The 57250-nt window shown below is 66.7% G+C and carries 47 protein-coding genes, 1 pseudogene and 1 riboswitch (1 of these 49 cut by a window edge); of the genes and pseudogenes, 29 read left to right on the top strand and 19 right to left on the bottom strand.

Annotated elements, in window-relative coordinates:
• Nucleotides 1-2203: the end of an alpha-2-macroglobulin family protein gene (locus AC5P8C_RS19230; RefSeq protein WP_495219251.1), read on the top strand. It extends 2705 nt beyond the left edge of the window; only the last 2203 of its 4908 coding nucleotides appear in the window; its start codon lies beyond the left edge, outside the window; its stop codon occupies nt 2201-2203.
• A gap of 49 nt (nt 2204-2252) precedes the next feature.
• On the top strand, nt 2253-4634 hold the full coding sequence (gene pbpC, locus AC5P8C_RS19225) for a penicillin-binding protein 1C (RefSeq protein ID WP_495219250.1): 2382 nt from the start codon (nt 2253-2255) through the stop codon (nt 4632-4634).
• A gap of 153 nt (nt 4635-4787) precedes the next feature.
• Here the strand turns inward: pbpC and AC5P8C_RS19220 are convergent, their stop codons facing one another.
• A complete protein-coding gene (locus tag AC5P8C_RS19220; RefSeq protein ID WP_495219249.1) occupies nt 4788-5363 on the bottom strand; it encodes a ferritin-like domain-containing protein in 576 nt (191 codons plus the stop codon).
• A gap of 29 nt (nt 5364-5392) precedes the next feature.
• Nucleotides 5393-5875: a peroxiredoxin gene (locus AC5P8C_RS19215; RefSeq protein WP_005410646.1), complete on the bottom strand. Its 483-nt coding sequence runs from the start codon at nt 5873-5875 to the stop codon at nt 5393-5395.
• A gap of 260 nt (nt 5876-6135) precedes the next feature.
• Here AC5P8C_RS19215 and AC5P8C_RS19210 point away from each other — a divergent pair, with 260 nt between their 5' ends.
• The gene (locus AC5P8C_RS19210) at nt 6136-7029 is read left to right on the top strand and encodes a DnaJ C-terminal domain-containing protein (RefSeq protein ID WP_019660038.1); all 894 of its coding nucleotides are present in this window, start codon (nt 6136-6138) and stop codon (nt 7027-7029) included.
• 48 nt (nt 7030-7077) lie between these two features.
• On the opposite strand, the gene pilH is transcribed toward AC5P8C_RS19210, so the two are convergent.
• The gene (gene pilH, locus AC5P8C_RS19205) at nt 7078-7449 is read right to left on the bottom strand and encodes a twitching motility response regulator PilH (protein WP_005410644.1); all 372 of its coding nucleotides are present in this window, start codon (nt 7447-7449) and stop codon (nt 7078-7080) included.
• Nucleotides 7450-7537: 88 nt separating this feature from the next.
• Nucleotides 7538-8533 carry a YhdH/YhfP family quinone oxidoreductase gene (locus tag AC5P8C_RS19200; protein ID WP_005410643.1) on the bottom strand — a complete coding sequence of 332 codons (996 nt, stop codon included), beginning with the start codon at nt 8531-8533 and terminating at the stop codon, nt 7538-7540.
• Between the two features lie 153 nt (nt 8534-8686).
• On the opposite strand from AC5P8C_RS19200, the gene hflK reads away from it, so the two are divergent.
• The 4 genes from hflK to AC5P8C_RS19180 all read left to right on the top strand — a co-directional run bounded on the left by hflK (nt 8687) and on the right by AC5P8C_RS19180 (nt 12519).
• Nucleotides 8687-9820 carry an FtsH protease activity modulator HflK gene (hflK, locus tag AC5P8C_RS19195; protein WP_005410642.1) on the top strand — a complete coding sequence of 378 codons (1134 nt, stop codon included), beginning with the start codon at nt 8687-8689 and terminating at the stop codon, nt 9818-9820.
• Nucleotides 9817-10680: a protease modulator HflC gene (gene hflC, locus AC5P8C_RS19190; RefSeq protein ID WP_019660037.1), complete on the top strand. Its 864-nt coding sequence runs from the start codon at nt 9817-9819 to the stop codon at nt 10678-10680. The genes hflK and hflC overlap by 4 nt, the downstream gene beginning before the upstream one ends.
• Before the next feature lie 67 nt (nt 10681-10747).
• Nucleotides 10748-10933 carry a DUF2065 domain-containing protein gene (locus AC5P8C_RS19185; RefSeq protein WP_005414170.1) on the top strand — a complete coding sequence of 62 codons (186 nt, stop codon included), beginning with the start codon at nt 10748-10750 and terminating at the stop codon, nt 10931-10933.
• Nucleotides 10934-11226: 293 nt separating this feature from the next.
• Nucleotides 11227-12519, top strand: a complete 1293-nt coding sequence (locus AC5P8C_RS19180) for an adenylosuccinate synthase (RefSeq protein WP_019660036.1) — start codon at nt 11227-11229, stop codon at nt 12517-12519.
• Between the two features lie 187 nt (nt 12520-12706).
• On the opposite strand, the gene AC5P8C_RS19175 is transcribed toward AC5P8C_RS19180, so the two are convergent.
• Together AC5P8C_RS19175 and AC5P8C_RS19170 are read right to left on the bottom strand one after the other, a co-directional pair.
• Entirely contained in the window at nt 12707-13363 is a 657-nt protein-coding gene (locus tag AC5P8C_RS19175; protein ID WP_019660035.1) for a M23 family metallopeptidase, read from the bottom strand.
• A gap of 4 nt (nt 13364-13367) precedes the next feature.
• Entirely contained in the window at nt 13368-14330 is a 963-nt protein-coding gene (locus AC5P8C_RS19170; protein WP_233653866.1) for a L,D-transpeptidase family protein, read from the bottom strand.
• Nucleotides 14331-14564: 234 nt separating this feature from the next.
• On the opposite strand from AC5P8C_RS19170, the gene AC5P8C_RS19165 reads away from it, so the two are divergent.
• Together AC5P8C_RS19165 and AC5P8C_RS19160 are read left to right on the top strand one after the other, a co-directional pair.
• Complete coding sequence (locus AC5P8C_RS19165) at nt 14565-16688, top strand: methyl-accepting chemotaxis protein (RefSeq protein WP_495219247.1); 2124 nt, start codon at nt 14565-14567, stop codon at nt 16686-16688.
• A 48-nt stretch (nt 16689-16736) separates the two neighbouring features.
• A pseudogene (locus tag AC5P8C_RS19160) lies at nt 16737-16829 on the top strand (alpha/beta fold hydrolase); the annotation flags it as partial.
• A gap of 8 nt (nt 16830-16837) precedes the next feature.
• On the opposite strand, the gene AC5P8C_RS19155 reads toward AC5P8C_RS19160, so the two are convergent.
• Both AC5P8C_RS19155 and AC5P8C_RS19150 read right to left on the bottom strand, forming a co-directional pair.
• Nucleotides 16838-17311: a hypothetical protein gene (locus AC5P8C_RS19155; protein WP_019660032.1), complete on the bottom strand. Its 474-nt coding sequence runs from the start codon at nt 17309-17311 to the stop codon at nt 16838-16840.
• A gap of 22 nt (nt 17312-17333) precedes the next feature.
• Complete coding sequence (locus AC5P8C_RS19150) at nt 17334-19424, bottom strand: catalase (RefSeq protein WP_313508906.1); 2091 nt, start codon at nt 19422-19424, stop codon at nt 17334-17336.
• 114 nt (nt 19425-19538) lie between these two features.
• Here AC5P8C_RS19150 and AC5P8C_RS19145 point away from each other — a divergent pair, with 114 nt between their 5' ends.
• The 3 genes from AC5P8C_RS19145 (at nt 19539) to AC5P8C_RS19135 (ending at nt 22264) form a co-directional block, all read left to right on the top strand.
• Nucleotides 19539-20261, top strand: a complete 723-nt coding sequence (locus AC5P8C_RS19145) for a helix-turn-helix transcriptional regulator (RefSeq protein ID WP_019660030.1) — start codon at nt 19539-19541, stop codon at nt 20259-20261.
• A gap of 82 nt (nt 20262-20343) precedes the next feature.
• Nucleotides 20344-21711: an amino acid permease gene (locus tag AC5P8C_RS19140; RefSeq protein ID WP_019660029.1), complete on the top strand. Its 1368-nt coding sequence runs from the start codon at nt 20344-20346 to the stop codon at nt 21709-21711.
• 142 nt (nt 21712-21853) lie between these two features.
• The gene (locus tag AC5P8C_RS19135; protein WP_005418291.1) at nt 21854-22264 is read left to right on the top strand and encodes a VOC family protein; all 411 of its coding nucleotides are present in this window, start codon (nt 21854-21856) and stop codon (nt 22262-22264) included.
• 92 nt (nt 22265-22356) lie between these two features.
• Here the strand turns inward: AC5P8C_RS19135 and gcvP are convergent, their stop codons facing one another.
• The gene (gcvP, locus tag AC5P8C_RS19130; RefSeq protein WP_019660028.1) at nt 22357-25224 is read right to left on the bottom strand and encodes an aminomethyl-transferring glycine dehydrogenase; all 2868 of its coding nucleotides are present in this window, start codon (nt 25222-25224) and stop codon (nt 22357-22359) included.
• A 62-nt stretch (nt 25225-25286) separates the two neighbouring features.
• Nucleotides 25287-25389, bottom strand: a riboswitch (glycine riboswitch).
• A 298-nt stretch (nt 25390-25687) separates the two neighbouring features.
• On the opposite strand from gcvP, the gene AC5P8C_RS19125 reads away from it, so the two are divergent.
• The 3 genes from AC5P8C_RS19125 (at nt 25688) to AC5P8C_RS19115 (ending at nt 28428) form a co-directional block, all read left to right on the top strand.
• On the top strand, nt 25688-26914 hold the full coding sequence (locus tag AC5P8C_RS19125) for a multidrug effflux MFS transporter (protein WP_134732050.1): 1227 nt from the start codon (nt 25688-25690) through the stop codon (nt 26912-26914).
• 141 nt (nt 26915-27055) lie between these two features.
• Complete coding sequence (locus AC5P8C_RS19120) at nt 27056-27952, top strand: siderophore-interacting protein (protein ID WP_019660027.1); 897 nt, start codon at nt 27056-27058, stop codon at nt 27950-27952.
• Between the two features lie 83 nt (nt 27953-28035).
• Nucleotides 28036-28428 carry a hypothetical protein gene (locus AC5P8C_RS19115; RefSeq protein ID WP_019660026.1) on the top strand — a complete coding sequence of 131 codons (393 nt, stop codon included), beginning with the start codon at nt 28036-28038 and terminating at the stop codon, nt 28426-28428.
• Nucleotides 28429-28542: 114 nt separating this feature from the next.
• Here AC5P8C_RS19115 and AC5P8C_RS19110 read toward each other — a convergent pair whose 3' ends face one another.
• The 4 genes from AC5P8C_RS19110 to AC5P8C_RS19095 all read right to left on the bottom strand — a co-directional run bounded on the left by AC5P8C_RS19110 (nt 28543) and on the right by AC5P8C_RS19095 (nt 35344).
• Nucleotides 28543-30507: a M2 family metallopeptidase gene (locus tag AC5P8C_RS19110; protein WP_019660025.1), complete on the bottom strand. Its 1965-nt coding sequence runs from the start codon at nt 30505-30507 to the stop codon at nt 28543-28545.
• Between the two features lie 584 nt (nt 30508-31091).
• On the bottom strand, nt 31092-32741 hold the full coding sequence (locus tag AC5P8C_RS19105) for a phosphoethanolamine transferase (RefSeq protein ID WP_233653868.1): 1650 nt from the start codon (nt 32739-32741) through the stop codon (nt 31092-31094).
• Nucleotides 32738-33502 carry a phosphatase PAP2 family protein gene (locus tag AC5P8C_RS19100; RefSeq protein WP_019662183.1) on the bottom strand — a complete coding sequence of 255 codons (765 nt, stop codon included), beginning with the start codon at nt 33500-33502 and terminating at the stop codon, nt 32738-32740. The genes AC5P8C_RS19105 and AC5P8C_RS19100 overlap by 4 nt, the downstream gene beginning before the upstream one ends.
• Before the next feature lie 111 nt (nt 33503-33613).
• Nucleotides 33614-35344, bottom strand: coding sequence for an ArnT family glycosyltransferase (locus AC5P8C_RS19095; protein WP_032955550.1), 1731 nt, complete (start codon nt 35342-35344; stop codon nt 33614-33616).
• 104 nt (nt 35345-35448) lie between these two features.
• Between AC5P8C_RS19095 and AC5P8C_RS19090 the strand changes: the two genes are divergently transcribed.
• The 3 genes from AC5P8C_RS19090 (at nt 35449) to AC5P8C_RS19080 (ending at nt 38805) form a co-directional block, all read left to right on the top strand.
• A complete protein-coding gene (locus AC5P8C_RS19090) occupies nt 35449-36162 on the top strand; it encodes a response regulator transcription factor (protein WP_019662181.1) in 714 nt (237 codons plus the stop codon).
• Nucleotides 36149-37435, top strand: a complete 1287-nt coding sequence (locus tag AC5P8C_RS19085; RefSeq protein ID WP_019662180.1) for a sensor histidine kinase — start codon at nt 36149-36151, stop codon at nt 37433-37435. Before AC5P8C_RS19090 ends, AC5P8C_RS19085 begins: the two co-directional genes overlap by 14 nt.
• Before the next feature lie 119 nt (nt 37436-37554).
• Nucleotides 37555-38805, top strand: coding sequence for a DUF819 family protein (locus AC5P8C_RS19080; RefSeq protein WP_019662179.1), 1251 nt, complete (start codon nt 37555-37557; stop codon nt 38803-38805).
• Nucleotides 38806-39226: 421 nt separating this feature from the next.
• On the opposite strand, the gene AC5P8C_RS19075 is transcribed toward AC5P8C_RS19080, so the two are convergent.
• A complete protein-coding gene (locus tag AC5P8C_RS19075) occupies nt 39227-39451 on the bottom strand; it encodes a YbdD/YjiX family protein (protein ID WP_005410613.1) in 225 nt (74 codons plus the stop codon).
• Complete coding sequence (locus AC5P8C_RS19070) at nt 39451-41532, bottom strand: carbon starvation CstA family protein (RefSeq protein WP_019662178.1); 2082 nt, start codon at nt 41530-41532, stop codon at nt 39451-39453. The genes AC5P8C_RS19075 and AC5P8C_RS19070 overlap by 1 nt, the downstream gene beginning before the upstream one ends.
• Nucleotides 41533-41747: 215 nt before the next feature.
• Here AC5P8C_RS19070 and AC5P8C_RS19065 point away from each other — a divergent pair, with 215 nt between their 5' ends.
• A complete protein-coding gene (locus AC5P8C_RS19065) occupies nt 41748-42599 on the top strand; it encodes a pirin family protein (RefSeq protein ID WP_019662177.1) in 852 nt (283 codons plus the stop codon).
• Between the two features lie 119 nt (nt 42600-42718).
• Here the strand turns inward: AC5P8C_RS19065 and AC5P8C_RS19060 are convergent, their stop codons facing one another.
• From AC5P8C_RS19060 to AC5P8C_RS19045, 4 genes are all read right to left on the bottom strand, one after another.
• Nucleotides 42719-43177 (bottom strand): hypothetical protein, encoded by a 459-nt coding sequence (locus tag AC5P8C_RS19060; protein WP_019662176.1) that lies wholly within the window; start codon nt 43175-43177, stop codon nt 42719-42721.
• A 197-nt stretch (nt 43178-43374) separates the two neighbouring features.
• Complete coding sequence (gene aqpZ / locus AC5P8C_RS19055) at nt 43375-44094, bottom strand: aquaporin Z (RefSeq protein ID WP_019662175.1); 720 nt, start codon at nt 44092-44094, stop codon at nt 43375-43377.
• Nucleotides 44095-44214: 120 nt separating this feature from the next.
• Entirely contained in the window at nt 44215-45078 is an 864-nt protein-coding gene (locus AC5P8C_RS19050; RefSeq protein ID WP_021203180.1) for a pirin family protein, read from the bottom strand.
• A 710-nt stretch (nt 45079-45788) separates the two neighbouring features.
• On the bottom strand, nt 45789-47852 hold the full coding sequence (locus tag AC5P8C_RS19045; protein ID WP_019662173.1) for a 3-hydroxyacyl-CoA dehydrogenase NAD-binding domain-containing protein: 2064 nt from the start codon (nt 47850-47852) through the stop codon (nt 45789-45791).
• A 235-nt stretch (nt 47853-48087) separates the two neighbouring features.
• Between AC5P8C_RS19045 and rpoE the strand changes: the two genes are divergently transcribed.
• The 10 genes from rpoE to AC5P8C_RS18995 all read left to right on the top strand — a co-directional run.
• On the top strand, nt 48088-48708 hold the full coding sequence (rpoE, locus tag AC5P8C_RS19040) for an RNA polymerase sigma factor RpoE (protein WP_019662172.1): 621 nt from the start codon (nt 48088-48090) through the stop codon (nt 48706-48708).
• Nucleotides 48705-49586, top strand: coding sequence for a sigma-E factor negative regulatory protein (locus AC5P8C_RS19035; protein ID WP_125438563.1), 882 nt, complete (start codon nt 48705-48707; stop codon nt 49584-49586). Before rpoE ends, AC5P8C_RS19035 begins: the two co-directional genes overlap by 4 nt.
• A 74-nt stretch (nt 49587-49660) precedes the next feature.
• Entirely contained in the window at nt 49661-51193 is a 1533-nt protein-coding gene (locus AC5P8C_RS19030; RefSeq protein WP_019662170.1) for a DegQ family serine endoprotease, read from the top strand.
• Between the two features lie 180 nt (nt 51194-51373).
• A complete protein-coding gene (gene lepA, locus AC5P8C_RS19025) occupies nt 51374-53167 on the top strand; it encodes a translation elongation factor 4 (protein WP_019662169.1) in 1794 nt (597 codons plus the stop codon).
• A 54-nt stretch (nt 53168-53221) separates the two neighbouring features.
• Nucleotides 53222-54016: a signal peptidase I gene (gene lepB, locus AC5P8C_RS19020; protein WP_019662168.1), complete on the top strand. Its 795-nt coding sequence runs from the start codon at nt 53222-53224 to the stop codon at nt 54014-54016.
• Nucleotides 54017-54053: 37 nt separating this feature from the next.
• Entirely contained in the window at nt 54054-54437 is a 384-nt protein-coding gene (locus tag AC5P8C_RS19015; RefSeq protein WP_010482821.1) for a DUF4845 domain-containing protein, read from the top strand.
• Complete coding sequence (gene rnc, locus AC5P8C_RS19010; protein ID WP_019662167.1) at nt 54427-55107, top strand: ribonuclease III; 681 nt, start codon at nt 54427-54429, stop codon at nt 55105-55107. Before AC5P8C_RS19015 ends, rnc begins: the two co-directional genes overlap by 11 nt.
• The gene (gene era, locus AC5P8C_RS19005; RefSeq protein WP_019662166.1) at nt 55104-56000 is read left to right on the top strand and encodes a GTPase Era; all 897 of its coding nucleotides are present in this window, start codon (nt 55104-55106) and stop codon (nt 55998-56000) included. Before rnc ends, era begins: the two co-directional genes overlap by 4 nt.
• 18 nt (nt 56001-56018) lie before the next feature.
• The gene (gene recO / locus AC5P8C_RS19000; RefSeq protein ID WP_019662165.1) at nt 56019-56738 is read left to right on the top strand and encodes a DNA repair protein RecO; all 720 of its coding nucleotides are present in this window, start codon (nt 56019-56021) and stop codon (nt 56736-56738) included.
• Nucleotides 56739-56904: 166 nt separating this feature from the next.
• Nucleotides 56905-57250, top strand: a 346-nt coding sequence (locus AC5P8C_RS18995) for a transposase (RefSeq protein ID WP_495219244.1), incomplete at its 3' end; no start/stop codon positions are given.

Genomic DNA, 57250 nt, shown 5'->3' with positions numbered 1-57250 from the left:
CGGCATCGATGCCTACGACATCTACAGCCGGGTGATCGAGAGCTTCGATGGCGGCAGCGGCAAGCTGAAGTTTGGTGGCGACATGGCGCTGCAGGCGCTGCCGCAGGCCAAGCGCCCGACCGCACGCGTGCAGACCGTGGACCTGTTCTCCGGCCCGGTGCAGCTCGATGCCAAGGGCATCGCCCGCATCCGCCTGAAGGTGCCGGACTTCAACGGCACCCTGCGCGTATCGGCGCTGGTCTACAGCGATGACCAGTACGGCAAGCGCGATGTGGAGACCGTGGTGCGCGCGCCGATCCTGGCCGAAGCCAGCATGCCGCGCGTCCTGGCCCCGGGCGACCGCAGCACCGTGACCTTGGACGTGCAGAACTTCACCGGCAAGCCGGGGCAGTTCAACGTGAAGGTGGAAACCGAGGGCCCGCTGAACCTGGGCGAGGGCAGCCGCAGCGTGCAGTTGAATGCCGACGCCAAGACCACGTTGAGCTTCCCGCTTTCGGCACGCGAGGGCCACAGTGTGGCCAAGGTGCGGGTGCGGGTGGACGGCAACGGCTTCAAGGCCGATCGCCGTTACGACCTGCCGGTGCGTGCGGCGTGGCCGCAGGTGCTGCGTTCGCAGGTGCGCACGCTTGATCCGTTGGCCGCGGTCAGCCTCGACAACAGCCTGACCGATGGCCTGATGTCGGAGTCGGTCAATGCCCGCCTGCTGGTCAGCCCGCTGCCGCCGATTCCGTTCGCCAGTGCACTGCAGGGCGCGCTGAATTATCCATATGGCTGTGCCGAGCAGACCACCAGCAAGGGTTACGCGGCGCTGATCCTGGACCAGGCGACGTCGTCGATGCTCGGTGCCGACGGCCTGGATGCCAAGACCCGTCGCGAGCGCATGGAAGGTGCGTTCGGTCGCCTGGCGTCGATGCAGGTGGCCAACGGCAACTTCTCGATGTGGGGTGACGACGGCTACGTGAACCCGTGGCTGACCCCGTACATCACCGAGTTCCTGCTCGATGCCAAGGACGCCGGCTTCGCGGTGCCCGACAACGTGCTGCAGAAGGCGCTCAACCGGCTTAGCGAGGATCTACTGTCCGGCGGCAACCAGTTCTACGGCCAGGACGACCGCGAGAAGCTGAAGTTCGCCAACCAGGCCTATTCGGGCTACGTGCTGGCCCGGGTCAACCGTGCACCGCTCGGTACCCTGCGCACGCTGTACGACAACGAGCGCAGCAAGGCGGTGGGCGGCCTGTCGCTGGTCCACCTGGGCGTGGCGCTGTCACTGCAGGGCGATGCCAAGCGTGGCCAGGCCGCGCTGGCGGCGGCCTTTGCCAAGTCCAGCAGCGAGCGCCCCTCGTACTTCGGCGACTACGGCAGTGCGATCCGTGATGACGCGCTGATGATCGCGCTGACCCACGAAAACAAGTTGGCCAAGCCGGCCTGGGATGCACGTGCGGTTGACCTCGGCCGCGGCCTGGATGCGCGCCGCAATGCCGGCTGGATGTGGCTGAGCACGCAGGAACAGGTGGCGATTGCACGTCTCGGCAAGGCGCTCGCCGCCAACCAGAAGGCGCTGGTGGCCGGTGAACTGGTGATCGGTGGCAACAGCGAAGCCATCGGCGAGCGCAAGCTGTTCGGCAGCAACTTCAGCGCCAGTGAGCTGGCCAGCGGTGTGCGCTTCACTCCGCAGGGGCAGCCGCCGATGTTCGCCAGCATCGACGTGGCCGGCATCCCGCGCAGCGCACCGGCGCCGGACAACAGCGTGCTGGGTATTGAACGGAGCTACTTCGGTACCGATGGCAAACCGTGGTCGCCGCGACCGCTGAAGGAAGGCGAAGCACTGATCGTGCGCGTCACCGTCACCGCCGACACCACGATGCCCGATGCGCTGCTGACCGATCTGCTGCCGGCGGGCCTGGAGATCGAGAACTTCAACCTGGGCGACGCCAAGCAGTGGGCCGATGTGGTGGTCGATGGCATCACCATCAGCGACCGCGGTGAAGCGGCCGATACCAAGCACGAAGAGTTCCGCGACGACCGCTATGTGGCCGCGCTGAAGCTCTCGCGTGGCAGCAAGGCCAACGTGTTCTACCTGGTGCGCGCGGTGACCCCGGGTACCTACTCGGTGCCGCCACCGCTGGTGGAGGACATGTACCGGCCGCAGCTGCGTGGCGTTGGCCGCAGCAACCCGACCACGATCACGGTGGTACAGCCGTGACCGCGCGGACGGGCCGCGACGGCGCGGCCCGTCCTGCTGGCAACCTGCAATGAAGAACACGATGACGACCCGGCTGGCGGCCCTGCGCCGCCGGTGGCGGCCGCTGTGGCCGTGGCTGCGTTGGGGCATGGCCGCCACGCTGGCACTGCTGCTGGTGCTGGATTTCGCCTTCCCGCCCCCGCTGCCGAAGCAGCGCGAAACCAGCACTCTGGTGGTGGCCGCCGACGGCACGCCACTGCGTGCGTTCGCCGATGCCGAGGGCGTGTGGCGTTATCCTGCCTCGATCGACAGCGTCTCGCCGCTGTACCTGCAGGCGTTGCTGACCTACGAAGACCGCTGGTTCTGGCGCCATCCGGGGATCAACCCGGTGGCGATGCTGCGTGCCAGCGGCCAGCTGCTGCGCGGCGGCCGCATCGTGTCCGGCGGTTCGACCCTGACCATGCAGGTGGCGCGCATTCTCGACCCGCACTCGCGCACGCCTTGGGGCAAACTCAAGCAGATGCTGCGCGCGGTGCAGCTGGAAGTGCACCTGAGCAAGCAGCAGATCCTGGCCCTGTATCTGGAGCGCGCGCCCTACGGCGGCACCATCGAAGGCGTGGAAGCGGCCAGCTGGGCCTATCTGGGTAAGCCGGCGGCGCAGCTGTCACATGCCGAGGCCGCGTTGCTGGCGGTGCTGCCGCAGGCGCCGAGCCGGCTGCGCCCGGACCGCCACCCGGAAGCGGCACAGAAGGCACGCGACAAGGTGTTGTCACGCATGGCCGAGCTGGGCGCGTGGACAGCCGAAGAGGTGGATGATGCGCGCATCGAGAACGTGGTGGCGCGCTCGCTGCGGCCGCCGCTGCACGCCGCGTTGCTGGCGCAGCGCCTGCATTCGGCGCATCCGGGCCGGGCACGCATCCAGAGCAGCATCGACATCGGCCTGCAGCGCACGCTGGAGGAACGCGTGGCCAGCTATTTCTCGACGCTGCCCGAGCGCACCTCGGCCGCGCTGCTGGTGGTCGACAACCAGACCCTGCAGGCGCGTGCCTATGTCGGTACGTTGTCCTTTGGCGACCGCCAGCGGCTTGGCCACGTGGACATGGTGCAGGCCTGGCGTTCGCCCGGCTCCACGCTCAAGCCATTTCTCTACGCGATGGCACTGGATGATGGCCTGATCCATTCGGAGAGCCTGCTGGTCGACGCGCCGCAGAGTTTCGGCAGCTATCGCCCCGGCAACTTCGACATGGCCTTCAACGGACCGATCGGCGCGTCCAGTGCATTGCGCCTGTCGCTCAACGTACCCTCGGTAGATCTGCTGCAACGGGTCGGTGCTGCGCGTTTCGCCGCTCGCCTGTCGCACTCCGGCATCCAGCTGCGTTTCCCGCCGGGCAGCACGCCTAATCTGTCGCTGATCCTTGGCGGCACCGGCGCGCGGTTGGAAGACCTGGTCGGCGCGTTCGCCGCGCTCAACCGCAATGGCATCGCCGGGCGCGTGCGTTACACCGACGATGAGCCAATGATCGAGCGGCGCCTCGCTTCGCCCGGCGCCAGCTGGATCGTGCGCGAGATGCTGGAATCGAATCCGCGGCCGGGGTACAGCGTCGGGACGTTCGATGTCGGTGGCCGCCCGCGCGTGGCGTGGAAGACCGGCACCAGCTACGGGTACCGCGATGCGTGGGCGATTGGCAGCACCCGCCACTACACCGTGGGCGTGTGGGTGGGCCGGCCGGACGGCACACCGCTACCGGGCCAGTACGGCGCGGTGACCGCGCTGCCGCTGATGTTCGAGGTGGTGGACAGCCTGCCGCGCCAGCGCGGTGATTCGGCGGCCGCGCCGATGCCGGCCAGCGTCAGCCAGGAAGACATCTGCTGGCCGACTGGTGAGCGTGCCGAAGGCCTGCCTGCTGCGCTCTGCCAGCGGCTGATGCCAGCCTATCTGCTGGAAGGCGCGGCACCACCGACCTTCCCCGAACGCGAGGCACGGCGCTGGCAACCAGGTCGGCAGCGCTACCTTGCCGACGCGCGTACCGGGCTGCGCGTGTCGGCCGATTGCCGCTTGCCGCACGAAGAAGTCGCGCGCGAGATCGCGCGCTGGCCAGCGTTGCTGTCGCCATGGCTGTCCAAGGCCACGCGCGAAGCCTCGCAGCTCCCGGCGCTGTCGCCGGACTGCCGTGATGATGGCCGCGAGGCCAGCGTTGCGCTGCACATCGATGGGCTCAACGATGGCGCCACGCTGGCGCGCGCGCCGAATTCGGAACATGGCGTACGCCTGCAGCTGCGCGCGCTGGGCAGCGAGCAGGCGGTGGAGTGGCTGCTGGATGGACGCTGGATTGCACAGACCCACGGCGCGCAGCTGATGCAGCGAGAGTTCGCCGAACCCGGCACGCACACCCTGACCGCGTTGGCAGCCGACGGCGCCTGGACGCAGGTGCGGTTCAACGTCCTGCGCTAGATGCCGACCTTGGATGGCACTTCCCGCATGTTGTCACGCTGCTGTAGAGCCGAGCCCATGCTCGGCTGCTCCTGCGACGTGCGTGCAGCGGTCAGCCGAGCATGGGCTCGGCTCTACAACGCCGTAGATGGCAGCGATCGCGTGGCGTAGCGATTACTCCCCGATCCACCCGTCCAGCAGGTCGGCGAACTCGTCGGCATGTTCTTCCTCCTGCGCCAGGATCTCTTCAAGGATGCGCTTGGTGGTGGTATCGCGGTCACCGATGAAGTTGATCATCTCGCGATAGCTGTCGATGGCGATGCGCTCGGCCACCAGGTTCTCGCGCACCATGTCGCGCAGGTCGCTGCCTTCCTTGTATTCGGCGTGCGAACGCGCGGTCAGCGTATCCGGGTTGAGATCCGGCTCGCCGCCCAGCTGGACGATGCGCTCGGCCAGCTTGCCGGCATGCGCCTGCTCCTGCCGTGCATGCTCGAGGAACTCGGCTTTCACCGCGTCGGCCAGCATGCCCTTGGCCATGAAGTAGTGCCGGTAGTAGCGCAGAACGCAGACGTACTCGGTGGCCAGTGCGTCGTTGAGCAGCTTGATCACCACCTCGCGGTCAGCGCTGTAGCTGTCGGTGATCGCACCATCTTCGATGTTGCGCCGGGCGCGTTCGCGCAGGGTCTTGCGGTCGCTGATGCCGGCAATTTCCGCGGCGGGCTTGCTGGCTTTGGCTGGCTGCGTGGACATGGCTGGCCGTTTCCTTCTGCGGTGGGGAATCAGGTGGGGAGATGCTCCAGCACGTACTCGGCCGAAGACACTTCGAACTGGCCGGGCTGTTCAACCCAGGCCTCTCGAACTACGCCGTCGTCGACGTACAGGGCAAAACGACGCGAGCGGATTCCCATGCCCGACGCGCTCGCATCAAGCTCCAGACCCAGGGCGCGGGTCAGCTCGGCATTGCCGTCGGACAGCATCAGAAGGCCGTCGGGCACGCTCTGGTCGGCGGCCCAGGCCTTCATCACGAACGGGTCGTTGACGGCCATGCAGTATACGTCGATGCCGCGCTGGCGGAAGGCCTCGAACTTTTCGACGTAGCCGGGAAGGTGACGTGCCGAGCACGTCGGGGTGAACGCGCCGGGCACGGCGAACAGCACCACCTTGCGCGCATCGAACAACGAATGCGTATCAAGCGTTTCAATGCCCTCGCGGATGCGCTTGAGGGTCACTTCCGGAATGCGGTCGCCGACATGGATGGTCATGGGAACTCCTTGCTGGGGCAGGCTAGTGGGCCGGATGGGAGAGGGGCGTCAAGACATTGGAAACCCGGTGTGCAGGCTCCATCTTCCGGCTTTGTGGCAGGGGCTTCCAGCCACAGCGTGGCGCACGGGGATGGCAGCCGCATTGCGCAGGATCAGTCGGCCTCACCGGGGCCGCACGAGGGGCGGCGTACCCTCGCAGGCGCGTAGAATGAACCCGGGGCGGCGCCACCGGCGCGGCCGAAGCGAATCGAGGTAGCTGGATGGAATTCAAGGATTACTACGCCACCCTGGGGGTGGAACCGAGCGCGGGCGAGGCGGAGATCAAGACCGCCTACCGCCGGCTGGCACGCAAGTACCACCCGGACGTCAGCAAGGAGGCCGGGGCCGAAGACAAGTTCAAGGCGGTCAACGAGGCCTACGAGGCGCTGCGTGATCCGGAAAAGCGCGCGGCCTACGACCAGCTGCGCGCGCAGGGCTATCGCCCGGGCGAGGAGTTCAACGTACCGCCGAACTACGGCGGCGCCGGTGGTTTCAATTTCGAGGAAGTGTTCGGTGGCGGCGGCCCCAACGGCGGCTTCAGCGACTTCTTCGAAAGCCTGTTCGCGCGCCAGCGCGGTGGAGCGGGCGCGGGGGCCGGTCCGGGCTTCAGCAGCCAGGGCCATGCGCCCAACCGCGATACCCGCGCCAAGCTGTCGGTGCCACTGGAAGCGGCCTACAGCGGCGACAGCCTGCGCATCACCGTCAACGGCAAGCAGCTGGACGTGCGCGTGCCCAAGGGCATCCGCCCGGGCCAGGTGATCCGCCTGGCAGGGCAGGGCAACCATGGCGGCAATCTGCTGCTGGAGGTGGAATACGCCGCCCACCCGCAGTTCGAGGTCGATGGTCGCAACATCCTCTATACGCTGCCGCTCACGCCGTGGCAGGCCGCGCTGGGCACCAGCATCAGCGTGCCGACCCTGGGTGGTGCGGTGGAACTCAAGATTCCGGCCGATTCCGATGCCGGCCGCAAGCTGCGCCTGCGTGGCCGTGGCCTGCCGGGCAGCCCGGACGGCGACCAGATCGTCGAAATCGAGATCGTGGCCCCGGCTGCGACCGATGAGGCGCAGAAGAAGGCGTACCGCAATCTGGCCAAGGCGTTCGGCGAAACGATCTGAGATCGATTCTGGTGGGTGTGGACCTCGGTCCACACCCACCAGAATGGTTCAGCCCTGCCCGGCGAACACCCGTTCCAGCACCTCGGACAGTTCATCTTCCGAGAACGGCTTGGTGATGTAGGCCTTGGCGCCCTGGCGCATGCCCCACATGCGGTCGGTGTCCTGGTCCTTGGTGGTCACCAGGATCACCGGAATGTGCCGGGTCGCCTCGTCGCGGGCGAGGGTGCGGGTGGCCTGGAAGCCATTGAGGTTGGGCATCACCACGTCCATCAGGACCAGGTCGGGCAGCTCGGCCTTGGCGGTTTCGACCCCGGCGGCGCCATCGGTGGCGGTCAGGATCTGGTGCCCGAGCTTCTCGACGATGCGCTGTATCCCCAACAGCTGCGACGGTGAGTCGTCGACGATCAGAATGCGTGCCATGTTGTTCCCCATGTAATGCCCGCAGTGTAGTGCGGGCCCATTACCGGCGGGAGGGCCGCGTCTGCCGTCCGTCGCCCGCCTGCGACGTTCAGTCGATCCGTACCACGGTGCGACCCAGCGAACCGCCCGCCAGCATCCGTTCGAATACGGCAGGAAGGCCATCGAGGCCGACTTCGGCGGTGCAGATGCGGTCCAGGTGCTGCGGCTTCCAGTCACTACCCAGCCGCGACCACACTTCCTCACGCAGTCCGCGTGGCGCATTGGCCGAGGACACGCCCAGCAGCGAGACACCGCGCAGGATGAACGGCATCACCGTCATGTCCAGCGTCGGACTGGCTGCCAGGCCGGCACTGACGACGCTGCCGTAGGGCACGGTCTGCGCCAGCAGGCTGGCCAGCATGTCGCCTCCGGCATTATCGAGGCCACCCCCGAAGCGGGCCGACTGCAGCGCGCCGGTGTCGGCCAGCGCGTCGCGCGGCAGTACCTCGGTGGCGCCGATGCTGCGCAGGAATCCTGCCTGGTCCGGCTTGCCGCTGACCGCGTGCACGCTGTAGCCGGCACGGCTGAAGATGGACAGCGCCAGCGCACCGACACCGCCGCTGGCACCAGTGACCGCCAGCGGGCCGAGTTCCGGGGTCTGCCGGTTGTCCTGCATGCGCAGTAGGGCCAGCGCCGCAGTGAAGCCGGCGGTGCCCAGCACCATCGCCTCGCGTGGGGTCAGCCCGGCCGGCTGGGCGATCACCGCGCGCGATTCCAGCCGCACGTACTGGCTGTAGCCGCCGTCGCGGGTCTCGCTGAGGCCGCAGCCGGTGGCCAGCACCGCGTCGCCTTCACGCCAGTCCGGGTCGGTGCTGGCGACCACGGTGCCGGCCACATCGATGCCGCCCACCAGCGGGAAGCGGCGCAGGATCTTCCCTTTTCCAGTACCGGCCAGCGCGTCCTTGTAGTTGACCGAGGACCAGTGGGCGCGGATCAGCACCTGGCCGGGGTTGAGGTCGTCGACCCCGAGCCGGACCAGGCCGCTGCGATAGCCGGCGTCGTCGTTTTCGATGCGGAAGGCGGTGAACGGGGTGGTGGGGGCCATCGGCGTTGCCTGACTTCGAGGAAAACGCCACCTTACCCCGTTGCCCCCCTTTCGATCCTGCCGATCCGCCCCATCTTGTATGATCGGTGATGGTTTCACGGCTGGCGGTGCGGGAAGGGCCCGCGCCGCAGCCCAAATCTTGATGGAGCGTGCATGGCCTGGAATACACCCGGCGGCAACAAGGGCGGACAAGGCCCCGAGGACAATCGACGCGGGCCGTTCGGGTCACGCGGCGGTGGCAATGGTGGTGGCTGGGGCGGTTTGCCCGGGCCGCTGAAGGACCTGTTCGACGGCGGCATCGTGCGTTGGGTGGTGGCAGCCGTGGTGCTGCTGGTGCTGTTCTCCAGCTTCCAGCTGATCGGCGAACAGCAGCGCGGTGTGGTGCTGCGCTTCGGCCAGTTCTCGCGCATCCTGCAGCCCGGCCCGAACTTCAAGCTGCCCTGGCCGATCGAATCGGTCACCAAGGTCAATGCCACCGAGATCAAGACGTTCTCGATCCAGGTGCCGGTGCTGACCCGCGACGAGAACATCGTCAACGTCTCGCTGAACGTCCAGTACCGCATCGACGACCCGCAGCAATACCTGTTCGGCACCGTGGATGCCAACCAGGTGCTGGAGCAGTCGGCGCAGAGCGCCGTGCGCGAGGAAGTTGGCCGCGCCGACCTCAACGCCGTGCTGAACAACCGTGGTCCGCTGGCCGTCGCCGCCGAGGAGCGCCTGCAGGCGCTGCTGAAGGCGTTCAAGACCGGCCTGACCGTGACCGGCCTGACCCTGCAGGACGCCCGTCCGCCGGAGGAAGTGAAGCCGGCCTTCGACGAGGTCAACGGTGCCCAGCAGGTCAAGGAACGCCTGATCAACGAGGCCCAGGCCTATGCCGCCAAGGTCGTGCCGGAAGCCCGGGGCCAGGCCTCGCGCGCCCGTACCACCGCCGAAGGCTACAAGCAGGCCGTGGTGTCCAAGGCCGAGGGTGACGCGCAGCGCTTCAGCCTGTTGCAGGCCCAGTACAAGGACGCTCCGGAAGTGACCCGCAAGCGCCTGTGGCTGGAGACCGTGCAGCAGGTGCTGAGCGAGAACCGCAAGGTGATCGGTGGCGATGGCCGCCAGCTGATCTACGTGCCGATGACCGGCGATACCCGTCCCAGCACGTCGGCTCCGGCCGCAGTGGCCAACCCGGACGTGGTGATGCCGTCGCTGCCGGGTGCAGCGGCGGAAGCTTCCCGTGATCCGGGCCGGCCGGTGGGCCGCCCGACCGGGCGACCGAGCGGCCGTGAGGAGGGCAGCCGATGAAGAGTCCTATCTGGATCGCCGTGATCGTGGCGGTGGTGCTGGGCCTGCTCGGCTCGGTGTACGTGGTCCGTGAGGACCAGACCGCCATGGTGCTGAACCTGGGCAAGGTGGTGCGTTCGGACATCAAGCCGGGCCTGCACTTCAAGGTGCCGGTGGTGGAAACGGTGAAGGTCTTCGACCGCCGCTTCCAGGTGCTCGACACTGCGCCGGCGCGCTACTTCACCGCCGAGCAGAAGGACGTCAGCGTCGACTTCTTCGCCATCGGCTACATCTCCAACGTGGGTGACTACTTCCGTGCCACCGGCGGCGACCCGCGTGTGGCCAACGCCCGCCTGGCGCCGATCATCACCGACTCGCTGCGCAACCAGATCAACTCGCGCACCCTGCAGCAGCTGGTGTCCGGCGACCGCAGCGAGCTGATCGCCGAGCAGCTGAAGGGCATCAACGAAGCGGTGGCTGGCCTGGGCATGCAGATGATCGACCTGCGCATCAAGCAGGTGGACCTGCCGACCGACAGCCAGGTGATCAACGACGTGTACGAGCGCATGCGCGCCCAGCGCAAGCAGGAAGCGGCCAAGCTGCGTGCAGAGGGCGAGGAGCAGTCGCTGACCATCCGTGCCCAGGCCGACCGCGACAGCACCGTGCTGATCGCCGAGGCCGAGCGTGATGCACAGCGCCTGCGCGGTGAAGGCGATGCCGAGGCGGCCCGCATCTACGGCAAGGCCGGCTCGGCTGATCCGTCGTTCTACGCCTTCTACCGCAGCCTGGAGGCCTACCGTGGCTCCATGACCGACGGCAATGGCGTGATCGTGCTCGACAAGAACGACCCGTTCCTGCAGTACCTGAAGAACGACCGCTGAGGTCGCAGGGCAGTACCCCACGGGGCCCGGCCAGACGCCGGGCCCCGTGCCTTTTCCGGAGTTCCCGATGAAAGATCTGTTTGCCGCCGTCTGCCTGGTCGCGGTGCTGGAAGGCCTGTTCCTGTTCGTCGCCCCGTTCGCCTGGAAGCGCATGGCCGAACGCCTGCTGGACCTGCCCAGCCCGGCCCTGCGCAGCTTCGGCGGGCTGGTGCTGCTGGCCGGCCTGAGCCTGCTGTGGTGGGTGCGGCATTGAGAGGGTAGTGCCGGCCGCTGGCCGGCAACCCGGGATTGCCGGCCAACGGCCGGCACGACCGGGCGGGGCGGCTGACCGGCCGGTGAAGCCGTCCGTCGGAAAGGTGGCACCCGACCCCGGAAACCCGGATAATGCACAAAAGCCGGACGGGCCTCCCCGTCCGGCTTTTTCCGTGTCTGGGCCTTCCATCGTCGGCCGCTCCCCGTTTGGAGCCGCCCTCCAGGTGCTGGCCAGCCCCGCCACGGTTTACCCGTCCGCGGCCCCGATGGCCGCTACAAATCGAGGAGCCCGTCATGGGTCAGTCTGTCGTAGTGTTGGGTGCCCAGTGGGGCGATGAAGGCAAGGGCAAGATCGTCGATCTGCTCACTGAGGAAATCGGCGCCGTCGTGCGCTTCCAGGGCGGCCACAATGCAGGCCACACCCTGGTCATCAACGGCAAGAAGACCGTCCTGCACCTGATCCCGTCGGGCATCCTGCGTGACGACGCGCTGTGCCTGATCGGCAATGGCGTGGTGATCTCGCCGGCCGCGCTGCAGAAGGAAATCGCCGAGCTGGAAGGCTCCGGCGTGGAAGTGCGTTCGCGCCTGAAGATCTCCCCGGCCGCGCCGCTGATCATGCCGTACCACATCGCCCTGGACCAGGCGCGCGAGCGCGCTGCCGGTGGCAAGGCAATCGGCACCACCGGCCGTGGCATCGGCCCGGCCTACGAAGACAAGGTGGCGCGCCGCGGCATCCGCATCGCCGACCTGCACTACCCGAAGCAGCTGGAAGAACTGCTGCGCACTGCGCTGGACTACCACAACTTCGTGCTGACCAAGTATCTGAACACCGATGCGGTCGACTTCCAGAAGACCTTCGACGAGGCGCTGGCCTTCGGCGAATACGTGCAGCCGATGAAGTCCGACGTGGCCGGCATCCTGCACGACCTGCGCAAGCAGGGTAAGCGCGTGCTGTTCGAAGGCGCGCAGGGTGCGCTGCTGGACATCGATCACGGCACCTACCCGTACGTCACCAGCTCCAACACCACCGTCGGTGGTGCGCTGGCCGGTTCCGGCGTCGGCGCCGATTCGATCGACTACGTGCTGGGCATTGCCAAGGCGTACGCCACCCGCGTCGGCGGCGGCCCGTTCCCGACCGAACTGGACGACGAAGTCGGCCAGGGCATCCGTGACCGCGGCGCCGAGTACGGCGCTTCGACCGGCCGCCCGCGTCGCTGCGGCTGGATGGACATCGTCGCGCTGAAGCGCGCCGTGGCCATCAACGGCATCAGCGGCCTGTGCATCACCAAGCTGGACGTGCTGGACGGCATGGAAAAGCTGAAGGTCTGCATCGCCTACGAATACAACGGCAAGCGCACCGAGTACGCGCCGCTGGACGCGCAGGGCTGGGAAGAATGCACCCCGGTGTACCTGGAGTTCCCGGGCTGGAGCGAGAACACCCACGGCATCACCCAGTGGGACGACCTGCCGCCGGCCGCACGCGCCTACCTGCGTTCGCTGGAAGAGCTGGCCGGCTGCCCGATCAGCATCGTCTCCACCGGCCCGGACCGCGACCACACCATGGTGCTGCAGGATCCGTTCGCCTGAGGGCGTGACTGGTAGCGCCGGGCCACGCCCGGCGTCGCTGAAAGAAAAAGCCCCGCGAAAGCGGGGCTTCTTCATTACCGTGTGGGCAGGCCAGCGGGGAAGCGACGCGATGACCAGCATGTCAGCGTGAAAGGCGAGACGGTTCTGTTCGTGCTGGTTCCAGGGGCTGCCTTGGCGGTGTTCACGTTCACCTTGCGGCGCTGGCAGCGCCGGGCGTCGAAGCAGCCGATTTCAGCAGCGGATACGGATTGATCGATTCCCCCTTCCACCACTGCTTCTCCGGCCCCAGTACGTGTACTTCGAAATGCAGGTGCGGGGCCTCCGCGCTGGCATTTCCGGTGCTGCCCACATAACCAATCACATCCCCGCGTTTGATCACCTGCTTTTCGCTCAGGCCATCGGCATAGCGCTGCAGGTGCGCGTAGTAGTAGCACCAGCGTCCGCTGGGCTCGAACTGGTAGATGGTCAGCCCACCGCGCTTGCTGTCGAACAGCTTCTCCACCGTGCCGTCGGCCACCGCGAGTACCGGAGTACCCGCATCGGCCATGATGTCGATGGCATCGTGCACCCGGCCCTCGCTGCGCGCATCGGTGAAGGTGTCGTGCAGCTGCGACGCCTGGATGCCCTGCACCGGCAGCAGCAGGCCGGTTGGCGCATTGGTGGCGCTGGACGGCGACACGGCCGTGGGAGCCGGAGCGCCTACGCGCGGCGTTGCAACCGCAGCCACCGCAGGTTGCACTGCGGGCGGGGAAACCGCCGCTGGCTCACCCGCATCGTGGTGCAGCCACCAGCCTGCACTCAGCCCCAGCAGAACGCCCAGCACGATCAGCTGCGAAAGACGCATCGGCTCACTCCTGCATCACCACGGGTACCGAGGTATCCACCGCATCGGCCACACGCAGCGCATCCCAGTTGGTCATGCGCACGCAGCCATGCGATTCTGTCTTGCCGACGTGGCCGGGTTCGGGTGTGCCATGCAGGCCGTAGTGCGGCTTGGACAGGTCGATCCAGACCCGCCCGACCGGATTGTTCGGGCCCGGCGGCAGCGTCGCCTTCTTTTCGCCCTTGCGCGCATCCCAGAACAGCTTCGGGTTGTAGTGGAACGGCGGGTCGCGATACACGCCGAGAATCTTCCATTCGCCGATCGGCAGCGGATCGTGCTGGCTGCCGGATGAGACAGGCACCTGTGCGATCACTTTGCCCTGCGCATCCAGCAATTGAAGTGTGGAGTCGGACTTGTCGACCACGATCTTCGCCGCCTTCGGCAAGGCCCCCGTTCCGATGTTGGGCACCTGGATGCGGCTGCCGGCCTTGGCCAGATCGACGCCGGGATTGAGTGCCTTCAGCAGCTCAGGGGAGGCGTGGAAGCGCTCGCCCAGGCCTTCTTCCACGCTGCTGAAGCCCAGCGACTTCAGCTTGGCCTGTGCGGCGGGCCCTTTCGGTATGGCCTGGAACGGGCCGGCAACATCTTCAGCCGTGAGCGTGTAGCTTGCCAGCGGCGTGATCGTATCGGCCTGCAGGGCCTTCCAGGTAGCGTCATCCAGTTCACCCGTTACGCTCAGCCCATGCGCCGCCTGGAAGCCCGACACCGCGCGCCGCTGGTTGCTGCCCACTTCGCCATCGATCTGGCCGGGGGAAAAATTCGCGCGATCCAGCAGCACCTGGGCGTGCAGGACAGAGCGGGGTGCGGTGTCCGGTCCTGCCTTCTCGGCAATGGGGGCAGGCAGGCCAGGCGGCGGCGCCTGCGCGAAGGCAGGTGATGCCAGCAGCGAGAGAGCGAGCAGGGCGGATCGGGGCATGGGTAACGGCATCGGGGACTCCAGCAGGGAACGCCACCACCTTGCCCGCAGACGGCGCCGAGCCACCGTGAAAGGGATCTGATGCCCGCATGAGCAGGCATGTCATTGCGGCCGGTTTGCACCGGCAGGTGCCACTGGGACGGCGACTCACCAAGGTGAACAGTGGCCGACGCCATTGGTGGATGGCGATCAAGATTGCCTGCCGTGCCGCCGATAAGGGCGCATCCCCCCGTTTTGGATACCCCCATGAACTACTTGAGGAACGTCAGGGTGGCCTGGCGTCTTGGGCTGGGCTTTGGCCTGTTGCTGCTGCTGGTTGCCGCCGTGGTGGCCACCGGCGCCACTGCCAGTGTCGTGCAGAAGCGCGCGATGCAGCAGGTGGTCGACGTCAGCGTGGCCAAGGTGCGCCTGTTGTCGCAGATGCTTGATGCCAACAACCAGATGATGGTGGTGCGCCGCGAGATGCTGATCCGCCAGGGTGATCACCGCACCAGCGACGAGAAGCGCATTGCTGATCTCGTCAAGCGCTACGAGGCCAGCTGGAGCGCCTACCAGGCGCTGCCCAGTGACGCCGAAGGCAAGGCCATCGCTGAAACCATCGCCGCCAAGCGAGCCATTGCTCGCCCGCTCAACAAGCAGACCAGCGAACTGATGGAGCAGGGCGATTATCCCGGTGCCGTGGCGCTGACCCTGGGCCCGGTGCAGGACGCCGCCAACGGATGGAACAAGGCGCTGTCCGATGGCGTGGACTTCGAGGAGAAGGAAAGCCGTGAGGCTGCCGCCGAGGCGATCCGCCTGGGCGAGCGCAGCCTGCTGCAGTTGCTGGTGCTGGGCGGCGTTGCGCTGCTTGCTGGCATCGGCGCCTCGGTGATGATCGGCCGCAGCCTGACCGGTCCGCTGGCGCGCGCGGTGAACCTGGCCGAGCGCCTGTCCAAGGGGCAGCTGGACCAGGAGTTCCGCCTCGGTGGCCGCGACGAGCTGACCCAGCTGGGTGAGGCGATGGCCAGCGTGCGCCAGAGTGTGCAGGCGGCGATCGGCGCGCAGTTGCAGATGGCGGAACAGCACGAGGCCGGCGCAATCCGCTATCGCATGGACGCCAGTGCGTTCCCCGGCGATTTCGGCCGCATGGTGCAGGCCACCAACAGCCTGGTCGAATCGCACGTGCAGGTGGAACTGCTGATGGCTGAAGTAATGCAGCGTTACGCCATCGGTGACCTCAGCCGCGACCTGCCGGACTACCCGGGCGAAAAGGGCACGTTGACCCGCACCTTGGCCGCGGTGAAGCAGAGCCTGATGGCGATCAACGCGCAGATCGATGAACTGGCCCGTGCCGCACGCGCCGGCGATTTCAGCATGCGTGGCGATGCCGGGGCCTTCCAGTACCAGTTCAAGACGATGGTCGAGCACCTCAACGGCATGATGGCCAGTTCGCAGGCCAGCATCGCCGATGTTTCCGACGTGCTGCGCGCGATCTCGCATGGCGACCTGACCGCACGCATGGAGGGCGAGTACGAAGGCGTGTTCGCGCGCATGCGCGACGATGCCAACACCACCACCGCGCAGCTGACCGGCATCGTCCGCGGCATCCAGGTGGCTGCCGACAGCATCAACAACGCGGCGCAGGAACTGGCCGCCGGCAACAACGACCTGTCGCGCCGAACCGAGCAGCAGGCGGCCAATCTGGAAGAAGCGGCCGCGTCGATGGAGGAGCTGACCTCCACCGTACGCCAGAACGCCGAACTGGCGCGTCAGGCCGACAGCGAAGCGCACGCTGCCGGCGCCGCCGTGCGCGAGACCGAGCAGGCGATGGCACAGATGGCATCGGTGATGGGCGAGATTGATCAGTCCTCGGCACGCATCTCGGAAATCTCCACGGTGATCGACGGCATCGCGTTCCAGACCAACATCCTGGCGCTGAATGCTGCAGTGGAAGCCGCGCGCGCGGGCGAGCAGGGGCGTGGCTTTGCGGTGGTCGCCAGCGAGGTGCGTACGCTCGCGCAGCGTGCCGGTGTCGCCGCCAAGGAAATCAAGGAGCTGATCGAAGACGCCGCTGCAAAGGTGAAGAGTGGCCTGGCCGTCACTGTTGAATCGGAAGCCGCGATCGCCCGCGTGGCCCAGGCCAGCTCGCGCACCACGCAGCTGATGAGCGACATCGCAGCGGCCAGCAAGGAACAGGCCGCCGGCATCGAGCAGGTCAACCAAGTGGTGGTGCAGATGGACCAGGTGACCCAGCAGAACGCTGCGCTGGTGGAAGAAGCCACTGCCGCCAGCCGCGCGCTGGAGGAACAGGCGCATGCACTGACCACGTCGATGGCGGTATTCAAGATGGAAGGCGCGGCGGTCTCCGCTGCGCCCCGTCGCGCAGCCTGAGCGGGCTGCCACTGCAGCGACAGGAATACGGCCGCCTTGAGCGGCCGTATTTCGCTGGAAGGGCCCCATCTACTGCTGCAGGCCCGTGCTGATGCTGACGCAGCCGAAGTTGCGGCATGGATGAGGACACTCCCCTTCTGACCGAAGCATCAGCCGCGCGCACGCGTACGCGCAGCTTTCTTCGCCGCCACTTTGCGCACGGACTTCTTCGCGGCCCGCGTCTTGGCTGCCTTCTTCGCGGCGGCGCTCCGCGAGGCGGCCGTACTCCCCTTCTTTGCCGCAGCCTTCTTCGCTGTCTTCTTTGCGGCCTTCTTTGTCGCGGTCGTGCGAGCCGGTGCCTTCTTTGCCACCGCCTTCTTTGCCACCGCTTTCTTCGCCGGCGCCTTCTTCGCTGCCGTCTTCCTGGTTGTCGACGTCTTGGCGGTCTTCTTGCGGGTCGCCTTCTTTGTAGTTTTGCGTGCACTGCCGTTACGCTTGCCGCCGCCGTCCTGCTTGTTCACGGTGGCCCAGGCAATGCGCTCGGCGGTGCCTTCACTCGCGCCGCGATCACGTTCGCTTTCCTCGATGTGCTCGGCCTGGCGCTTCTGCTTTTCGGTATATGCGGATTTGTCACCACGGGGCATGACTATTCTCCTGTCGTTGTGGTCAGGCCAGCAGGCGCAGCTTGGGCTCACGCGCCCACTGGCGGGTGGCGGCCGCCGCCAGGAATGCCTTGGCGTCTTCCGCTTCGACGATGCCGGCATCGTTGCCGACCCGCGCCGCCTTCAGCAGCGCTTGGCCTCCCGCGTCGCTGGCGATGGCCTTCAGGTGTGCCCACGCCTGGCTGACGAACTCCAGCGCGGCGCTCTCTTTCGACAACGCCTTTGATGCCTCTGCGCTCAGCACCACGGCCACCGCATCGAACACAGCCGATGGCGTGCCTGCCAGTTGCCCATCCGCCGCCTGCATCGCGCCATCGCTCAGCGTGGCGCCACCGACTTTGGGCGCGACCAGCTTCACGTCTGCACCTGCTTTCCTGGCTGCCTTGCTCAGGCTGGCAATGATGCGGGCGTCGGAGCCTTCGTCGAACAGAATGCCGATGCAGCGACCCTGCAGGGTAGGCTTGTTGCGTCCGATCACACGCACCTCGGGAGCGGGAGGCATGTCCCGCGCCGGGGTGGCGGTGGGTGCCGGGTCGGGCAGGGCGGGCAAGGCCAGACCATCGGCCACGCGCCGCGCCAGTGAGTCATCGATGTTGCGCAGGTGGCTGACGGTACGTACCCGCACCTTCAGCGTTTCCACCTTGGACAACTCGAACACCAGCGCCGATGCCAGGTGCGCCTGCTCCGGCGTTTCAAGGCTGCGGAAGAACATGCGGGCCTGGCTGTAGTGGTCGGCGAAACTCTCCGCGCGGGTACGGCCCTTGCGGCCATCGTCGGCGCTGGCGTGGCTGCGGAAACCCGCAGGCGTCTCACGCGGTGAGTCCTCCTGCAGCGAACTGGGATCGTAGGCCACCCGGCCCTTGGGCACGTGCATCTGCATGTGGCCATCGCGCTGATGATTGGCGAATGGGCACTTCGGGGCATTCACCGGGATCTGGTGGAAATTCGGGCCGCCAAGACGCAGCAGTTGGGTGTCCAGGTAGGAGAACAGGCGGCCCTGCAGCAGTGGGTCGTTGCTGAAGTCGATGCCCGGCGGCACGTTGGCCGGGCAGAACGCCACCTGTTCGGTCTCGGCGAAGAAGTTGTCGGGCCAGCGGTCCAGCACCATGCGCCCGATCACCTGCAACGGCACCAGCGATTCGGGAATGATCTTGGTCGGGTCCAGGTGATCGAACGGGAATGCGTCGGCTTCTTCTTCGGTGAACAACTGCACCGCCAGCTCCCATTCGGGAAAGTCGCCGCGCTGGATGGCCTCGAACAGGTCGCGGCGATGGAAGTCATTGTCGGCTGACTGCAGCTTCAGCGCTTCGTCCCAGACCGTTGACTGGATGCCCAGCTTTGGCCGCCAATGGAACTTGACGAAGGTCGACTCGCCCGCCTCGTTCAGCAGGCGGAAACTGTGCACGCCGAAGCCTTCGATCATGCGCAGCGAGCGCGGAATGGCACGGTCGCTCATTGCCCACATGATCATGTGCATCGACTCGGGCATCAGCGAAATGAAGTCCCAGAAGGTGTCGTGGGCCGAGGCGGCCTGCGGGAAGGCACGGTCCGGTTCCATCTTCACTGCGTGCACCAGGTCCGGGAATTTCATGGCGTCCTGGATGAAGAACACCGGAATGTTGTTGCCGACCAGGTCCCAGTTGCCCTCCCTGGTATAGAACTTGACCGCGAAGCCGCGCACGTCGCGCGGGGTATCCACCGAGCCTGCGCCACCGGCCACGGTCGAGAAGCGGGTGAATACGGGTGTCTTCACCCCTACCTCGGTCAGGATGCGCGCGCGGGTATGGGCGGCCAGTGACCGGGTCAACTCGAAGTAGCCATGTGCTGCGCTGCCACGTGCATGCACGATGCGCTCGGGAATGCGTTCGTGATCGAAGTGGGTGATCTTTTCACGCAGGATGAAGTCCTCCAGCAGCGTGGGCCCCCGAGGCCCCTGTCGCAGGGAGTTCTGGTTGTCTGCCACCGGGATGCCCTGATCGGTGGTCATCACCGGATGGCTGCCCCCGGCCTGCTGGTGGAGCTCATCGCCATTGCCCCGTGGGTGGCTTTCGGGCGGGGTGGTTGCGCGCTTGCCGGTCGGCTTGCTGGCGGCCATGGAGGGTGGCTCCGGATCGTCAAAGGGAACCACGACACTGGAACCGAGCCCGTTAAACCCCGGTCCGGCAAAGGTGAACGTACGGGCAAAAGCGGGCTCGGGTATGCTTGCCGCATGCGAGTCGAGCCCGCCGACATCGAAGCCTTGTTCGACGCCATCCCGGACGTGCTGTTCTTCATCAAGGACCGCCAGGGGCGGTACACCCACGTCAACCAGACCATGCTGCGACGGCTGGGCCTGCGCGCGCGCAAGGACGTGATCGGGCGCACGGCGGCCGAGATCTACCCGACCGGCCTCAGCGCGGACTATGTCGACCAGGATGCCCGCGTGCTGTCCGGCGAGGTGATCGAGAACCTGATGGAGCTGCACCTGTTCGCCAACCGCGAACCGGGCTGGTGCCTGACCTGCAAGCGCCCGCTGCTGGTCGATGGCGCCATCGAGGGCCTGATCGGCATTTCCCGCGACCTGGGCCAGAAGGACAGCCTCGGCACCCAGTATGAGCAGCTGCGGCTGGCGCTGGCCCACCTCAACGCGCACTACGCCGAGAACGTGCGCATGCAGACCCTGCTGGACATCACCGGCTTCTCGCTGTCCAAGCTGGAGCGCAGCTTCCGCAAGGTGTTCCAGATGACCCCGCAGCAGGTGCTGACCCGGCTGCGGATCCAGATGGCCATGCACCTGCTGCACGGTGACGAGAGCATCGCCAGCATCGGCCAGGCCTGCGGTTTCAGCGACCAGAGCGCCTTTACCCGCAAGTTCAAGGCTGAAACCGGTTTCTCGCCGCGTGCCTACCGCGCCCGTATTGGCGGTGGTGTCGGCGAGCCGGCGCTGGCCTGAGCCGGCTGCTGCGCTGTGCCTATCCCCGCGGGCATGGGACAGGGTAAGGTGTCGCCCCTGTAGCCCGCCGCCAGCCCTGCCGATGCCCAACTCGATTCCGACCGCTTCGCCCTCCCGCCTCGGACATTCGCTCAAGCCCCGCCAGCTGATCATGATGGGTCTGGGCAGTGCCATCGGCGCCGGCCTGTTCCTCGGTTCGGGCGTGGGTGTGCAGGCGGCCGGTCCGGCCGTTCTGGTCTCGTACTTGGTCGCTGGCGCGCTGGTGATCATCGTGATGAACGCTCTGGGCGAAATGGCGGCGGCCAAACCGACCAGCGGCGCGTTCTCGGTCTATGCCGCCGATGCCATGGGCGCCACCGCCGGTGCCACCGTCGGCTGGTTGTGGTGGGTGCAGCTGGTGATCGTGATCGCCGCCGAAGCGGTAGGCGCGGCCGGGCTGCTGGCCACGGTCTGGCCTGCGGTGCCGGTGCCGATGGCAGCGTTGGCCTTCATGCTGTTCTTCACCGCGATCAACCTGCTCGGGGTGAAGAACTTCGGCGAGTTCGAATTCTGGTTCGCCATCCTGAAAGTGGCGGCGATCCTGGCGTTCATTGCCATCGGTGTGGCGCTGCTGATGGGTTGGCTCCCGCAGGTGACCTCGCCTGGGCTGAGCAACTTCACCGAGCATGGTGGTTTTGCGCCGAAGGGCCTGGCCGGTATTGGCGCTGCACTGCTGGTTGTCGTTTTTGCCTTCGGCGGCACCGAGATCGTGGCCGTTGCGGCGGCGGAGACCGAAGATCCGGAGCGCAGCATCGCCCGTGCCATCCGCACCGTGGCGTGGCGCATCCTGGTGTTCTACATCGGCTCGCTGAGCGTGATCATCGCCGTGGTGCCGTGGACCAGCGAAGCGTTGAAGTCGCCCTTCGCCGCTGTGCTGGACATTGCCCGTATTCCGGGTGCCGGCAGCGCCATCACCCTGATCGCGGTGATCGCGCTGCTGTCGGCACTCAATGCCAACCTCTACGGCGCCTCGCGCATGATGTATTCACTGGCGCAGCGCCGCGAAGCCCCGGCCGTGCTGGGCTGGACCGATCCGCGCCAGGTGCCGGTGATTGCCGTGCTGGCCAGCGTGCTGTTCGGTTTCGCCGCCACGGTGATGGAACTGCTGTTCCCGGACCGGGTGCTGCCGGTGCTGCTGAACATCGTCGGTTCGACCTGCCTGCTGGTGTGGACGCTGTCGCTGGTCTCACAACTGGTGTTGCGCCGCCGCGCGGATCGTCTGGGTACCCGGCTGCCGTTCCGCATGGCGGGCTTCCCGTGGCTGACCTGCTGCGCGCTGGCGATCCTGGCGCTGATCTTCGGCCTGCTGCTGAGCGAGTCGCACACCCGCCTGCAGTTCCTGTCGATGGTGGCGCTGACCGCCACGATCGCCGCCGGCAGCGCCATCGCGCGGCGCATGCGCGAGGCGTGATTCTGTAGAGCCGACCCTACGGTCGAGGCTGCTGTTTGCGCGATCGCCAGCCGAGCATGGGCTCGGCTCTACAACAGGCACACACTCCGCGTGGCACTGTGCGCAGGTGGGCCGCCAGCGGCCCGTCGACCAGGAGTACCGCATGCTGCGCAGCCGTCCCTTCCTGATGTTCACCGGCCAGGCCGAGGCCGCGCTGGCCCTGTACGCCGAAGCCTTTGCCGATTTCCGCCTGCTGGCCCTGCAACGCCACCCCGAGGGGGCCGGCGCCGGCGTACCCGGACAGGTCCGCCAGGCCATCTTCCTGCTCGGTGGCACCCATTACCTGTGCTTCGACAGCCTGGATGTGCACGACTTCACCTTCAGCCCGTCGATCTCGCTGTTCGTCGAGTGCTCCGGTGCCGAGCAGTTCGAGCGTGCGGCACGCGTGCTGGGCGAGGGCGGCCATTGGTTGATGCCGGTGGGTGATTACGACTTCAGCAACCGCTATGGCTGGGTGCAGGACCGCTTCGGCGTATCGTGGCAGTTGAGCCTGGGACAGATGCCGGACCCGTGATCGGGTAATTGTGGGTGTGGACCTTGGTTCACACGCCCTCATGAAAACGGCCCGCTTGCGCGGGCCGTTTTCTTTATCGATGCAGTGAGGAATCAAGCCTCGACTTCATCATCCTTGTAGGCATCGACCGGGATGCAGGCGCACATCACGTTCTTGTCACCGTACACGTTGTCGACGCGTGCCACCGGCGGCCAGTACTTGCTCTGCTTCAGGCTGGCCAGCGGGAAGGCGGCCAGTTCGCGCGGATAGGCGTGGGTCCACTCGCTGGCGGTCACCGCGGTGGCGGTGTGCGGGGCGTTCTTCAGCGGGTTGTCCTCGCGGTCCAGGCGACCGTCTTCGATCGCGCTGATTTCCTCTCGGATCTGGATCATCGCGTTGATGAAACGGTCCAGCTCATGCAGCGACTCGCTCTCGGTTGGCTCGACCATCAGCGTGCCGGCCACCGGGAAGCTCAGGGTCGGGGCGTGGAATCCGAAGTCGATCAGGCGCTTGGCGACGTCCTCGGCGCCGATGCCGCTGGTCTTCTCCAGCGGGCGCACGTCGAGGATGCACTCGTGCGCCACCAGGCCGTTGCGGCCGGTGTACAGCGTCTTGAAGTGCGGCGCCAGGCGCTTGGCGATGTAGTTGGCGTTGAGCTGCGCGACCTGGGTGGCCTTGCGCAGGCCTTCGCGGCCCATCATCGCGATGTACATCCAGCTGATCGGCAGGATCGAGGCGCTGCCGAAGCTGGCGGCGCTGACCATGCCGACCGGGCCGTTGTCACCCAGCTTGCCCGGCAGGAACGGGGCCAGGTGTTCCTTGACCGCGCACGGGCCAACGCCCGGGCCGCCACCGCCGTGCGGAATGCAGAAGGTCTTGTGCAGGTTCAGGTGCGAAACGTCCGAACCCCACTTGCCGGGCTTGGCCACGCCGACCAGGGCGTTCATGTTGGCGCCGTCGGTGTACACCTGGCCGCCGTGCTTGTGGATGATCTCGCAGATCTCGACCACCTCTTCCTCGAACACGCCGTGCGTGGACGGGTAGGTCATCATGATCGCGGCCAGGCGGTCGCTGTACTTCTCGGCGTTGAGGCGGATGTCTTCCACATCGACATTGCCGTTGGCATCGGTCTTGGTGACCACCACCTTCATGCCGCACATCTGCGCCGAGGCCGGGTTGGTGCCGTGCGCCGAATCCGGGATCAGGCAGATGTCGCGGTGGCCTTCGCCGCGCGAGCGGTGGTAGGCGCGGATCGCCAGCAGGCCGGCGTACTCGCCCTGTGCGCCGGAGTTCGGCTGCAGGCTGACCGCGTCGTAGCCGGTGCATTCGACCAGCATCGCTTCCAGCGAATCAATCAGTTCCTTGTAGCCCAGCGCCTGGTCGGCCGGCACCAGCGGGTGGATCTGCGAGAACTCCGGCCAGGTCACCGGGATCATCTCGGCGGTGGCGTTGAGCTTCATGGTGCACGAACCCAGCGGGATCATCGTGCGGTCCATCGCCAGGTCCTTGTCGGCCAGCGAACGCAGGTAGCGCAGCAGTTCGTGCTCGCTGTGGTGGGTGTTGAACACCGGATGGGTCAGGAACGCAGACTGGCGCAGCAGGCCGGCCGGCAGCGCGTCGGCGGTGCTTGCGTCCAGCGCATCGATGTCGGCCTGCGCGCCGAACACGGCGGCCAGCGCGACCACGTCGGCGCGGGTGGCGGTCTCGTCCAGGCTGATGCCGACCGAGTCGCTGTCGATCGCGCGCAGGTTGTAACCGGCGGCGCGTGCCTTGGCATGGATCTCATCGGCGTGCACGCCGGTGACGTGCAGGGTGTCGAAGAAGTCGCCACCGACCTGTACGCCGGCGTTGCGCAGTGCCGCAGCCAGGATGGCGGCCAGGCGGTGGGTGCGGCGGGCGATGCGGGTCAGGCCTTCCGGGCCATGGTAGACCGCATACATCGAGGCCATCACTGCCAGCAGCACCTGTGCGGTACAGATGTTGGAGGTGGCCTTCTCGCGGCGGATGTGCTGCTCACGGGTCTGCAGGGTCAGTCGGTATGCCGGGTTGCCCTGGGCATCGACCGAAACGCCGATCAGGCGGCCCGGCATCGAGCGCTTGTAGGCGTCACGGCAGGCCATGAAGGCGGCGTGCGGGCCACCGAAGCCGAACGGCACGCCGAAACGCTGGCTGTTGCCGACCACGATGTCCGCGCCCCATTCGCCCGGGGCAGCCAGCAGGGTCAGGGCCAGCAGGTCGGTGGCCACGGCCACCAGGCCGCCGCGTGCGTGCACGGCATCGACCAGCGCCTTGTAGTCACCGACCTGGCCGAAGGTGTCCGGGTACTGCAGCAGCAGGCCGAAGGCTTCTGCTTCCAGTGCCTCGGCCGGGGTGCCGACGCGCAGCACGATGCCCATGGGCTCGGCGCGGGTGCGCAGCAGTTCCAGGGTCTGCGGGTGCACGGCATCGTGCACGAAGAAGGTGTCCGACTTCGACTTGGCCGAACGCTTGGCCAGGGTCATCGCTTCGGCGGCGGCAGTGGCTTCGTCCAGCAGCGAGGCGTTGGCGATCTCCATACCGGTCAGGTCGGCGCACAGGGTCTGGAAGTTGATCAGCGCTTCCATGCGGCCCTGCGAGATTTCCGCCTGGTACGGGGTGTAGGCGGTGTACCAGGCCGGGTTTTCCAGGATGTTGCGCAGGATCACGTTCGGCGTGTGGGTACCGTAGTAGCCCTGGCCGATGAAGCTGCGCAGCACGGTGTTCTTGTCGGCGATCGCGCGGATCTTCGCCAGTGCCTGCACTTCGGTCATCGACTCCGGCAGCGCCAGCGGCGCCGGCGACTTGATCTTGGCCGGCACGATGGCATCGGTCATCGCATCCAGCGACGCGTGGCCGACGACGTCGAGCATCTGCGCGATCTCGGCATCGTTGGGGCCGATGTGACGCTCGACGAACGCATTGTGGTGCTCGAGCTCACGCAGGGAAGGGGTGTTCTGGGACATGGCGAAGGATCCGTCAGGAAAGGGCACACGCACGGGCACAAGCCGCCGGTCGGCGGTCTGCGGGGCGCCCCTCTGTCCTTTTGCCTGAGAGTTTGGAAGCGCGGAAAACCGCAGCTTCGTGCCCCTTCGGCGCCGGATCGAACCGGTCTCTCCAGAGTTCTGTTACGGGTGGTATCGGGCCTGAGCGATTACGGGCGTTGCGCCTTCGGCAGCGGTGTTCCGCTTCTCCCACCGTGTTGCCCGCGGATTATAGCCCGTTGCGGGCCCGCTGGCCGCCTCCCGGCACGGCCCCGCGGCTGAATGGCCGATGGCCCGGCCATGCGTTCTGTGCACCGCTGCATGGCATCGGGCGCAATCCCCACCTATGATGGGCGGATACCTGAATTCATCTGGCGCCCTCCCTGCAGACGGGGACCGGCGCCCGCCGTGCGTGCCGCGCATGGCCCTGCCGGACGCCTTTCCCATGACAGCCGCTGTTGCTCCCTCCACCCGCCGCATGGCCCTGCTGCTTGCCGGCCTGGCCATGTTCGGCCCGTTCTCGATCGACACCATCTTCCCCGCGTTCCCGCAGCTGGCGCAGCGCCTGTCGGTGGACGAGGTGGCGGTGCAGCAGACCATCAGCGTGTACCTGCTGTTCTATGGCCTGATGAGCCTGGCGCATGGCCCGCTGTCCGATGCGTGGGGGCGCAAGCGGGTGATCCTCGGTGGCCTGGTGGTGTTCGTCGGCGCCTCGGTCGGCTGTGCGCTGTCCACCGATCTGGCCACGCTGCTGGCGTTCCGCGCGCTGCAGGGCCTGTCGGCGGGTGTCGGCATGATCGTCGGCCGCGCGGTGATCCGCGATCTCTACCATGGCCACGACGCGCAGCGCCTGATGAGCCAGGTGTCGATGCTGTTCGGCATCGCCCCGGCCATCGCGCCGATCATCGGTGGCTGGATCCTGCTCAGTGGCGCCGGCTGGCCGCTGATTTTCTGGTTCCTGGTGGTGTTCGCGCTGGTCCTGCTGGCAGCCACTGCACGCTACCTGCCGGAGACCCATCCGGTCGAAGCGCGCGTGCCGTTGTCGCCGCACGCGTTGATGCGCGATTACGTGCGCATCGGTTTCAACCCGCGCTTCCTGCGCCTGGCGCTGGCCGGCAGCATCGGCTTCGGTGGCATCTTCCTGTACATCTCGTCGGCGCCGGTGTTCGTGATGCAGCACCTGCACCTGGGCGAGGGCGGTTTCGCCTGGTTGTTCATCCCCACCATCGGCGGCATGACCACCGGCTCGTTCCTGTCCGGGCGCATGGCCGGGCACACCACGCCCACCCGCCAGGTCGCCATCGGTTTCAGCCTGTGCGCGCTGTCGGCGCTGCTGAATGTCGGCTACGTGGCGCTGTCGCCGCAGTTCGTGTTGCCGTGGGCAGTGCTGCCGATCTTCCTGGGCGGCATGGGCATGGCGCTGATCTTCCCGATCCTGGCGCTGGCGGTGCTGGACATGTATCCGCACCAGCGCGGCCTGGCGTCGTCGCTGCAGGCCTTCGTGCAGCTGATGATCAGCACCGTGGTGGCCGGCGTGGTGTCGCCGTTGCTCAGTGCCAGCCCGCTGCACCTGGCGCTGGGCCAGGCCGCGTTCTTTGGCGCCGGCTTCGTGTTCTGGTACTGGGAGCACCGGCTTGAGCGCGCGGCGCAGGCAGCCTGCACGGGCGATTGAGCAGCGCGCAGGGGTAGGGCACGCCGCGATGCCCGTAACGCTTGCGGCGAGGAACGACCGGACTAGGCTGGGGACTCCAGCCAGCCGGTGCGTGGATGCACGACAGCCAGCCGATCCGATGTCGTTGCATGAGGTTCCCCCATGGCTGCGCAGCAGACCTACCGCCTGTTCGAGGTGGCGCTGAAGGAGCGCCGCGTTCTTTCTCCTTCCCTGGACCGCATGGTATTCACCGGTGCCGACGTGGCGCGGATGAAGACCGAAGGCCCGGACCAGCGCATCAAGGTGTTCTTCCCCTTGCCCGGCCAGGACGTGCCGCCGGTGCCCAGCGGCGAGGACTGGTACCCGCGCTACCGGGCGCTGCCGGACGACCAGCGTCCGCCCATGCGCACCTACACCATCCGCCACCTGCGCGCCGAGCAGGGCGAGGTCGACGTTGATTTCGTGCTTCATGGCGAGACCGGGCCGGCCTCGCGCTGGGCCATCCACGCGCGACCGGGCGACCGCGTAGTGCTGCTGGCCCCCGATGCCGACTGTGCCGACAGCAGCGAAGGCTGGGAATGGAAACCGCCGATGGGAGTCGGCCAGGTGCTGCTGGTGGCGGATGAAACCGCGCTGCCGGCGGTGGCCGGCATCCTCGAGGAACTGGCGGCCATGGTCGATCCGCCGCGCACGCTGGCGCTGCTGGAGGTGGCGCAGGCCGGTGATGCCGTGCACCTGAAGGCGCCCTCCAGCGCCGAGCTGGTCTGGCTGCCGCGCGGGCGGGCCGCCTACGGACAGCCGTTGCTGCAGGCGGTCCAGGCGCGGTTGGCAGCGGCCCCGGGCGCGGCTGCCGGCGATGCGCCGGATGAGATCGACGTCGATACGCAGATCCTCTGGGAGCAGGCCGATACCCGCGTGGCCGGACCGCTGTATGCCTGGGTGGCAGGCGAGGCGGCGGCGGTAATGGCGATCCGTCGCCACCTGGTCCGCGACTGCGGGCTGGACCGCCGCGCGATCACCTTCATGGGCTACTGGCGGCACGGCAAGGTGCTGGACTGACCGTGCTGGATCGAGCACGCGTGAAGCAGCGCTGCGGGCGGGGTGCGCTATCCTTGCGCCCCCCTTCGCAGCGGTACCGCACCATGTCCACCAGCTCCAAGACCCGCCGCGACCAGCGCCGTCGCCAGGAAAAACAGGCCGCCAACAAGGCCGCCGCGCAGGCGTCGCCGGTGGAGCCGCATGCCGAACTGCGCGACGCGCAGCGCACCCTGCTGGCCGGTGTCGTTCGCCGCGATGGCGAATGGGTGCTGGGCATGGATGGCCGCATCGCCGGCCACAGCGAGAGCGCTGCGCAGGTGCTGGCGCTGATCATGCAGGCCGGTGAGCTGCACGAACGCAATGGCACGCCGGTGCGCCTGATGTACTCCGACGCGCTGCGCGACGCCGCGTACGCCGAAGCGAAAGAGAAGGGCCAGACCTTCGAGGAGTTCAAGGCCGAGCTGGCCGCGGCGATGGCAGCGAAGAAGAACAGCTGATCCGCCGTGGGTAGCGCCGGGCCATGCCCGGCGAGCGCAGCGGTGCGATGAAGAGCCGCCGGGCATGGCCCGGCGCTACATCAGGGGCGGATCCTCGCGGACCCGCCCCTTTTCTCATTTCGCCGCCGGGGCCGCGTTGGTCTGCCAGCCGCACATCTGGCCTTCGTTCTGCTGCTTCAGCCACTCGTTGACCGGTGTGAAGTACTCGATCATCGGGCCGGCATCGAGCTTGTCGGTGCCGGTCAGCTCCTTCAGCGTGGCCTGCCACGGCTGGCTGGCACCCTTGCTCAGCATCGCCCAGTACTTCTGGCCGGCTTCCTTGTTGCCGTAGAAGGTGCACTCATGCAGCGGGCCCTTGTACCCCGAGGCGTCGCACAGGCCCTTGTAGAACTGGAACTGCAGGATGCGCGCCAGGAAGTAACGGGTGTACGGGGTGTTGCCCGGCACGTGATACTTCGCGCCCGGATCGAAGAATTCTTCGCCACGGCTGCTGGCCGGGGCCACGCCCTGGTACTTGGCCTTCAGGTCCCACCATGCCTTGTTGTAGTTGTCGGCGGTGATCGAGCCATCGAACACGCCCCAGCGCCAGCGGTCGATCATCAGTCCGAATGGCAGGAACGACACGCCCGACAGCGCCATGCGCATCTGGTTGTTGATGACCGCCTCGCGGCTTTCGGTCGGCGCGTCGACCAGGCCGATCGAGCTGAGGTACTTGGGCGTCATCGCCAGCACGATGGTGTCGCCGATCGCTTCATGGAAGCCGTCGTTGGCACCGCCCTGGAACAGCGGCGGCAGCGGGTTGTAGGCCAGGTCGTAATAGATGTGGCCCAGCTCGTGGTAGATGGTGGTGAAATTCTCTTCGTTCGGCTTGATGCACATCTTTGTGCGCACGTCGCCTTCCATGTTCATGTCCCAGGCGCTGGCGTGGCAGACCACGTCGCGGTCGTCAGGCTTGATGAACTGGGTTTTTTCCCAATACGACTGCGGCAGTGACGGCATGCCCAGCGACACGTAGAAGTCCTGCGCGCGCTCGGTCATCTGCTTGGCGGTGCGCAGTTCGGCTTCGCGCTGCGCCTTGTACTGGGCCGCCACACTGGCGTCCTTGCCGGCCTTGGCCAGCGCCGCGCTCAGGTTGGTCTGGTACTGCTTTTCCAGTGCAGCGGTGATGTCCAGGCTGCCGGCACCCGGGTATGGTTCCAGCTGGTCCCACAGGTTGGACCAGTCCTGCTGCCACATGTTGCCCAGCAGGTGCGCGGCGATCAGGCCATTGCCCACTTCGGCCTTGTCCTTGCCGTAGGTCTTGTCCAGCTTGGCGCGCGCATAGCAGTGCAGCTGTTCGTACATCGGCTTGACCTGTTCCCACAGGCGATCGGTTTCCGGGCCGATCTGCTCCGGCGGCATGTCATAGCCGCTGCGCCACATCTGGCCGGCATCGGTGAAGCCCATGCCCTTGGCGCCTTCGTTCACCAGGCCGACGAACTTCTGATAGTCGCCGCGCATGTTCTTGGTGGTGCTGTGCCAGCCCTGCCAGGCGTCGAGCTGCTTGTCGTAGTCGCGGCTGCGTGCCAGCACCTGCTCCAGCTCGCCCAGCTGCCGGCAGGAGTTCGGGTCGTTGGCATCGGTGCAGTACTTGCCGGCGCCATAGCTGCCTTCCATGCGGGTGGCGATCTGGGTCAGCTCGGCCAGTTTGGCCGGGTCGCGCGGCGCCGGCATCGAGGACATCAGCTTCAGCAGGTGGATCGCGCGCTTGCTGTCCTCGCTCATCGGCTTGCCGTCGAACTTGGCGGCCTGTTCGATCCAGCTGTTGAGCTGGGTCAACGAGCGTTCGTTGGCTTTGGCTGCGATGCGTTCGGAATCACTGTTGATGTAGGTGGAGGACAGCCATTGCGCCGAGGTCATCTCCGGGTAGGCGGCCTTGAACTCGGCATTGATGCGGGCCACGAACTGGTCGGCGGTTTCGCCGGCCGGGGCGCTGCTGCTGGCGGTATCGGTGCCTGGAGCAGCTTCCTTCTTGCAGGCGGCCAGGGCCAGCGTGGCGGCGGCGATTGCCGAGGCCAGCAGGAGATGACGGTGTTTCACGGGCGGTCCTTGGGTGGTGAACGACGGCCGAAGGCTAGTGGGCCGTCGCTGCCACCGCAAGTGGCGGAAGTCGGCCGGGCCGCGCCCGGCACCCGCAGAGGCTTTCAAGCAACGGCAAAGCCGAAGCAACAGCAACAGCGGACTATCCGTGGTTTGGCGGGGCGGGGCGGGTCCGGTTGCGGGGGGCGCCGTAAATCCGTCCATGGAGGCTCGGTCGCGCCATCCATGGCGCTCACGCCCCCGCAACCGGACCCACCCCGCCTTCGACAGATTTCCGCGACCTGTCATTGATCCACGCCATGCGTGGATGCTTTTCGAATTCAATTCGACTATTCGATTCCGATGGAAATTCATCCACGCATGGCGTGGATCTACCAGATCGGGACAATCTGTCAGAGGTGGAGCGGTGTCGGAGTGCGGGGTGTCAGCCGCATGGATGCGGCTGCCAAGCCTACATGGACGTACTTGCGGCGTCCCCGCATTCCGACACCGCCCCGCCAAGCCACGAATCGCCTGCTTCTGCTGTTGCCGTTGCTTGTGCAGTGGCCTCGGCGGGTGCAGGGCGCAGCCCTGCCGACAAACCCTCAACTCTCGCAGTTGGCGAACACGTCGCGGTCGCGCTCGTATAGCGAGGTCTTCACCTGCATCAGGCCCAGCACCGACGGGAACAGGTTGTCATGGTCGGTATATGCCGTCGAGCGCTTGCGCACGCATTGCAGGTCCAACCCGCGGCTGCTCGCGAAGCCCGGCGAGAACCACATCGTCATCGGTACCCGGGTCTGCTCGGCCGGGGCGATGGCGTAGGGCACGCCGTGCAGGAACAGGCCTTTTTCGCCCAGCGACTCGCCATGGTCGGACAGGTAGATCATCGCCGTGTCGTAGTCCTGCATGCCCTGCAGCGTGCCGATGGTCTTGCTCAGGAAGTGATCGGTGTACAGCACGGCATTGTCGTAGCTGTTGGTGATCTCTTCGCGCGAGCAGCGGCCGATGTCACGGGTGTCGCAGGTTGGCTTGAAGCGGGCAAAGGCGGCCGGATAACGCTCGAAGTACGCAGGGCCATGGTTGCCCAGCTGGTGCAGCACCACCACCCGGTCGCCGGGCCTGGCCCGCACCTGGGTGGCCAGGTCCTGCAGCAGGATCTCATCCATGCAGCGGCCATCGGCGCACAGGCCCGGCGTGGTGGCATCGGACAGCGACTGGAAGTCCAGGCCTTCGCACACGCCCTTGCAGCCGGACTGGTTGTCACGCCACAACGGCACGATGCCGGCGCGGTCCAGGACGTGCAGCAGCGACTGGTGCGCACGGATCTTCTTTTCGTCGTAGTCGTGACGACCCCATGGCGAGAACAGGCACGGTAGCGAAACCTCGGTGCTGGTGCCGCACGAGTGCATGTCCGGGAAATTGATCACGCTGGCCTGCGCCAGTTCCGGGGTGGTGTTGCGGCCACCGTTGAGCCCCCAGTTCTGCGCACGCACGGTCTCGCCCATGACGATCACCAGCAGGCGCGGCTTGCTGGCCGGCGCGCGCGGGGTGGCCTTGGCATCGGTACCGATCGGCAGCTTCGGCGCGCGCTGCACCGGATTGTCGCCACGCAATGCACGCGGCATGCCCAACAGGACATTGGCCGGTGTCGCGAGATAGCGCACTTCACGCTGGTTGCGCATCAGTGCCGAGACATCCTGGAACGAGATCAGGGCACCGCCGATGGCGGTCACTGCGGCCACCGCCAGGAAGCCCAGCCGCGACATCAGGCTGCGGCCCCAGCTGCGGCGGCGCAGCTGCACGCGCCACAGCACGATCATCGGCAGCACCGCAAGCAACAGCACCGGCCACAGCAGCGACACGGTCATCAGCTCGCGGCTTTCCTTGGGGTCGGTCGCCAGCACGTTGCGCAGCATGTCCGCATCCAGGTAGATGTGGTAGCGGCTCATGTAGTGCGCGGCGAATGCGGTCACCAGCAGCAGCAGGCTGATCACCACCTTGGCGTTCCAGCGCCAGACCAGGATGCCCAGCAGCACGCCGTGAGCGCCCAGCAGCAACAGCAGCAGTGAAAGCGCGTAGCGCAGGCTGCCTGGATGGCTGGCCATCGCGCTGTGCCAGAACAGGCCATTGCCGGCCACCGCGAAGAACAGGCTGGTCAGCGCGATCAGCGCTTCGGTGGACAGCTGCGGCCGCCAGTGGCGTAGACCCGCAAGGGCGGGGAGGCGGGCGGGCCGTTGGACCGATGCGCTCATGCGTTTGCCTCCTGGCGGTTGGCATGGTTCGGTTGACGGTGTGTCAGGACGCGCTTGACGATGAGATACAGGCCCAGCGAAAGCAACCAGCAGATCAATGCAGTGGCAACGTCATGCGAAAGGAAATGTGCACCGCGCAGCTGCTGGCTGATGCCGAACACCAGGCCGGCGCCGAGGCCGATCCACAACCCGGTCCAGCGCCACGACGGGCGCCATAGCAGGGCGAAATAGTACAGACACAGCCAGGCGTAGCCAGCACTGGCGTGACCGGCCGGGAAGCAGGCCTGCGCGGCCATGCCAGCGGGGCGCGCCGTGAAAAGCCCGATGAAAGGCTGGTGGCCACCGTAGCGCAGCAGGTCCCACGGGCATTCCATCGGCACCAGCGACTTCAGCAGGGAGATCGCGCCGGTGCCCAGTGCCATGGCAATCACGACATAAAGCAGCGCCCATTGCAGGGTGCGATCGCGACCCTTACGCCAGTGGTGGAAGCACAGCAGGATCACGACCAGCGCCGCCGCCGTGCTCAACCATTTGCCGGCCTTGTGCACGACGCTGCGGGTGATCCAGGCGTCCTGCAGCGCCCAGTGGCTGCCTTCAAGACGGAACAGGTGATCGGCCACCCATTGATCACCGCCGAAGTCCATCAGCAGCGTAAACAATGGCAGACCGATTGCGACAGGCAGCCAGAGGTGAGTTACGGCAAATCGAGACGCCAGTGGTGTCGCAAGCGGCGCTACCGAATCAAGGGGACGGACGGGCATGCTGGGGGAGGGCGGTTTGGGAATCCGCAGTCATGCTCGTCACCTGCATGTCGGAGAAGGGTCGGACGCCCGTTCGCACCGGGTTAATGATTCCCCGGCACGAGTCAACGTTCAGTCTTCTTCGGCGGTCGAGCCGGCCCGTTCGGCGTGGCATTGCGGGTCCCAGGCCGTACCGGGAAGCAGTTGCCAACGATTCCTGTTGGCCATGCCGATGTCGATCACTTTGGCCGGGTCCACGCAGGGACTCATTGCATCGTCCAGCACCAGCAGCCAGCGCTTGTCCGGCGCTTCGGCGAGCCAGGGGCCGGCATCGTGCCATTGCTCGGCCCAGGGCCGCTTGAAGCCGAACTCACGCACCGCGCGGTCGGCCTGCAGCAGGTTCTGCTCGCGCCAGGCGACCAGCGCCAGTTCGGCGTCCGGCCCGATCCGTGCGCCGACCCGGCGCATCAGCGCCGACGCCGAAGCGTAGGGATCCAGCGCCGGAATCAACACCAGGCCGTAGAGCATCCACAGCATGCCGTGGGTCAGCAGCACCAGCGTTGCGGCGCGGCGCACCCGCAGCCACACGATCAGCGTGGCCAGGGCGATGGCGAAGGTCAGCAGGCCATCGCCCAGCACCGGCAGCAGCGTATCGGGCATTGCCCGGCGCTCAAGCTGCGCAAGGGCCCAAGGGTGCTCGGTCAACAGCATGACGCCGAGCACGCCGGTGGCCAGCATCAGCACCACGCTGTAGCCGAACAGGTAGCGGCGCACGCACAGCCGGCGCAGCAGGCCCGGCAGCAGTGGCGCCGCCGCCAGTGCCATTGCCGGCAGCATCGGCAGCACATACACCTCACGCTTGCCCGGGCTGGCGCTGAAGAACACCAGCACCAGAATGGCCCAGCCGAGCAGCAGCCACTGCCGGCGGTCGCCTCGGCGGAGGCGGCGCCACCAGGGTCTGAACAGCATCGGCAGCAACAGGCTGCCGGGCAGCCACAGGGTCAGGATCACCTGCAGGTAGTACCAGACCGGTTGGCGGTGGTGCCAGGCGTTGGCATAGCGGGTACCGGTCTGCTTGAACAACAGCTCATGCGCGTAGGCCTGCAGTTCGGCGCTGGGCGTGTGCAGCAGGGCCCAGCCCAGCGGCGCAAGCCACACCGACACGCCCAGCAGGAAGGCCGGGATCAGCCACAGCAGCGTTGCCGGGTGCGGACCATCCCCCCTGAGGCCGCGGCAACGCTGGTACAGCCACCAGCCGAACCATGGCAGCACCATCAACAGCGGCAGGAAACCCACACCCTTGGTCACTGTCCCCAGGCCGGCCGCGAAACCCGCCAGCCACAGTGCGGGCAGGTTGCGGCGCTCGCAGAGATGGCGCATCAGGCCCCACAGGGCCACCGTGGTCATGCCCACCAGCACCATGTCGATCTGCGCGCGCTTGGCCATCAGCCCGAACTGCAGGGTGCAGAACAGCGCCGCCAAGGCATACAGGGAATGCCGCGGTGACCACAGCCGGCGTGCCAGATCCGACACCAGCCACAGGCTGAGCAGGGCGCCCAGCAGCGACGGCAGCAGGAACGACCACTGCCAGCTGCCGACGATCTCGTAGGCCGCCGCCTGCAGCCACATGAAGACCGGCGGCTTCTCCGCATACAGCTCCACGCCCCGGTGCGGCAGCAGCCATTGCCCGCTTTCGACCATGGTCCGGGCCGCCAGCACGAAGCGCGGCTCGTCCGGCGGCTGCGGCTGCCGAAGGCCGATCCCCGCTGCCAGCGCAGCAACGATCAACAGCCACAACAGGGGCAGGCGCCAACGGCGGGGCAGGGCTACGGGCACGGCAGGCTCCGGGAGCAAAACGGCCATTCTGAGGTGGCAGGGGTGGGAAAAGCGTCAGAGCGGGGCCGGGGCGACCGCATTCCGACATGCGCGGCGCTACCATGGTACGAACTTCCGTGGGTGTTTCGTGCATGCGTCTGTTGGTGATCGAGGACAACCGCCAGCTGGTAGCCAACCTGTTCGACTATTTCGAGTCGCGCGGGCATGTGCTTGACGTGGCCCCGGATGGCATCACCGGCCTGCACCTGGCCGGCAGCCACCCTTACGACGCCGTGATCCTGGACTGGATGCTGCCGCGCATGGAGGGCCCGGAGGTGCTGCGCCGGCTGCGCGCCGAGCAAGCATCGGAAGTGCCGGTGATCATGCTGACCGCGCGTGACGAGCTGCCGGACAAGATTGCCGGCTTCCGCGCCGGTGCCGACGACTACCTGACCAAGCCGTTCGCGCTGCCAGAACTGGAGGTGCGGCTGGAGGCGCTGTTGCTGCGTGCGCAGGGCCGCAACCCGCGCAAGCGCCTGCAGGTGGGCGACCTGGTACTGGATCTGGCAACGCTGGAGGCCCAGCGTGGGGGCCAGCTGCTGCACCTGTACCCGGCCTGCCGCAAATTGCTGGAAGTGCTGATGCGGGCCAGCCCGGGGGCGGTGACACGACAGCAGCTGGAGTTCGCCCTGTGGGGCGATGAGCCGCCGGATGGTGACCTGCTGCGCTCGCACGTCTACGAGTTGCGTCGCAGCGTCGACGGCCCGTTCGCCAAGAAACTGATCCACACGCTGCCGCGGGTGGGCTACCGGTTGGCGGTGAGTTCCACCAGCGATGCCGGCAAGGATGACGATGAAGGCGCGTAAGCCGGGCCCGTTGTACCGTCGGGTCGTGTGGTGGTTGCTGGGCTATCTGGCGCTGCTTTCACTTGCGGTGTTCAGCGTTGGCAACTATGTGCACGAGCATGCCGAGCACGCCGCCTGGCGCGCACTGCTCAACTCCGAACTGGACAGCATCGTCGAGCACGTCGAGCATGAGCCGCATTACCGCTGGCAGGATTCGGACACGCTCAGCCTGTATCGCTTCGATGCGGTCAACCTGCCCGACGCTCTGCGTACGTTGCATCCGGGGCTGCATGACGGCGTAATGATCAAGGGCCGTGAGACGGCGGTGATGGTGCGCGAAACCGAGTCGATGGGCCGGGTCGCGCTGGTTCTGGACATTTCCGATTTTCATGACCTGGAACAGTTCGCCACGCGCTGGGTGATGCTGGCCGGGGTGATCATGATCTTCGTCACCGTACTGATGGCGTCGTTCGGCATGGAACGCATGGTGCGCCCGCTGAGCCTGCTGGCACAGCACATCGCCGCGTTGCGGCCGGGCGTGCAGGGCCAGCGCATCGAGGTCGATCCACGCGGCAGTTCCGAACTGCATACCATCGCCGATGCACTGAACGATTACCTTGACCGCAATGAGCAGTTCGTCGAGCGTGAGCGGGTCTTCATCAGCACCGCCAGCCACGAACTGCGCACGCCGATCGCCGTGATGACCGGTGCCGCCGAACTGGCACTGGAGCAACCGGGCCTGCCCGAGCGCGCCCGCCAGCAGATGCAGCGGGTGTTGCGCACGGCGCAGAGCGTGGAGCAGTTGATCGAGCTGCTGCTGGTGCTGGCGCGCGATCCGGCGCGCCTGGCGGCGCGTGCCGAGCGCATCGCGCTGGACCAGCTGCTGCCGGAGATCGTCGACGACCATCGCCACCTCCTCGGCGACAAGGACCTGAGCATCGGTATCCAGGCCGCGCCGGTGGATATCGTCGCGCCGATGGCGGTGGTGCAGGCGGCGATCGGCAACCTGCTGCGCAATGCCATCGAGAACAGCGGTCGCGGCCATATCGAACTGCAGCTGAGTCCGTCGGCGGTGCTGACCCTGCAGGACCCCGGGCACGGCATGAGCCCGGAGGAGATCGCGGCGATCCATGCACGCATGGCCCGCGGCGGGCGTGCCGACCGTGGCAGCGGCATCGGCCTGGACCTGATCGCGCGGCTGTGTGAACACCTGGGCTGGACACTGCAGTTGCAGCCCTGCGAGCCGCGCGGGACACGCGTCACCCTGGACTTTGGCGCTTCGCGCCCCGCCTGATCAAACGGCCGACCTGCTCCGCGCTGCGGCATGACCCGGCGTGAAGACAGTGTTAATCTGGAACTGCGCCGCTTTATGCGGCGCTTTTTTTTCCGCTCTTTCGATCGACAGAGGATCCCATGCCGACCGAACCCGCTACCGCCCTGATCAGCAACGATATCGTTGGACTGGGCCTGATCGCCGCCACCCTCGCCCTGATCTTCTGGGCTGCCAGTGGTCCGACCCCCTTGTTGAAGAAGATCTTCGCCTGGGTGCCGGCGCTGCTGCTGTGCTACTTCATTCCCGCCATCTACAACACCGCCGGTGTCATCGATGGCCACAACACCTCGCTGTACAACCCGGTCGCGCGTGACGTGCTGCTGCCGGCTGCACTGGTCCTGCTGACCCTGTCGATCGATCTGAAGGGCGTCATCAAGCTCGGCCCGAAGCTGTTGCTCGTGTTCTGTGCCGGTACCGCTGGCATCATGCTCGGCGCAATCGTCTCGTTCCAGCTGATGAAGCTGATCCACCCGGAAACCGTGGCCGGTGATACCTGGGCCGGCATGGCCGCGCTGGCCGGCAGCTGGATCGGTGGCGGCGCCAACATGGTGGCCATGCGCGAGGTGTTCGGCACCGACGCCACCACCTTCGGCCAGTTCGCCGTGGTCGACGTGGCCTGTGCCAGCCTGTGGATGGCGATCCTGCTGTTCCTGGCCAACCGCGCGCAGCAGATCGATACCCGCAACGGGGCCGACACCCGCGCCATCGACGAGATGAAGGCACGAATCAGCGCCTACGAGGCACAGAACGCGCGCATCCCCAGCATGACCGACCTGATGGTGATCGTCGGCGTGGCACTGGGTGGCGTCGGCCTGGCCCACGCCATCGCCGCGCCGCTGTCGGGCTGGTTCAAGGCCAATATCAGCTGGGCCAGCCAGTTCAGCCTGGACAGCCAGTTCGTGTGGGTGATCCTGCTGTCCACGGCGATGGGCCTGGGCCTGAGCTTCACCCGTGCGCGCCGGCTGGAAGCGGCAGGCGCTTCGCGGCTGGGCACGGTGTTCCTTTACTTCCTGATTGCCTGCATCGGCATGCAGATGAACCTGCTGTCGCTGCTGGACAGGCCGTGGCTGTTCCTGCTCGGTGCGATCTGGATGGCCACCCACGTGCTGGTGCTGTGGGTGGTGGCCAAGCTGCTGCGCGCGCCGCTGTTCTTCTTCGCCATTGGTTCGCAGGGCAACATCGGCGCAGCCGCTTCGGCTCCCGTGGTGGCAGCAGCGTTCCACCCGACGCTGGCGCCGGTGGGCGTGCTGCTGGGTACGGTCGGCTATGCCACCGGCACCGGGCTGGCGTATGTCACCGGCCTGATCCTGAAGTGGATGGCCGGCGCCTGAGTCCTGAGCTGACGATCATGTTGCGTGTTCACGGCAATTGCCGTGGACCCGCTTTCCCCGTGCAGAGCCGAGCCCACGCTCGGCTTTCTTTTTGCCTGCCACCGGATAGATCCACGTCATGCGTGGATGCACTTCATGGGTATCCATGAACAAAGAAAGGACAGATCCGTTTCCCCGCGGAAACGGATCTGCCCCCTGATGCTTCTTGCCGTCAACGGAAATCTGTCGAAGGTGGGGTGGTGTCGGATGGCGGGGTGTCCGCGGCATGGATGCTGCGGCCAAGCCCCCAAGGACGGGTTTACGGCGTCCCCGCCATCCGACACCACCCCGCCAAATTCACGGAAAACCAGAGCCGACGCTTTCGCCGTTGCCGTTGCAGTTGCCTCTGCGGGCGCCGGGCTGCAAGCCCGGCACCCAACCCTCAACAGCAGCGGCCACCATTGCGCCCACCGTAGCGCGCTTCCTGGCGTTCGCGGAAGAACGTCTTGTAGTCCATTGGCTCCTGGTCCGGGTGCTTTTCCAGCATGTGCCGGACATAGTTGTCGTAATCGGGAATGCCACAGCACAGACGTGCGGTCTGCACCAGGCGCCGCCAGATGCGGCGGTGCGCCTGGTACTGGCCGGCGGGAACCAGTTGCGTGCTCATCACAGATCCACCATTTCGTGCGGCTTCAGTGCCACGTAAGGGGTCTCGCGGTCGCTGCGCTGCGGATTGCGGCGTGCCGCCAGGATGGTCTTGATCGAATACACCAGCACAGCGCCCACCACCAGCAGGAACAGCGCGGTCAGGCCGGTGTTGACGTAGGCGTTGACCACGATCTGCTTCATCTGCGCCACCGATTTGGCCGGTGCGGTGATGGTGTCGCTGGCAATGGCAGCCTGGAACTTGTGTGCCTGGGCCAGGAACCCCTGTGCCGGGTTGCTGTCGAAGATCTTGATGAAGCCGGCATAGGTGGTGCAAATCAGCAGCCACACCGCCGGTACCGCAGTGACCCATGCATAGCGGTCACGCTTCATCTTGAACAGCACCACCGTGCCCAGCATCAGCGCGATGCCAGCCAGCATCTGGTTGGAGATGCCGAACAGCGGCCACAGCGTCTGGATGCCGCCGAACGGATCGACCACGCCGGTGTAGAGCAGGTAGCCCCACAGCGCCACGCAGCCGGCGGTACCGATGATGTTGGCGGTCCACGACTCGGTCTTCTTCAGGGCCGGCACGAAGTTGCCCAGCAGGTCCTGCAGCATGAAGCGCCCGGCGCGGGTACCGGCGTCCACCGCGGTCAGGATGAACAAGGCTTCGAACAGGATCGCGAAGTGGTACCAGAACGCCATCATCGCGTCGCTGCCACTGGGAATCGCTTCGTGCAGGATCTGCGCGATGCCCACCGCCAGCGTTGGCGCACCACCGGCGCGATGCAGGATGGTCGGTTCACCGATCGCCGCCGCGGTCGCGGTCAGTTGTTCGGGCGTGATGGTGAAGCCCCAGGTGTTGGTGATGTAGTGCGCCGCCGAGGCCGCATCGGCACCGATCACGGCGGCCGGGCTGTTCATCGCGAAGTAGATGCCCGGGTCGATGATCGAGGCCGCCACCAGCGCCATCACCGCCACGAACGATTCCATCAGCATGCCGCCGTAGCCGATGTAGCGCATGTGCGCTTCATTGGCCAGCAGCTTCGGCGTGGTGCCGGACGAAATCAGCGCATGGAAACCGGAGACCGCGCCGCAGGCGATGGTGATGAACAGGAACGGGAACATGCCGCCCTTCCACACTGGGCCATCACCGCTGGCGGCGAACTGGGTCAGCGCCGGCATCTTCAGTTCCGGCATCACGATCAGGATGCCGACGGCCAGCGCGATGATGGTACCGATCTTGAGGAAGGTCGACAGGTAGTCGCGCGGGGCCAGCAGCAGCCACACCGGCAGCACCGAGGCGACGAAGCCGTAGCCGATCAGCATCCAGGTGATCTGGGTGCCGGTGAAGGTGAACGCCGGGCCCCACACCGGGTCGGCGGCGACCTTGCCGCCGTACCAGATCGCAGCCAGCAGCAGGATCAGGCCGACCACCGAGATCTCGCCGATCCTGCCAGGGCGGATATAGCGCATGTAGACGCCCATCAGGATCGCGATGGGCATCGTCGCGATCACCGTGAACATGCCCCACGGGCTTTCGGCCAGCGCCTTGACCACCACCATCGCCAGCACCGCCAGGATGATGATCATGATCAGGAACGCACCGAACAGGGCGATGGTGCCGGGTACCTGGCCCATCTCCTCGCGCACCAGGTCACCCAGCGAGCGGCCGTTGCGACGGCTGGACAGGAACAGGACCATGAAGTCCTGCACCGCGCCGGCCAGCACCACGCCCACCACCAGCCACAGCAGGCCGGGCAGGTAGCCCATCTGTGCGGCCAGGACGGGGCCGACCAGCGGACCGGCGCCGGCGATGGCGGCGAAATGATGGCCGAACAGCACGTGCTTGTTGGTCGGCACGTAGTCCAGGCCATCGTTGTTGATCACCGCCGGGGTGGCCCGGGTCGGATCCAGCTGCATCACCTTGTTGGCGATGAACAGGCTGTAGAAGCGGTAGGCGACCAGGTACAGCGAAACCGCGGCGACGACGATCCACAGCGCATTGATGTGCTCGCCGCGGCGCAGTGCCACGGTGCCCAGACAGAATGCGCCGAGCAGGGCGAGTACCGCCCAGCCCAGTTTTGAAAACCCTTTCATGAGGTGCTCTCTCCCGGAAAGACAGTCAAAGAGTCCCGCTTGCCTTCGACAGGGTCAATTGGCGCAGGACGAATCGGCGGTAGTACTTTGGTCGTACGTTCGTTGTGCTGACGTGCAGCGAACATCAGGGATGGAACAATCGGTTGCGGCGCCATCCATTGGCGTACGGCCGTATGGCGTCCATCTTCACTGGCATCCATCCAACAGGAGTCGCCATGAGCCTTCCCGAACCGGCCCGCGTGCTGCGCACCATCCGTGGCCTGCCCACCTCCGACGGTGCTGGCGTGCGCCTGACCCGCGTCATCGGCGGCCCCACGCTGCCCGATCTGGATCCGTTCCTGCTGCTCGATGAATTCGGAACCGACCGCGCCGAGGATTACATCGCCGGCTTCCCGGAACATCCGCACCGCGGTTTCGAGACCGTCACCTACATGCTCGACGGGCGCATGCGGCATCGCGACAACCACGGCAACGAAGGCCTGCTGACCCCGGGCAGCGTGCAGTGGATGACCGCTGGGCGTGGCCTGGTGCATTCGGAGATGCCCGAGCAGGAAAGCGGGCAGATGCGCGGCTTCCAGCTGTGGGTGAACCTGCCGGCAAAGGAGAAGATGACTGACCCGAAGTACCAGGAATTCGCGCCCGAGCGGATTCCGGTGGTGCAGCCGGAGCCGGGTGTGACAGTGAAGGTGATTGCCGGCAGCGTGGACGGCACCCGGGGTCCGATCGTGCAACCGGCCACCGATCCGCTCTACCTCGACATCACCTTGGCGCCTGATCGGGCCTGGACCTACACGCTGCCGGAAGGGCACAACGCCTTTGCCTACGTGTTCGAGGGCGGGCTGACGGTGGGCGAGCAGGACGCTGCGCGCGACGTTGCACGCCAGGAACTGGCGGTGTTGGGCGGAGGCGAGCAACTGCACCTCTCGGCGGGCAGTGAAGGCGCACGGTTGATCCTGGTTGCCGGCCGTCCGCTGCGCGAACCGGTGATGCGCCATGGCCCCTTCGTGATGAACACGCGGCAGGAACTGATGCAGGCCTTCGTCGATTTCCAGGAAGGCAAGTTCTGATGGATTGCGCCGGGCATGGCCCGTCGAAAGGGGCCGGCAACGCCGCCGGGCCACGCCCGGCGGACGTCCCGCGAGTCGGATCCTGCGGGGATGCTGCCAGGCAGTCATCCCCGTCACCTTCAGCGCCCCGCGGCCACGGCTGACGGGGTCAGGCTCATGCCCTGCGCCAACTGCTGCAGCGAGCCCAGCTCCTGGGCGCTGTCCGGGTACAGCGAAATCTGCGCGTAGCGCTTCTTGTCCAGCTTGACCACGCTGATGCGGCGCTCGGCATAGCCGGGCGGCTGCTGGCCACCGAGATCGGGCTGGTACCAGTAAAGCGGTTCACCGCCGAAGCTGCCTTTTTCCTGGCGCAGTGCCCGGTTCAACGGAATATCAGGGTCACGCGCGCTGAGCATCAGGCTCAGTACCTCGCGTCCATCCCCGGTGCTGGCGCGGCAGACCAGAAGGTCGGCCAACACCTGCTGCTGCCACTGCAGGCCACTGCTGGCCGGCAACGAAGGACATTCCGCGGGAGCCTGCGCGGCAGCCTGGGCCGCGGCGAACAGCAGGCTCGACAACACTACAGGCGCGAACTTCATGCATCCCCCAAGGTGGTCGGTCGTGTGGCTCCACCAGATGGACTGGCGGCTGTGGCATCCCATCCCCGGATGCCGCCCCGCCCGGCGTGTGCACGGACGGTCAACTCAACCTTAACGGAACGTGAGCGATCGCACAAATCGAAGTTGCAGACGTAACCATTGCGGCCGATGGTCGGCCGCAATGGTGCGCACAGGCCTCAGCGGTCGTTGCCGATCCACTTGTAGATGATGCCGCCGATCGCGCCGCCCAGCAGCGGGGCGACCCAGAACAGCCACAACTGGCTTACTGCGCCGCTGCCGGCGAAGAAGGCCACGGCGGTGGAACGGGCCGGGTTCACCGAGGTGTTGGTGACCGGGATGCTGATCAGGTGGATCAGGGTCAGCGACAGGCCGATCGCCAGTGGCGCAAAGCCAGTCGGCGCCTTGCCATGGGTGGCGCCCATGATCACGATCAGGAACACGGCGGTCAGCACCACTTCGCACAGGAAGGCCGCTGCCACGCTGTAACCGCCAGGCGACAGCGCGCCATACCCATTGCTGGCGAACGCACCGGCCTGGCTGCCATCGATGGCGAAGCCGCTGGCCCCCGACGCGATCTGCAGCAGGATGAAGCCGGCCAGCAGGCCGCCAGCCACCTGGGCGATGATGTACGGCACGAGGTCCTTGGTCGGGAAGCGGCCGCCGGCCCACAGGCCGACGCTGACTGCCGGATTGAAGTGCGCGCCGGAGATATGGCCGAACGCATAGGCGCCGGTCACCACGGTCAGGCCAAAGGCCAGGGCGACGCCGAGGAACCCGATACCCAGCGGATTGCCGTCGCCACCGAACTTGGCGGCCAGCACCGCGCTGCCACAGCCGCCCAACACCAGCCAGAACGTGCCGAGGAATTCGGCGGACAAGCGTTTACCCATGCTCATGTGTTGCACTCCTTTGAGGGCGAAAGTGTGATTTATGTCACATTTCAGTGATCAGCAGGTGACTGTAGCGTCAACGCCGGGTGCAGGGATACACCCTCGGATGTGTGCAACACGCGATGTTCAATACTGCGGCAGCGGAATGAACTCCTTGTCGTCGCCCGGAATGGTGCCGAATCGGCCGGCCTCCCAATCGTGCTTGGCCTGCTCGATGCGCTCCTTCGAGCTGGATACGAAGTTCCACCACAGGTGGCGCGGGCCATCCAGCGGCTCGCCACCGAACAGCATCGCCTTCACCGGCGTCTTCGCGCGCAGGCGGCCGCGTGCGCCGGCCTCGGGAATCACCAGATGCTGTGCAGGGATGTCCACGCCATCCAGCTGTGCGTCGCCTTCGAGGATGTACAGCGCGCGCTCGCGGTGGCCGTCATCGATATCGATCTCCGCATCCGGGTCGAGATCGATCGCCACGTTGAGGGTATCGGCGAACACCTTCACCGGCGATTCCTCGCCATAGGCGCGGCCGGCGATCACCCGCAGCCAGGCACCGTTGCGGCGCTGCTCGGGCAGCGTAGCCGCGGCATGGTGGTAGAAGGCCGGTTCGATTTCCTCGTGCGATTTCGGCAGCGCCACCCAGGTCTGCATGCCGTGGATCGGGTTGTCGTGGGCGCGGTCCGGTTGCGGTGTCCGCTCGGAATGGGCAATGCCGCGACCAGCGGTCATCCAGTTGACGTCGCCGGGACGGATCACCTGGTCCGACCCCAGCGTGTCGCGGTGGCCGATCGCGCCCGACCACAGGTAGGTCACGGTGGCCAGGCCGATATGTGGATGCGGGCGCACGTCGATGGCGGTGCCGGGGTGCATGAGTGCCGGGCCCATCTGGTCGACGAACACGAACGAGCCGATGCTGCGCGCCTGCAGGGTGGGGACGGCGCGACGGACTTCGAGGCCGCCGATGTCGTGCACGCGCGGGGCGATGATGGTGGTCATGCGGGCGTTCTCGCTGGCAGGGATCAGGTGGTCAGCATCGCATGCAGCTGTGACGGGCACATGCCCCGTATGGGTAACAGGTTGTTCCAGCCAACGGCGCAGCCCCTCGTGGCTGTGGGGTTGGTCGCTGAAGGCAGAAGCAAAAGCAGAAGCCGCGCGTGGCCGGGCGGGTGGGTGGCGCAGGGGACGCTGCAAGTACGTCCATGTAAGCTCGATCGCCGCATCCATGCGGCTCACGCCCCTGCGCCACCCACCCGCCCGACCTCTGACAGTTTCCGTGTGCTGTCCAGCCACGGAGAAAAAAAAGAAAATCAAAGTCAAAATCAAACGCCGGTCGCTTCGCTCCTGGTGGCGACCCAGGTAGCCACCCACCAGTTCGTAGTGATCCACACCGGAATCGAGATTCACCGACCGTCACCGGGAAACTGTCAGGGGTGGGGCGGTGTGGGCAGGCAGGACCGTTGGCGCCATGGATGGCGCCATCGAGCCCCCATGGGTGAGGGCGCTTTGCTTGCGAAGCACTGCTTTGCAAGCGCCCGAACGCACAGCCGCCAGCGGCTGGGCCGGACCGCGGAGCGGGGTTTACGGCGTGTCCTGCCTGCCCACACCGCCCCACCCAACAAACAGAAAAGCCAGAGCCGGCTGTTGCTCCGGCTCTGGCTTCGGCGGTTGCCTCTGCAGGTGCCGGGCCGCAGGCCCGGCCGATCAACTCAAACCACTGGTTCGCGCAGGGCCGGATTGTCCCAGCCAGGGCGCGGGGCGAAGCGGTCGCCATGCCGCTGCTGCAGCGCCTTCAACCGCTCGACGATCGCATCGGCACCCACCGCACGGATGTGCTGGATCGGGCCGCCACGGAACGGCGCGAAACCGGTACCGAAGATCACGCCCGCATCCAACAGGTCCGCATCGGCCACTACACCTTCGTGCAGGCACGCCACCGCCTCGTTCAACAGCGGCAGGATCAGGCGGTCCTCCAGATCGGCCGGGGCCTGGTAATCGCTGGCCACGTCCGGCTTCTTCGGCTTGCCGTTCTCCCAGGTGTAGATGCCTTGGCCATCCTTCTTGCCGCGCTTGTCCTGTTCCACCGTCTGCAGGGCCGCCGGAATCTGCAGGCCGAGGAACGGCGCCAGTTCGCGGCCCACGCCCGCAGCCACGTCCAGCCCCACGGTGTCGATCAGTTCGATCGGTCCCATCGGCATGCCGAACTTCACGGCGGCCTTGTCGATCACCGGGCCCGGAATGCCTTCGGCATACGCGGTGGCCGCTTCCAGCATGTAAGGGAACAGCACGCGGTTGACCAGGAAGCCCGGGCTGCCGGCCACCGGCACCGGGAACTTGCCCAGTGCCTTGCAGAACGCGGCCAGGCGGCGTTCGGTTTCCGGCGCCATGCCGTCGTGATGGATGATCTCCACCAACGGCATCTGCGCGACCGGGTTGAAATAGTGCAGGCCGGCGAACTGCGCCGGGCGCTGGATGTGATCGCGCAGTTCCACCAGCGGGATCGACGAAGTGTTGGTGGTCAGCAGCGCGTCCTGCTTCATCTTCGGTTCCAGCGTCTGGTACAGCGCACGCTTGGCCTCGGGGTTCTCGATGATGGCCTCGATCACCAGATCGGCTTCGGCCACGCCGTTGCCTTCCAGATCGGCACGCAGGCGCGCGGCCACGGCAGGGCGCTTGCTCTCGTCGCGCACCTTCTTGGCGAACAGCGACTGCGCGCGTTCCATGGCCGGGTCGATGAAGCGCTGCTCACGGTCCTGCAGGGTCACGTCGAAGCCCTTGTAGGCGGCCCACGCGGCGATGTCGCCGCCCATCACGCCGGCGCCGACCACGTGCACGTGACGGATGCCGGAATCACCACCGCCCAGGCCCTTCAGTCGCTCGGTCAGGAAGAAGATACGGATCAGGTTGCGCGCGGTCGGTGTACTGGCCAGCTTCACCACGGCGCGCCGCTCGGCATCCAAACGCGCCTGGATCGGCTTGCCGCCACTGCGTTGCCAGGTGCTGATCAGCGCGTACGGCGCCGGGTACTGGTCCTTCTTCGCCTTGCGTGCGACCTGCTTGACCATCTGCGGCGCCAGCAGCCGGCGTGCCAGCCAGGTGTTGGTGGCCCATGCCATCGCGCGCTGCTTGAACGGGCGGCTGGTGCCGGACAGCGCCAGCGCGACGGCGGTGTCGAGCACCACCGCCGGCGCCACCACCTTGTCGACCAGGCCGATCCCCCGCGCGGCCGACGCCGACAGGGTGCGGCCGGTCAGCATCATGTCCATCGCCGCCGGTGCACCCACCAGTTGCGGCAGGCGGGCGCTGCCGCCCCAGCCCGGGAAGATGCCCAGCTGGGTTTCCGGCAGGCCGATGCGGGTGCTGCTGTCGTTGGAGGCCACGCGGTAGCGGCAGGCCAGCGCCAGTTCGGTGCCGCCTCCCAGGCAGTGGCCATGGATCGCCGCCACGGTCGGGCAGGGCAGTTCGGCCAGCTTCTGGTAGGTGGCCTGGCCACGCCGGATCGCGTCGTTGACAGTGCCGCGACGGTCGAACTCCTGGAACTCCTTCAGGTCGGCACCGGCAATGAAGCCGGCCTTCTTCAGCGACTGAATCACCACGCCCTTGGGCGGATCCAGCGCGATGCGCTCAAGCAGGTCGCCCAGCTCCAGCAGCACGTCCTGCGACATGGCGTTGACGCTGCTGTCCTGACGATCCAGGGAGAGAACCACCACGCCGTCGTCGCGGATCTCGGGGTGCCAGTGGCTGAAGCGGAGACCATCGAAGCCTGAGAGCATGGACGTTCCATCCGGTTGTGTATGGAGAAGCGGCTATGATCCAGAGGTTGTTTCCCCCGCGTCAAATCCCAATAGCAGGGGAGTGGCGCCCCCGGATCCATGGCCGTGGACCGGGACGCTAACGGAACGGTGGTTAAAAGCTGGTGCGGCGCCAGGTGATCGGCGACTGAACTTTTCCCGGGATTGGCAGTCTCATTGCCCGACGTCGGTTGGGCTGACAGGAGTGCGGCCCCTCATGGCCGAGGTTGATACACCACAGGAGCTGGATCTGGAACTGGTCCGGCGCGTGCAGCACGGCGAGAGTGCCGCCTTCGATGTCCTGGTGCGCAAGTACCAGCATCGGGTGGTGGCCCTGGTCGGTCGCTACATCGCCGACTGGAGCGAATGTCAGGACGTCGCCCAGGACACTTTCATCCGCGCCTACCGCGCGATCGGGAGTTTCCGTGGCGACGCCCAGTTCTCAACCTGGTTGCATCGAATCGCCGTGAATACCGCCAAAAACTACCTGGCTTCACACAATCGACGGCCGCCGACCGATGACATCGACATCGGCGACGCCGAACAGTTCGACACCGGTACCCGCCTGCGCGACACCGACACGCCCGAACGCGAGTTGATGCGCCAGGAGCTGGAACAGACGGTAATGAAGGCCGTCAACGCGCTGCCGGAAGAACTCCGGTCGGCAATCACCCTGCGCGAGGTGGAAGGCCTGAGCTACGAGGATATCGCGCAGAAGATGGGGTGCCCGATCGGCACGGTGCGTTCACGGATCTTCCGGGCGCGCGAGGCGATCGACACCGAACTCCGGCCGCTGCTGGACATCGGCAGCGCCACCCGTGAGAAGAGCCGCGTATGACCAGTAAACCGTTCAACGAATCGCAGAACCACCAATCGCCCGCCGGACAGCGCCTGGACCAGCGCCATCGCGAGCAGCTGTCGGCCCTGGTCGATGGTGAGCTGGGCGCCGACGAAGCGCGCTTCCTGCTGCGCCGGATGGAGCACGACCCCGAGCTGGCCGGATGCCAGGAACGCTGGCAGCTGCTGGGCGACGTGATGCGCGGGCAGGCGTCGGCGCTGGCGCCGGCCGGCTTCAGCGCGGCCGTGGCCGCCGCCATCGCGGCCGAACCGGCGCCGCAGGTCGAGCCGCGGCGCCAGGTACGCCGCAGTGGCTGGCGGGCCTGGGGCGGCGGCGCCGCCCTGGCCGCGTCGGTGGCCGCCGTCGCGCTGTTCATCGGCGGCGAGAAGCTGAAGGAGGCCACGCCGGGTGAACCGCTGGCGCCGCAGGTGATCGCCAGCCAGGCGGAGCTGGCGCCGGCGACCACCACGCCGGCCCCGGTGACCGAGGCTTCGGTGGAGACGGCCGCGATGGCCGTGGCTGCTGCGCCGGCTGTGGCGATGGCCGCTTCCAGCCGTCGTCAGGACGCCCGCCGTGCCAGCGCCACGCGTACCCAGCAGGCTGCGCGTGCCGCCCAGCGCGACGAGGCCCCGCAACGGGCCGTCGCCGCAGCGCCGGCGCCGTTGACCCCGACCGTGCCGGCCAACGCCAGCCGCAACCTGCCGTTCGGCGAGGTGGGCGGACTGCAGGCCCGGCCGTGGCCGCGCTCCAGCCTGGCGCCCGCTGCCGGTGGCGCACTCAATGCCAGCTTCCCGGCCCATGCCGGCGGCGCGGCGTTCTATCCGTTCGAGCCGCGCCTGCAGGACGACCTGCCGGTGCCGCCGCGCCCGCGCGACTGAGCCGGGCGCCTTCACGCCCCGCCGCCGGCGGGGTCCGTATTCCTCTTTCCATCCGATCCGGAGGTTGCCGTCCGATGACTCCCCGACTCCGCACGCAGGCCATGGGTCTGCTGGCCCTGACCCTTCCCCTGGTGGCCTGCGCACAGGCCCCCGCGCCTGCCGCGCAGACCCAGCCTGCGCCAGCTGCAGCAGCGCGGGCACCGGCGCAGCCGCTGGTCAGCGGCCTGCCCGACTTCACCAATCTGGTCGAACAGGTCGGCCCGGGCGTGGTCAACGTCGACACCACCATCGTCCGCAACAACCGCCAGGTCGCCCGCGGCCCGATGGGCGACGATGACATGCCGGAGTTCTTCCGCCGCTTCTTCGGCCCGGACTTCCCGATGCCCGGGCAGGGGCCGGGTGGGCCGGATGGCGGCCCCAGCATCAAGGGCCGTGGCATGGGCTCGGGCTTCATCATCTCGCCCGATGGCTATGTACTGACCAACTACCACGTGGTGGCCGATGCCAGCGAGGTGAAGGTCAAGCTGGGCGACCGCCGTGAGTTCACCGCGAAAGTGGTGGGCAGCGACCAGCAGTACGACGTCGCGTTGTTGAAGATCGACGGCAAGAACCTGCCGACCGTGCGCGTTGGCGACTCCAACTCCCTCAAGCCGGGCCAATGGGTGGTCGCGATCGGCTCGCCGTTCGGCCTCGATCACTCGGTCACTGCCGGCGTGGTCAGTGCCCTTGGCCGCAGCACCGGCGGGCCGGACCAGCGCTACGTGCCCTTCATCCAGACCGACGTGGCGATCAACCAGGGCAACTCCGGTGGCCCGCTGCTGAACACGCGTGGCGAAGTGGTCGGCATCAACTCGCAGATCTTCTCTGCTTCGGGCGGCTACATGGGCATCAGCTTCGCGATCCCGATCGACCTGGCGATGAGCGCGGTCGAGCAGATCAAGAAGACCGGCAAAGTCACCCGTGGCCAGCTCGGCGCGGTGGTGCAGGAAATCGACGGCCTGAAAGCGCAGGCGATGGGCCTGCCGGACAGCCGCGGCGCCCTGGTCAACCAGATCGTGCCGGACTCGGCTGCAGCCCGGGCCGGGGTGAAGATCGGCGATGTGATCCGTTCGGTGAACGGCGCGCCGGTCAACAGCTGGTCCGACCTGCCCCCGCTGATCGGCGCGATGGCACCGGGCAGCCGGGTCACCCTGGGCGTGATCCGCGATGGCAAGCCGCGCGACCTCAGCGCCACCCTGACCGCACTGACCGAAGATGCGCAGGCCAGTTCGCGTGGCCCGGCTGCCGGCAACAGCGATGCGGCTCCACAGGCCGGCGCCAACGCCCTGCTGGGGCTGGACGTCAGTGACCTGACCGCGCCGCAGCGCAAGCAGCTGGGCCTGGAATCGGGCGAGGGCGTGCGCATCACCGGGGTCAAGGGCCAGGGCGCGCGCGATGCGGGCCTGTCTCCGGGCATGGTGATCCTGCAGGTAGCCAGCACCCAGGTCGGCAGCGTGGACGCGCTGAACCGTGCGCTGTCCAGCTACAAGAAGGGCGACGTGGTGATGCTGCTGGTGCGCACCGGCAGCGGCAACAGCGCGTTCGTAGCGGTCAAGGCTGGCCAATAAGGCCGGTGCAAGGCCGCCCCGGCGGCCACGTGGTTCCCCCGAAGCCCCGCCCCGGCGGGGCTTCGGCCATTCCGGGCCCGGCTCGATGAGGCCGTTTTCGCGGGCGGGCGCCGGGCATGCGATAATCGACCGTTACCCTGACGACGCCGCGCGCCGCCGCCACCTATGTCTTCTGATTCGATGCGGAACATCCGCAACTTCTCCATCATCGCCCATGTCGACCACGGCAAGTCCACGCTGGCCGACCGCATCATCCAGCTCTGTGGTGGCCTGCAGGCCCGCGAGATGGAAGCGCAGGTGCTCGACTCCAACCCGATCGAGCGCGAGCGAGGCATCACGATCAAGGCGCAGTCGGTGTCGCTGCCCTACCTGGCCAAGGACGGGCAGACCTACCACCTGAACTTCATCGACACCCCCGGCCACGTCGACTTCTCCTATGAAGTCAGCCGCTCGCTGGCCGCCTGCGAAGGCGCGCTGCTGGTGGTCGATGCGGCGCAGGGCGTGGAAGCCCAGTCGGTGGCCAACTGCTACACCGCCGTGGAGCAGGGCCTGGAAGTGGTGCCGGTGATCAACAAGATCGACCTGCCCACCGCCGACATCGAGCGCGCCAAGGCCGAGATCGAGGCCGTGATCGGCATCGATGCCTCCGACGCCGTGCCGGTCAGCGCCAAGACCGGCTTGAACGTGCAGGATGTGCTGGAAGCGATCGTGCACCGCATCCCGCCGCCGGCGCCGCGCGACACCGACAAGCTGCAGGCGCTGATCATCGATTCGTGGTTCGACAATTACCTGGGCGTGGTGTCGCTGGTGCGCGTGATGCAGGGCGAGATCAAGGCCGGTGACAAGCTGCAGGTGATGTCCACCGGCCGCAACCACCAGGTCGACAACGTTGGCGTGTTCACCCCGAAGCGCAAGGTGCTGCCGGCGCTGAAGGCCGGTGAAGTGGGTTGGGTCACCGCCAGCATCAAGGACGTGCACGGTGCGCCGGTCGGCGACACGCTGACCCTGGCCGGCGACCCGGCCCCGAAGCCGCTGCCGGGCTTCCAGGAAATGCAGCCGCGCGTGTTCGCCGGCCTGTTCCCGGTCGACGCCGAGGACTACCCGGACCTGCGCGAAGCGCTGGACAAGCTGCGCCTGAACGACGCCGCGCTGCGTTTTGAGCCGGAAAGCTCCGAGGCGATGGGCTTCGGCTTCCGCTGCGGCTTCCTGGGCATGCTGCACATGGAGATCGTGCAGGAGCGCCTGGAGCGCGAATACAACCTGGACCTGATCAGCACCGCGCCGACGGTGGTGTACGAGGTCCTGAAGACCGATGGCTCGATCATCAACATGGACAATCCGGCCAAGCTGCCGCCGGTGAACCAGGTCGAGGAGATCCGCGAGCCGATCATCCGTGCCAACGTGCTCACTCCCGAGGAGTACATCGGCAACATCATCAAGCTGTGCGAAGAAAAGCGCGGCAGCCAGATCGGCATCAATTACCTGGGCAGCCAGGTGCAGATCAGCTATGAATTGCCGATGGCCGAGGTGGTGCTGGACTTCTTCGACAAGCTGAAGTCGGTCAGCCGTGGCTATGCCTCGCTGGACTACCACTTCGTGCGCTTCGACGCGGGCCCGTTCGTGCGCGTGGACGTGCTGATCAACGGTGACAAGGTCGATGCCCTGTCGCTGATCGTGCACCGCAGCCATGCCGACCGCCGCGGCCGCGAGCTGTGCGAAAAGATGAAGGACCTGATCCCGCGCCAGATGTTCGACGTGGCCATCCAGGCCGCCGTTGGCTCGCAGATCATCGCCCGCACCACGGTCAAGGCCATGCGCAAGAACGTGCTGGCCAAGTGCTATGGTGGCGACGTTTCGCGCAAGAAGAAGCTTCTGGAAAAGCAGAAGGAAGGCAAGAAGCGCATGAAGCAGGTCGGCCGCGTGGAGATCCCGCAGGAAGCGTTCCTGGCCGTGCTGCAGATGGACAACAAGTAAGCCCGCACCGGCCCTGCGGGGCCGGTCGTCTGGTGACGTTGCAAAGGACCCTGAATGAAACTGTTTGAGATCCTCCTGGTCGTGCTGACCCTGGCCTCGGGCCTGATCCTGCTTGCGGACAAGCTGTACCTCGCCAAGCGTCGCGCCCAGCGCGCGGGCCTGCTCGATTCCGAGCCGGTGCTGGTGGATTACTCGCGTGCGTTCTTCCCGGTGCTGGCGATCGTGCTGGTCGTGCGCAGCTTCATTGCGGAGCCGTACAAGATTCCATCCAGTTCGATGATGCCGAACCTGCTGATCGGCGATTTCATCCTGGTCAACAAGTTCTCCTATGGCCTGCGCCTGCCGATCAGCAACACCAAGATAGTGCCGTTTGGCGAGCCGTCGCGTGGTGACGTGGTGGTGTTCCACTTCCCCGGCCATGGCGAGAACGATCCGGCCAAGGGCGAGAACTTCATCAAGCGCGTGATCGGCGTGCCGGGTGACACCGTGGTCTTTGAAGGCGACGGCGTGATCCTCAACGGCGAGCCGCTGAAGTATGACAACAAGGGTATCTACGCCGGCCACAAGGGCCAGGGCGAGGGCGCCAACCTGCTGCTCGAGCACCTGCCGGGCCGCACCCACACGGTGCTGGAGACCGACTATCCGCGCGGCCAGGGCCAGTGGACCGTGCCGGCGGGCAAGTACCTGGTGATGGGCGACAACCGCGACAACAGCGATGATGGCCGGTTCTGGGGCCTGCTGCCGGAAGAAAACCTGCGCGGCAAGGCGTTCCTGATCTGGCTGAACTGCCAAGGCTGGTTGTGCAAGGATGGCTTCGAGCCGTCGCGGATCGGCTCGAGCATCAACTGAGTACCTTCACATCCAACGCGTATCTGGGGAGAACGCAATGAAGACGATGAACACGCAGCGTGGCATGACCTTGACCTCGTTCCTGACGGTCCTGATCGTGGTGGGCTTCTTCCTCTACATCGGCATGAAGCTGTTCCCGATGTATCAGGAGTACTACGCTGTGCGCTCGGCGATGAAGAGCCTGGCCAACGAGCCGGGCGTGGGCAGCATGGAGCCGGCGCGCATCCAGGACCTGTTCTTCAAGCGCCTGTACATCAACTACTCGGACAACGTGAAGCCGGCCAACGTGAAGTTCGACCGTCGCGACAATGGCTGGACCCTCAAGGTCAACTACGAAGTGCGCCGTCAGCTGATCGGCAACCTCGATGTGGTTGGCAAATTCGATTCTTCCCAGGACCTGACACGAAGCGGTGCCCAGTAAATTCATCCAACGTGGCGACCTGATCGGTCATGCCTTCAGCGACCCGGCGCTGCTCAAGCAGGCGCTGACGCATCGCAGTGCCGGTGCGCCGCACAATGAGCGGCTGGAGTTCCTTGGCGACAGCATCGTCAACATGATGGCGGCCGAGGCGTTGTACCGGCGCTGGCCCAAGGCCGACGAAGGGGCGATGACCCGTGCCCGCGCAGAGCTGGTGCGTGAAGGCGCGCTTGCGGTGATCGGGCGCAGCCTGGAACTGGGCGAGCGGCTGACCTTGGGCCCGGGCGAAATGAAGTCCGGTGGTCATCGCCGCGACTCGATCCTGGCCGATGCGGTGGAAGCCGTGGTGGCTGCGATCTACCTGGATGCCGGCTTCGAGGCCTGCCGGGCAGTGGTGCTGCCCTGGTTCAGTGCTTCGATCGAGGCGCTGCCGGCCTCGGGCCGGCCTGAGAAGGATCCCAAGACCCGCCTGCAGGAATGGCTGCAGGCCCGACAGAAGGCGTTGCCGCAGTACGAGCTGGTGTCAGAATCCGGTGACGACCACGCCAAGCACTTCCGGGTACGCTGCAACGTAGCCGACCCGGCCGCCAGCACCGAGGGCGAAGGCGCCTCGCGGCGGCTTGCCGAACAACAGGCGGCTGCGGCCGTCCTAGAACAACTGGATTCCAAGTGAGCGAACAAACTTCCCATCATTGCGGCAGCGTGGCCGTCATCGGCCGCCCGAACGTGGGCAAATCGACCCTGACCAATGCCCTGGTCGGCGCCAAGGTCAGCATCGTTTCCAACCGCCCGCAGACCACGCGCCATCGCCTGCTGGGCATCGCCACCTATCCGGAAGGACAGCTGGTGCTGGTCGACACCCCCGGCCTGCACAAGGTGCAGAAGCGGGCGATGAACCGGGTGATGAACCGCGCTGCGCGCGGCTCGCTGGAAGGCGTCGACGCCGGCCTGCTGGTGATCGAAGCCGGCCGCTGGGATGAAGAGGACAGCCTGGCTTTCAATGTGCTGCGCGACGCTGGCATTCCGGTGGTGCTGGTGGTCAACAAGATCGATCGCCTGAAGGAGAAGGGCGCGCTGCTGCCGTTCCTGCAGCAGGTGACCGAAGGTCGCGACTTCGCCGCCGTGCATCCGATCTCCGCGCAGAAGCGCAACGGCCTGGAAGCGCTGGTGCGCGATGTGCTGAAGCTGCTGCCGGAAGCCCCGCCAATGTTCGGCGAGGACGAGATCACCGACCGCAGCCAGCGTTTCCTGGCCGGTGAACTGGTGCGCGAGCAGCTGATGCGCCAGCTCGGTGAGGAGCTGCCGTATGCCACCACGGTGGAAATCGAGCGTTTCACCGAAGATGGCAACCTGCTGCGCATCGGTGCGGTTATCTGGGTCGAACGTGAAGGCCAGAAGGCGATCGTGATCGGCAAGGGTGGCACCCGGCTGAAGGAGATCGGCGCCAAGTCCCGCCTGCAGATGGAACGTTTGTTCGGGGCCAAGGTGTTCCTGGAGACCTGGGTGCGCGTGCGTGAAGGCTGGTCCGACGACGAGGCCGCACTGAAGGCCTTCGGTTACGAGTAAGTCGTTGCGGTCGCTTCGATGCTGATCGAGGACGACACCGGCTTCGTGCTGCATGCACGGGCCTACCGCGAGACCAGCCTGCTGGTCGAAGTGCTGAGCGCGCAGCATGGCCGTATCGGCCTGCTCGCGCGTGGTGTGTCAACCGCCAAGGGCCAGGTGCTGCGCGCTGCCCTGCAGCCATTGCAATGGATACGCTTCAGTGCCCAGCAGCGCGGTGAACTGGCCCAGCTGCGCGGTGCCGAGGCGCTGGATGCCGCGCCACGCCTGGTCGGCCAGGCGATGTTGGCCGGCTTCTACCTGAGTGAACTGACCCTGCGCCTGGCCCCGCGCCAGGACCCGCTGCCCGGGTTGTACCTGGCCTACGGCGAGGCACGTGCGCGGCTGGCTGTGGGCGCCGGCCTGGCCTGGACCCTGCGTCGCTTCGAACGCGAGCTGCTGTCCGCGCTGGGCCTGGGTTTCGATCTGGACAGCGCCAGCGATGGCCAGCCGATCGACCCGGCGGCGCGCTACGAACTGGATCCTCAGGAAGGCGCGCAGCGACTGCTGAGCGAGCGCGGCGGGGAGCGCCGGGCGGCGGCCACTGGCTCGGCGCTGCTGGCGTTGGCGGCCGACGAAGAGCCCGCTGCCGCCGACCTGGCCAGCCTGCGCCTGCCGATGCGGCGGGTGCTGGCCCATCACCTCGGGCCGCGCGGCCTGAAGTCCTGGGAAATGCTCGAGCAGCTCGCACCCCGCAGATAGGGGGTGTTCGGCAGGGCTTGCAGCCCTGCACCTGCCGAATCAACGGCAACGGCAAAAGCTGGCTACTCGTGGGTAGGCGGGGTGGGTCCGGTTGCGGGAGACGCCGTAAACCCATCCATGAAGTGACCCCCGGGAGTTGGACGCCAGATCCAACCCCGAGGGATACATGAACAGATACGACGCACGTTTCAAACTGCAGGTCGCCAAAGAGGCCTGCAAGACCTCCACATCAGTCAAAGCCGTTGCTCGTCGCCACAGCCTGGAGGCCTCCACGGTCAGGCGCTGGGTGGCGACCTATCGGCTGCATGGTTGGCGCGGATTTCATCGCCAGGCCCGGTTCTATGACCTCCCGTTCAAGTTGGCTGTCTTAAAAAAAATGAGCCAGGACGGTATGTCCGGGCGGGAGGCCACCACCTACTTCCAGATCGGTGATGCCGGCGCGGTGGGGCGATGGCGGCGCCTGTATGCTCAAGGCGGTGCCCAAGCGTTGGCACCGCCTCCGCCGCTGCCCC

The sequence above is a fragment of the Stenotrophomonas sp. YJH_SMC_46 genome (assembly GCF_059370315.1).
This window is presented reverse-complemented; position numbering and strand designations above follow the sequence as displayed.

Excerpts from the sequence above, each read along its gene's own strand:
- pbpC (WP_495219250.1), top strand. The coding sequence starts at position 2,253 with ATGAAGAACACGATGACGACCCGGCTGGCGGCCCTGCGCCGCCGGTGG.
- AC5P8C_RS19220 (WP_495219249.1), bottom strand. The coding sequence starts at position 5,363 with ATGTCCACGCAGCCAGCCAAAGCCAGCAAGCCCGCCGCGGAAATTGCC.
- AC5P8C_RS19215 (WP_005410646.1), bottom strand. The coding sequence starts at position 5,875 with ATGACCATCCATGTCGGCGACCGCATTCCGGAAGTGACCCTCAAGCGC.
- AC5P8C_RS19210 (WP_019660038.1), top strand. The coding sequence starts at position 6,136 with ATGGAATTCAAGGATTACTACGCCACCCTGGGGGTGGAACCGAGCGCG.
- pilH (WP_005410644.1), bottom strand. The coding sequence starts at position 7,449 with ATGGCACGCATTCTGATCGTCGACGACTCACCGTCGCAGCTGTTGGGG.
- AC5P8C_RS19200 (WP_005410643.1), bottom strand. The coding sequence starts at position 8,533 with ATGGCCCCCACCACCCCGTTCACCGCCTTCCGCATCGAAAACGACGAC.
- hflK (WP_005410642.1), top strand. The coding sequence starts at position 8,687 with ATGGCCTGGAATACACCCGGCGGCAACAAGGGCGGACAAGGCCCCGAG.
- hflC (WP_019660037.1), top strand. The coding sequence starts at position 9,817 with ATGAAGAGTCCTATCTGGATCGCCGTGATCGTGGCGGTGGTGCTGGGC.
- AC5P8C_RS19185 (WP_005414170.1), top strand. The coding sequence starts at position 10,748 with ATGAAAGATCTGTTTGCCGCCGTCTGCCTGGTCGCGGTGCTGGAAGGC.
- AC5P8C_RS19180 (WP_019660036.1), top strand. The coding sequence starts at position 11,227 with ATGGGTCAGTCTGTCGTAGTGTTGGGTGCCCAGTGGGGCGATGAAGGC.
- AC5P8C_RS19175 (WP_019660035.1), bottom strand. The coding sequence starts at position 13,363 with ATGCGTCTTTCGCAGCTGATCGTGCTGGGCGTTCTGCTGGGGCTGAGT.
- AC5P8C_RS19170 (WP_233653866.1), bottom strand. The coding sequence starts at position 14,330 with ATGCCGTTACCCATGCCCCGATCCGCCCTGCTCGCTCTCTCGCTGCTG.
- AC5P8C_RS19165 (WP_495219247.1), top strand. The coding sequence starts at position 14,565 with ATGAACTACTTGAGGAACGTCAGGGTGGCCTGGCGTCTTGGGCTGGGC.
- AC5P8C_RS19155 (WP_019660032.1), bottom strand. The coding sequence starts at position 17,311 with ATGCCCCGTGGTGACAAATCCGCATATACCGAAAAGCAGAAGCGCCAG.
- AC5P8C_RS19150 (WP_313508906.1), bottom strand. The coding sequence starts at position 19,424 with ATGGCCGCCAGCAAGCCGACCGGCAAGCGCGCAACCACCCCGCCCGAA.
- AC5P8C_RS19145 (WP_019660030.1), top strand. The coding sequence starts at position 19,539 with ATGCGAGTCGAGCCCGCCGACATCGAAGCCTTGTTCGACGCCATCCCG.
- AC5P8C_RS19140 (WP_019660029.1), top strand. The coding sequence starts at position 20,344 with ATGCCCAACTCGATTCCGACCGCTTCGCCCTCCCGCCTCGGACATTCG.
- AC5P8C_RS19135 (WP_005418291.1), top strand. The coding sequence starts at position 21,854 with ATGCTGCGCAGCCGTCCCTTCCTGATGTTCACCGGCCAGGCCGAGGCC.
- gcvP (WP_019660028.1), bottom strand. The coding sequence starts at position 25,224 with ATGTCCCAGAACACCCCTTCCCTGCGTGAGCTCGAGCACCACAATGCG.
- AC5P8C_RS19125 (WP_134732050.1), top strand. The coding sequence starts at position 25,688 with ATGACAGCCGCTGTTGCTCCCTCCACCCGCCGCATGGCCCTGCTGCTT.
- AC5P8C_RS19120 (WP_019660027.1), top strand. The coding sequence starts at position 27,056 with ATGGCTGCGCAGCAGACCTACCGCCTGTTCGAGGTGGCGCTGAAGGAG.
- AC5P8C_RS19115 (WP_019660026.1), top strand. The coding sequence starts at position 28,036 with ATGTCCACCAGCTCCAAGACCCGCCGCGACCAGCGCCGTCGCCAGGAA.
- AC5P8C_RS19105 (WP_233653868.1), bottom strand. The coding sequence starts at position 32,741 with ATGAGCGCATCGGTCCAACGGCCCGCCCGCCTCCCCGCCCTTGCGGGT.
- AC5P8C_RS19100 (WP_019662183.1), bottom strand. The coding sequence starts at position 33,502 with ATGCCCGTCCGTCCCCTTGATTCGGTAGCGCCGCTTGCGACACCACTG.
- AC5P8C_RS19095 (WP_032955550.1), bottom strand. The coding sequence starts at position 35,344 with ATGGCCGTTTTGCTCCCGGAGCCTGCCGTGCCCGTAGCCCTGCCCCGC.
- AC5P8C_RS19090 (WP_019662181.1), top strand. The coding sequence starts at position 35,449 with ATGCGTCTGTTGGTGATCGAGGACAACCGCCAGCTGGTAGCCAACCTG.
- AC5P8C_RS19085 (WP_019662180.1), top strand. The coding sequence starts at position 36,149 with ATGAAGGCGCGTAAGCCGGGCCCGTTGTACCGTCGGGTCGTGTGGTGG.
- AC5P8C_RS19080 (WP_019662179.1), top strand. The coding sequence starts at position 37,555 with ATGCCGACCGAACCCGCTACCGCCCTGATCAGCAACGATATCGTTGGA.
- AC5P8C_RS19075 (WP_005410613.1), bottom strand. The coding sequence starts at position 39,451 with ATGAGCACGCAACTGGTTCCCGCCGGCCAGTACCAGGCGCACCGCCGC.
- AC5P8C_RS19070 (WP_019662178.1), bottom strand. The coding sequence starts at position 41,532 with ATGAAAGGGTTTTCAAAACTGGGCTGGGCGGTACTCGCCCTGCTCGGC.
- AC5P8C_RS19065 (WP_019662177.1), top strand. The coding sequence starts at position 41,748 with ATGAGCCTTCCCGAACCGGCCCGCGTGCTGCGCACCATCCGTGGCCTG.
- AC5P8C_RS19060 (WP_019662176.1), bottom strand. The coding sequence starts at position 43,177 with ATGAAGTTCGCGCCTGTAGTGTTGTCGAGCCTGCTGTTCGCCGCGGCC.
- aqpZ (WP_019662175.1), bottom strand. The coding sequence starts at position 44,094 with ATGAGCATGGGTAAACGCTTGTCCGCCGAATTCCTCGGCACGTTCTGG.
- AC5P8C_RS19050 (WP_021203180.1), bottom strand. The coding sequence starts at position 45,078 with ATGACCACCATCATCGCCCCGCGCGTGCACGACATCGGCGGCCTCGAA.
- AC5P8C_RS19045 (WP_019662173.1), bottom strand. The coding sequence starts at position 47,852 with ATGCTCTCAGGCTTCGATGGTCTCCGCTTCAGCCACTGGCACCCCGAG.
- rpoE (WP_019662172.1), top strand. The coding sequence starts at position 48,088 with ATGGCCGAGGTTGATACACCACAGGAGCTGGATCTGGAACTGGTCCGG.
- AC5P8C_RS19035 (WP_125438563.1), top strand. The coding sequence starts at position 48,705 with ATGACCAGTAAACCGTTCAACGAATCGCAGAACCACCAATCGCCCGCC.
- AC5P8C_RS19030 (WP_019662170.1), top strand. The coding sequence starts at position 49,661 with ATGACTCCCCGACTCCGCACGCAGGCCATGGGTCTGCTGGCCCTGACC.
- lepA (WP_019662169.1), top strand. The coding sequence starts at position 51,374 with ATGCGGAACATCCGCAACTTCTCCATCATCGCCCATGTCGACCACGGC.
- lepB (WP_019662168.1), top strand. The coding sequence starts at position 53,222 with ATGAAACTGTTTGAGATCCTCCTGGTCGTGCTGACCCTGGCCTCGGGC.
- AC5P8C_RS19015 (WP_010482821.1), top strand. The coding sequence starts at position 54,054 with ATGAAGACGATGAACACGCAGCGTGGCATGACCTTGACCTCGTTCCTG.
- recO (WP_019662165.1), top strand. The coding sequence starts at position 56,019 with ATGCTGATCGAGGACGACACCGGCTTCGTGCTGCATGCACGGGCCTAC.